The sequence below is a fragment of the Actinoplanes sp. NPDC048988 genome (genome assembly GCF_043197815.1).
In the GTDB taxonomy this organism is placed as follows: Bacteria; Actinomycetota; Actinomycetes; order Mycobacteriales; family Micromonosporaceae; genus Actinoplanes.
Genome location: NZ_JBICTW010000002.1, coordinates 111292 through 168962, shown reverse-complemented (window position 1 = coordinate 168962; position 57671 = coordinate 111292). Strand labels below are relative to the sequence as shown.

The 57671-nt window shown below is 72.2% G+C and carries 41 protein-coding genes and 1 tRNA gene (2 of these 42 only partly in view); 26 read left to right on the top strand and 16 right to left on the bottom strand.

Annotation, left to right across the window (positions count from 1 at the left end; translation table 11 throughout):
• The 5 genes in view from ACGFJ7_RS07855 to ACGFJ7_RS07835 are tightly spaced (at most 26 nt apart) and all read left to right on the top strand, a layout consistent with a single transcriptional unit that may run on beyond the window.
• Positions 1–2354 carry the 3' portion of an amino acid adenylation domain-containing protein gene (locus ACGFJ7_RS07855; protein ID WP_392641467.1) on the top strand. The gene continues 46 nt to the left of window position 1, outside the view, so the window shows 2354 of its 2400 coding nt (coding positions 47–2400); the start codon falls outside the window, past its left edge; it ends in the stop codon at positions 2352–2354.
• Positions 2351–3547, top strand: a complete 1197-nt coding sequence (locus ACGFJ7_RS07850) for an MFS transporter (RefSeq protein ID WP_360244117.1) — start codon at positions 2351–2353, stop codon at positions 3545–3547. Before ACGFJ7_RS07855 ends, ACGFJ7_RS07850 begins: the two co-directional genes overlap by 4 nt.
• 26 nt (positions 3548–3573) lie before the next feature.
• Positions 3574–5337 (top strand): non-ribosomal peptide synthetase, encoded by a 1764-nt coding sequence (locus ACGFJ7_RS07845; protein WP_392641465.1) that lies wholly within the window; start codon positions 3574–3576, stop codon positions 5335–5337.
• Between the two features lie 19 nt (positions 5338–5356).
• A complete protein-coding gene (locus ACGFJ7_RS07840; protein WP_392641463.1) occupies positions 5357–9670 on the top strand; it encodes an amino acid adenylation domain-containing protein in 4314 nt (1437 codons plus the stop codon).
• Positions 9670–10995, top strand: coding sequence for an ATP-grasp domain-containing protein (locus ACGFJ7_RS07835; RefSeq protein WP_360244108.1), 1326 nt, complete (start codon positions 9670–9672; stop codon positions 10993–10995). The genes ACGFJ7_RS07840 and ACGFJ7_RS07835 overlap by 1 nt, the downstream gene beginning before the upstream one ends.
• On the opposite strand, the gene ACGFJ7_RS07830 is transcribed toward ACGFJ7_RS07835, so the two are convergent.
• On the bottom strand, positions 10928–12115 hold the full coding sequence (locus ACGFJ7_RS07830; protein ID WP_360244105.1) for an MFS transporter: 1188 nt from the start codon (positions 12113–12115) through the stop codon (positions 10928–10930). The genes ACGFJ7_RS07835 and ACGFJ7_RS07830 overlap by 68 nt on opposite strands.
• Positions 12116–12173: 58 nt before the next feature.
• On the opposite strand from ACGFJ7_RS07830, the gene ACGFJ7_RS07825 reads away from it, so the two are divergent.
• Together ACGFJ7_RS07825 and ACGFJ7_RS07820 are read left to right on the top strand one after the other, a co-directional pair.
• Positions 12174–13124 (top strand): helix-turn-helix domain-containing protein, encoded by a 951-nt coding sequence (locus tag ACGFJ7_RS07825; RefSeq protein WP_360244102.1) that lies wholly within the window; start codon positions 12174–12176, stop codon positions 13122–13124.
• Positions 13125–13245: 121 nt separating this feature from the next.
• Positions 13246–18882 carry an amino acid adenylation domain-containing protein gene (locus tag ACGFJ7_RS07820; protein ID WP_392641460.1) on the top strand — a complete coding sequence of 1879 codons (5637 nt, stop codon included), beginning with the start codon at positions 13246–13248 and terminating at the stop codon, positions 18880–18882.
• 373 nt (positions 18883–19255) lie between these two features.
• Here ACGFJ7_RS07820 and ACGFJ7_RS07815 read toward each other — a convergent pair.
• Positions 19256–19331 (bottom strand) — tRNA-Lys (locus tag ACGFJ7_RS07815).
• A gap of 145 nt (positions 19332–19476) precedes the next feature.
• Between ACGFJ7_RS07815 and ACGFJ7_RS07810 the strand changes: the two genes are divergently transcribed.
• The 5 genes from ACGFJ7_RS07810 (at position 19477) to ACGFJ7_RS07790 (ending at position 24935) form a co-directional block, all read left to right on the top strand.
• A complete protein-coding gene (locus ACGFJ7_RS07810) occupies positions 19477–20715 on the top strand; it encodes an Ig-like domain-containing protein (RefSeq protein ID WP_360244096.1) in 1239 nt (412 codons plus the stop codon).
• A 108-nt stretch (positions 20716–20823) separates the two neighbouring features.
• Positions 20824–22062: an Ig-like domain-containing protein gene (locus tag ACGFJ7_RS07805; RefSeq protein ID WP_360244093.1), complete on the top strand. Its 1239-nt coding sequence runs from the start codon at positions 20824–20826 to the stop codon at positions 22060–22062.
• A gap of 81 nt (positions 22063–22143) precedes the next feature.
• Entirely contained in the window at positions 22144–22551 is a 408-nt protein-coding gene (locus tag ACGFJ7_RS07800) for a hypothetical protein (RefSeq protein ID WP_360244090.1), read from the top strand.
• 192 nt (positions 22552–22743) lie between these two features.
• On the top strand, positions 22744–23610 hold the full coding sequence (locus tag ACGFJ7_RS07795) for an MHYT domain-containing protein (RefSeq protein WP_360244087.1): 867 nt from the start codon (positions 22744–22746) through the stop codon (positions 23608–23610).
• A 323-nt stretch (positions 23611–23933) separates the two neighbouring features.
• Positions 23934–24935, top strand: coding sequence for a ketoacyl-ACP synthase III (locus tag ACGFJ7_RS07790; RefSeq protein WP_360244084.1), 1002 nt, complete (start codon positions 23934–23936; stop codon positions 24933–24935).
• Here the strand turns inward: ACGFJ7_RS07790 and ACGFJ7_RS07785 are convergent.
• From ACGFJ7_RS07785 to ACGFJ7_RS07775, 3 genes are all read right to left on the bottom strand, one after another.
• Positions 24919–25266, bottom strand: coding sequence for a PRC-barrel domain-containing protein (locus ACGFJ7_RS07785; protein ID WP_360244081.1), 348 nt, complete (start codon positions 25264–25266; stop codon positions 24919–24921). The genes ACGFJ7_RS07790 and ACGFJ7_RS07785 overlap by 17 nt on opposite strands.
• A gap of 29 nt (positions 25267–25295) precedes the next feature.
• The gene (locus ACGFJ7_RS07780; RefSeq protein ID WP_360244078.1) at positions 25296–25733 is read right to left on the bottom strand and encodes a response regulator; all 438 of its coding nucleotides are present in this window, start codon (positions 25731–25733) and stop codon (positions 25296–25298) included.
• A gap of 79 nt (positions 25734–25812) precedes the next feature.
• Positions 25813–28260 (bottom strand): DUF2750 domain-containing protein, encoded by a 2448-nt coding sequence (locus tag ACGFJ7_RS07775; protein ID WP_392641456.1) that lies wholly within the window; start codon positions 28258–28260, stop codon positions 25813–25815.
• Between the two features lie 1353 nt (positions 28261–29613).
• Between ACGFJ7_RS07775 and ACGFJ7_RS07770 the strand changes: the two genes are divergently transcribed.
• On the top strand, positions 29614–30537 hold the full coding sequence (locus ACGFJ7_RS07770; protein WP_392641454.1) for a hypothetical protein: 924 nt from the start codon (positions 29614–29616) through the stop codon (positions 30535–30537).
• Positions 30538–30715: 178 nt separating this feature from the next.
• Here the strand turns inward: ACGFJ7_RS07770 and ACGFJ7_RS07765 are convergent, their stop codons facing one another.
• The 3 genes from ACGFJ7_RS07765 to ACGFJ7_RS07755 form a co-directional block, all read right to left on the bottom strand.
• On the bottom strand, positions 30716–33310 hold the full coding sequence (locus tag ACGFJ7_RS07765; protein ID WP_392641452.1) for a lipopolysaccharide biosynthesis protein: 2595 nt from the start codon (positions 33308–33310) through the stop codon (positions 30716–30718).
• Positions 33311–33430: 120 nt separating this feature from the next.
• Positions 33431–34519, bottom strand: coding sequence for a magnesium and cobalt transport protein CorA (locus tag ACGFJ7_RS07760; RefSeq protein ID WP_392641450.1), 1089 nt, complete (start codon positions 34517–34519; stop codon positions 33431–33433).
• Between the two features lie 9 nt (positions 34520–34528).
• Positions 34529–34900, bottom strand: coding sequence for a hypothetical protein (locus ACGFJ7_RS07755; RefSeq protein ID WP_392641448.1), 372 nt, complete (start codon positions 34898–34900; stop codon positions 34529–34531).
• Between ACGFJ7_RS07755 and ACGFJ7_RS07750 the strand changes: the two genes are divergently transcribed.
• Positions 34847–35833, top strand: coding sequence for a YafY family protein (locus ACGFJ7_RS07750; RefSeq protein ID WP_360244057.1), 987 nt, complete (start codon positions 34847–34849; stop codon positions 35831–35833). The two genes, ACGFJ7_RS07755 and ACGFJ7_RS07750, sit on opposite strands and share 54 nt — an antisense overlap.
• Before the next feature lie 67 nt (positions 35834–35900).
• On the opposite strand, the gene ACGFJ7_RS07745 is transcribed toward ACGFJ7_RS07750, so the two are convergent.
• Both ACGFJ7_RS07745 and ACGFJ7_RS07740 read right to left on the bottom strand, forming a co-directional pair.
• Positions 35901–36884, bottom strand: coding sequence for a hypothetical protein (locus ACGFJ7_RS07745; protein ID WP_392641446.1), 984 nt, complete (start codon positions 36882–36884; stop codon positions 35901–35903).
• Positions 36881–37375, bottom strand: coding sequence for an RNA polymerase sigma factor (locus ACGFJ7_RS07740; protein WP_392641444.1), 495 nt, complete (start codon positions 37373–37375; stop codon positions 36881–36883). Before ACGFJ7_RS07740 ends, ACGFJ7_RS07745 begins: the two co-directional genes overlap by 4 nt.
• 59 nt (positions 37376–37434) lie before the next feature.
• On the opposite strand from ACGFJ7_RS07740, the gene ACGFJ7_RS07735 reads away from it, so the two are divergent.
• A complete protein-coding gene (locus tag ACGFJ7_RS07735) occupies positions 37435–38262 on the top strand; it encodes an LLM class flavin-dependent oxidoreductase (RefSeq protein WP_392641442.1) in 828 nt (275 codons plus the stop codon).
• Positions 38263–38289: 27 nt separating this feature from the next.
• Positions 38290–39045: an SGNH/GDSL hydrolase family protein gene (locus ACGFJ7_RS07730; RefSeq protein ID WP_360244048.1), complete on the top strand. Its 756-nt coding sequence runs from the start codon at positions 38290–38292 to the stop codon at positions 39043–39045.
• On the opposite strand, the gene ACGFJ7_RS07725 is transcribed toward ACGFJ7_RS07730, so the two are convergent.
• Positions 39046–39579: a GNAT family N-acetyltransferase gene (locus tag ACGFJ7_RS07725; RefSeq protein WP_360244045.1), complete on the bottom strand. Its 534-nt coding sequence runs from the start codon at positions 39577–39579 to the stop codon at positions 39046–39048. It lies immediately after the preceding gene.
• A gap of 25 nt (positions 39580–39604) precedes the next feature.
• Between ACGFJ7_RS07725 and ACGFJ7_RS07720 the strand changes: the two genes are divergently transcribed.
• The gene (locus ACGFJ7_RS07720; protein WP_360244042.1) at positions 39605–41074 is read left to right on the top strand and encodes a family 20 glycosylhydrolase; all 1470 of its coding nucleotides are present in this window, start codon (positions 39605–39607) and stop codon (positions 41072–41074) included.
• On the opposite strand, the gene ACGFJ7_RS07715 is transcribed toward ACGFJ7_RS07720, so the two are convergent.
• Complete coding sequence (locus tag ACGFJ7_RS07715; RefSeq protein WP_392641439.1) at positions 41071–42273, bottom strand: cytochrome P450; 1203 nt, start codon at positions 42271–42273, stop codon at positions 41071–41073. The two genes, ACGFJ7_RS07720 and ACGFJ7_RS07715, sit on opposite strands and share 4 nt — an antisense overlap.
• Before the next feature lie 142 nt (positions 42274–42415).
• Between ACGFJ7_RS07715 and ACGFJ7_RS07710 the strand changes: the two genes are divergently transcribed.
• Together ACGFJ7_RS07710 and ACGFJ7_RS07705 are read left to right on the top strand one after the other, a co-directional pair.
• Positions 42416–44890: a hypothetical protein gene (locus tag ACGFJ7_RS07710; protein ID WP_392641437.1), complete on the top strand. Its 2475-nt coding sequence runs from the start codon at positions 42416–42418 to the stop codon at positions 44888–44890.
• Positions 44891–45124: 234 nt separating this feature from the next.
• Complete coding sequence (locus ACGFJ7_RS07705) at positions 45125–45712, top strand: hypothetical protein (RefSeq protein WP_392641435.1); 588 nt, start codon at positions 45125–45127, stop codon at positions 45710–45712.
• 169 nt (positions 45713–45881) lie between these two features.
• Here the strand turns inward: ACGFJ7_RS07705 and ACGFJ7_RS07700 are convergent, their stop codons facing one another.
• Genes ACGFJ7_RS07700 through ACGFJ7_RS07690 form a run of 3 tightly spaced genes read right to left on the bottom strand, consistent with a single transcriptional unit; the run spans position 45882 to position 48364 of the window.
• Complete coding sequence (locus ACGFJ7_RS07700) at positions 45882–46955, bottom strand: helix-turn-helix transcriptional regulator (protein ID WP_392641433.1); 1074 nt, start codon at positions 46953–46955, stop codon at positions 45882–45884.
• Positions 46956–47000: 45 nt separating this feature from the next.
• A complete protein-coding gene (locus tag ACGFJ7_RS07695; RefSeq protein WP_392641431.1) occupies positions 47001–47717 on the bottom strand; it encodes a hypothetical protein in 717 nt (238 codons plus the stop codon).
• A gap of 11 nt (positions 47718–47728) precedes the next feature.
• On the bottom strand, positions 47729–48364 hold the full coding sequence (locus ACGFJ7_RS07690) for a hypothetical protein (RefSeq protein WP_360244024.1): 636 nt from the start codon (positions 48362–48364) through the stop codon (positions 47729–47731).
• Between the two features lie 224 nt (positions 48365–48588).
• Here ACGFJ7_RS07690 and ACGFJ7_RS07685 point away from each other — a divergent pair, with 224 nt between their 5' ends.
• Genes ACGFJ7_RS07685 through ACGFJ7_RS07670 form a run of 4 tightly spaced genes read left to right on the top strand, consistent with a single transcriptional unit; the run spans position 48589 to position 53243 of the window.
• Entirely contained in the window at positions 48589–51864 is a 3276-nt protein-coding gene (locus ACGFJ7_RS07685; RefSeq protein WP_392641429.1) for a nitrate- and nitrite sensing domain-containing protein, read from the top strand.
• Positions 51865–52287: a roadblock/LC7 domain-containing protein gene (locus tag ACGFJ7_RS07680; RefSeq protein ID WP_360244018.1), complete on the top strand. Its 423-nt coding sequence runs from the start codon at positions 51865–51867 to the stop codon at positions 52285–52287.
• A complete protein-coding gene (locus tag ACGFJ7_RS07675; protein ID WP_360244015.1) occupies positions 52277–52666 on the top strand; it encodes a DUF742 domain-containing protein in 390 nt (129 codons plus the stop codon). The genes ACGFJ7_RS07680 and ACGFJ7_RS07675 overlap by 11 nt, the downstream gene beginning before the upstream one ends.
• Positions 52647–53243 (top strand): ATP/GTP-binding protein, encoded by a 597-nt coding sequence (locus ACGFJ7_RS07670; protein ID WP_360244012.1) that lies wholly within the window; start codon positions 52647–52649, stop codon positions 53241–53243. Before ACGFJ7_RS07675 ends, ACGFJ7_RS07670 begins: the two co-directional genes overlap by 20 nt.
• Here ACGFJ7_RS07670 and ACGFJ7_RS07665 read toward each other — a convergent pair.
• A complete protein-coding gene (locus tag ACGFJ7_RS07665; RefSeq protein ID WP_392641426.1) occupies positions 53240–55009 on the bottom strand; it encodes a BTAD domain-containing putative transcriptional regulator in 1770 nt (589 codons plus the stop codon). The two genes, ACGFJ7_RS07670 and ACGFJ7_RS07665, sit on opposite strands and share 4 nt — an antisense overlap.
• Before the next feature lie 167 nt (positions 55010–55176).
• On the opposite strand from ACGFJ7_RS07665, the gene ACGFJ7_RS07660 reads away from it, so the two are divergent.
• From ACGFJ7_RS07660 to ACGFJ7_RS07650, 3 genes are all read left to right on the top strand, one after another.
• A complete protein-coding gene (locus ACGFJ7_RS07660) occupies positions 55177–55941 on the top strand; it encodes a hypothetical protein (protein ID WP_392641424.1) in 765 nt (254 codons plus the stop codon).
• Between the two features lie 84 nt (positions 55942–56025).
• Complete coding sequence (locus tag ACGFJ7_RS07655) at positions 56026–56643, top strand: hypothetical protein (RefSeq protein ID WP_360244003.1); 618 nt, start codon at positions 56026–56028, stop codon at positions 56641–56643.
• Positions 56633–57671: the 5' portion of a lactonase family protein gene (locus tag ACGFJ7_RS07650; RefSeq protein ID WP_360244000.1), read on the top strand. The gene runs 11 nt beyond the window's last position; the window shows 1039 of its 1050 coding nt (coding positions 1–1039); it begins with the start codon at positions 56633–56635; its stop codon lies off the right edge, out of view. The genes ACGFJ7_RS07655 and ACGFJ7_RS07650 overlap by 11 nt, the downstream gene beginning before the upstream one ends.

Sequence of the window (57671 nt, the reverse complement as noted above, 5' to 3'; positions counted from 1 at the left end):
CGGACCGGCTCGACCTGCCGTTCGACCACCTCGACGGCCGGCCCGGTGCCGTCGCGAGCGTGGAGGTCGTGCTGCCCGCCGCGTTCTCGGCGCTGTGCCGCCTGGGCCGGGCGGCCGGCGCCGACGCGCCGGCCACGCTGCTGACCGTCCTGGCCGCCCTGGTGTACCGGCACACCGGCCAGCGGGACCTCCGCGTCGGCCTGGGCGAGCACGCCGTGACGGTGCGCGTCCCGGCCGCGCCGACCTTCCCGCTGCTGCTGCGGCAGGTGGCGACCACGGCCCCGGACGCCGCCGGGCCGGCGCCGGACGTCGTGCTGCGCGTCGGTGCCCAGCCGGTTCCGGACGGGGCCGCCCCGCTGACGTTCGCCTTCGGCCCGCTGGGGGACGGAACGGCGCACGGCCGGCTGCACTACGACGCCGCCCGGTTCGACCACCGGACGGTCACTGCTCTGGCCGCCCGGCTGGGTGTGCTCGTCGCCGGTGCGGCCGCCGACCCCGGCCGGCCGCTGGACGATCTGCCGGTGCTCACCGACGGCGACGCCCGGCGGATGGCCGGGCTGACCGCTCCCGCCCCGCCGGCCGCGCTCGCCACGGCGCCGCTGCCCGAGCTGATCGCGGACTGGGCCGGCCGGCGGCCGGACGCGCCGGCCGTGGCCGGCGCGCGGGTGATCACCTATGCCGAGCTGAACCGCCGGGCCGGTGAGCTGGCGGCCCACCTGCGCGACCGCGGGGTGCGCCGGGGCGACCGGGTGGGCGTGCTGAGCGAGCTCACGGCGGACGCGGTGGTCGCCCTCTGCGGCGTGATGGCCGCCGGCGCCGCGTACGTCCCGCTCGACCCGGCCGACCCGGCCCAGCGCACCGAGGAACTGGTCCGCGACCTGGGCTGCCGGCTGACCCTCGTGCCCGGCCGGGACGCCGTGCCGTCCGGGGCCGTGGGCGAACGGGTCGCGCTGACCGGCGACGACCTCGCCTACGTGATCCACACGTCCGGCTCCACCGGCCGTCCCAAGGCGGTCGGCGTGCCGCACTCCGCGGTGTCGTTCTACGCCGCGGTCACCGCCGCCCACTACGGGCTCGAACCCGGCGACCGGGTTCAGCAGTTCTCCTCCTTCACCTTCGACGCCTTCGTGTCCGAGCTGTGGACCACCCTGGCCGCCGGCGCCGCCCTGCTGCTGCGCGACGAGCGGGTGATGACACCGGCGGCGCTGCTCGACCGCGTCGAGACGGCCGGCGCCACGGTGATCGACCTGCCCACGGCGTACTGGCACCTGGTCTGCTCGTGGCTGGCCCAGCGCGGTGGCGCGGTGCCCGCCTGCCTGCGCCTGGTCATCATCGGTGGTGAGGCGGCCAACCCCACCCATCTGCGGCAGTGGCTGGCCTCGGCCGGCCCGCACGTCCGCCTGCTCAACTCGTACGGCCCCACCGAGACGACCTGCGCCGTGACCTATGCCGACCTCGGCCCGGCCGGGCCGCCCGAGTCGTCGTCCGGGCGATCGGTCCCGATCGGCCGCCCCTCACCGGGCCTACGGACCTACGTCCTGTCCGACCGGTTGCGGCCGGTGCCGCCCGGCGGCGTCGGCGAGCTGTTCATCGCCGGGCCGCAGCTGGCCCGCGGCTACCTGAACGCGCCGGCGGCGACCGCCGCCGCCTTCCTGCCCGACCCGTGGGGCCCGCCGGGCAGCCGGATGTACCGCACCGGCGACCGGGCCCGGCTCACCCCGGACGACCTGCTGGCGGTGCTCGGCCGCCGCGACGCCCAGGTGAAGGTGCGCGGGTTCCGGATCGAGCTCGGCGAGGTCGAGCAGGCTCTCACCACGTTCCCCGGCGTGCGCCGGGCGGCCGCCCGGGTGCACGACCATCCCGGGTCCGGGCCGGTCCTGGTCGGCTACGTGGCGGCCCCCGGCGACACACGGCCCGACGAGGTGCGTGCCCACGTGCGGGAGCGGCTGTCCCGGCACAGCGTTCCCGACCTCGTCGTGGTGCTTCCCGACCTGCCGCTGACCAGCAGCGGCAAGGTCGACGGCCGGGCGCTGCCGGCGCCGGAGACGGTGCCGGCCGTGTCGCCCGGCGCGTTCACCGCGGCCGAGCAGGCCGTCGCCGACATCTGGGCGAGCGTTCTGCCGGCGGCGCCGTCGGGCGGCGACGACCACTTCTTCGAGCTCGGTGGTCACTCGCTGGCGGTGGCGCAGGTGGGCATGCGGATCCGGGCCGAGCTCGAGGTCGAGGTGTCGATCGCCGACCTGTACGACCGGCCCCGGCTGGCCGATCAGGCCGTACTGGTCGAGGGTCTGCTGACCGAGCAGATCGCCGCGCTGTCCGACGCCGAGGTCGACGAGCGTCTGGCCCGTCGATGACCCACCTCCGGCGGGTCATGGCGGCCAACTTCTTCGCGGCGACCGGCTTCGGGCTGTACGCGTCGGGCAGCGCCGTCTACTACACCCGTTTCACCGGTCTGACGGCGTCCGAGGTCGGTATCGGCCTCACCGTGGCCGGCCTGGGCTGGCTGCCGCTGTCCGTCGTGATCGGACGGTTCTGTGACCGCGTGCAGGCTCGCCGCGCGGTAGTGCTCACCGGGGCCCTGGGCGCCGTTCTGCTGCTGTCGGCGATCGCGATCAGGGGCTTCTGGAGCTTTCTGATCGTCGTCACCGCGGTGCAGATGGCCGTGCAGGCCGCGTGGATCTGCCGGGAGGCGCTGGTGGCCGACCTCACCGACGAGGGCAGCCGGGTGACGCTCTCCTCGCGCCTGCGCAGTCTGTTCAACGCCGGCATCATCGCCGGCACCGGCCTCGGCGGCCTGCTCCTCGGCGCCGACCGGAGATCGGCCTACCTGGCCCTGATGATCGGGTGCGCGGCCGCCGAGCTCGTCGCCGTCCTGCTGAGCCTGGGCTTGCCGAGGCCGGTCGCCGAGATACCGCCGTCGGCGGGCCTCTCGATGCGCGGCGCCCTGCGGGACGTTCCCTACCTGGCGCTCGCCGGCCTGCACGGCGTGCTCGCCATCGGCGACATCATCCTCTTCGTCGGCCTGCCGCTGTGGCTCGTCTCGCAGGCGGGACTGTCGGTCGCGCTGGCGGCCTGGCTGTACGGTCTCAACGCGCTCATCGTGATCGTCCTGCAGGTGCGGCTCAGCCGGGCCGCGGAGTCCTTCGGGGGCGCCCTGCGCCTGCTGATCGGGGCCGGCGTCGTCAGCACCACGGCCTGCTTGGTCATAGCGTTCAGCGACGACACGACGATGGCCGTCGGCGTTCCGCTGCTGATGCTCGCCGTCGCGCTGCTGTCGGTCGGCGAGATCTGGGCGTCGGCGGCCGGCTGGAAGTTCCGGTTCGATCTCGCACCGGCCGCGGCGCAGGGCACCTGGGGCGGCGTCTTCGCCCTGGGCGGCTCCGTGCATCTGGTGCTGGGCCCGGTGCTGGTCACGCTGCTCGTCGAGCGGTTCGACGCCGCCGGATGGATCGTGCTGTCGACGCTCTTCCTCGCCGTGTCGGCCACCGCCGGCTCGGCCCTCGACTGGGCCCGCCGAACCCGGCCCAGCGCGGCGGTCGTGGCCTGATGACCGCCGACGGAAAGGAGTCCACGATGGACGTCGTCGATGAGATCGTGCGCCGGGCCCGGGAGCATCCCGGCCGCCCGGCGGTGGGCGACGGGGCCGAACAGTGGTCGTACGGCCGGCTCGTCCGGTACGCGGAGCAGGTCGCGTCCCATCTCCGCGCGCGGCGGGCCGGCCCCGGCGACATCGTCGTCGTGCACGGCGACAGTGACCCCCGGACGGTCGCGGTGCTGCTGGGCGTTTGGCTGACCGGCGCCGCCTACCTGGCCACCGGGGCCGGTGTGCCCGCCGATCGCCTCGCCCACATGGTCCGCGACTCCGGTGCCCGGGTGGCCGTCACACCCGACCCGGCGGCGTTCCGCTCCCTCGACGTCCAGGTGATCACCTTCGGCGCCTGGGAGCGGGACGCCCCCGGGGATCCGGCGCCCGGACCGTCCGGCTTCCCGCGGGCGTCGCCCGGCTACGTCGTCTACACCTCCGGCACCACCGGTGTGCCGAGGGGCGCGACGATCAGCCGGGGCGCCCTGCTCTGGCACGCCGGCGCGGTCGGCGCCCGGTACGAGCTGACCGCGCACGACCGGGTCCTGCAGGCCGCCTCGCCGGCGTTCGACGTCGCGGCCGAGGAGATCTGGCCGACCCTGTACGCCGGCGCCCGCGTCGAGATCCTGCGCGGGGGACTGGGCGCGGCCGGCTACGCCGAGCTGACCCGGATCGTCCGGGACCGGGAGATCACCGTGGTCAACCTGCCGGCCGGCTACTTCAGCGGCTGGTCGGCCGGACTCGCCCGGGCGGGCGGCGTCCCACCGGCGCTGCGCCTGGTGGTGACCGGAAGCGAGGAGTTGCCGATGGCGGCCGCGCGACAGTGGTGCGCCGCCGCCGAGAACCCGCGGCTCGTCAACGCCTACGGGGTCTCCGAGGCCACCATCACCTCGCTGACCTTCGACGTACGGGCCGACGCGCTGGGCGGCGACCGCGTTGCGATCGGCGCCCCGCTACCCGGCGTGCGAGCGGTGATCATCGACGACGACGGCACGCCGGTACCCGAGGGCGCCGAGGGTGATCTGATCCTCGGCGGTCCCGGTGTCATGCTCGGCTACCGAGGCGCCGATCCCCGGCCCGCGCGACGCTTCCGGCAGGCGCCGGTCGCCGGTGCGGGCGACGGTCCGTGGTACCTCACCGGCGACCGGGCGCGGGTGGAGGACGGGCTGATCTATTTCCTCGGGCGCTCCGACGACCAGCTCAAGGTGAACGGCGTACGCGTCGACCCGGGGGAGATCGCCGCCGTCCTCACCGCTCATCCCGCGGTCGGCGACGCGCGGGTGATGACGGTGGACGGCCGTCTCGTCGCCGGCCTGCGCGCGACGCGGCCGATCGGCGACCAGGAGCCGCTTCTCGGCCACCTGCGGCAGGCGCTGCCGGAGGCGATGGTCCCTCAGCATCTGGTGGTCCTGGACGACTTCCCCCGTACTCCCGGCGGAAAGACGGACGTGCCGGCCCTGCGCGCGGCGATCGTGGCCCGGATCGCCGGCGACCGGACGGCCCGGCCCGCCGACGTGAGCGCCGTGCTCCAGCGGCTGTGGCGGGAAGCCCTGTCCGTGCCGGACATCGACGGCGGCTCCGATTTCTTCGCGCTGGGCGGCGACTCCCTGCGCGCGGCCCGGATCTCGCGGGCGCTGCACCGCGAGGCGGGCCTGTCCTGCCCGATGAAGACGATCTTCGCTCATCCGCGTTTCGACGACTACGTGCGCCAGGTGCGGCTCCTCGCCGGCGACCACGCCCCGTCGAGGTCATGATCCGACACCAGGAGGCGTCATGCCGGCGAACAGCCACCCCATGTCCTTCAGCCAGGAATCGATCTGGCTCAACGACCAGTTCCGCGACGGCCCGTCCCGCTATCAGGAGTCGTGGGCGTACCGCCTCACCGGCCGGATCGACACGGCCGCGCTGGAGGCCGCCCTGACCGAGATCGTCCGGCGCCACGAGGTGCTGCGCAGCCGGCTCGACCTCCACGAGGGCGCGCCCCGGCAGACCGTTCTGCCGGCCCGTCCCGTACGGCTGATCCGCCGGGTGGCCCGGCCCGGCCGCCTGGCCGAAGCTCTCCGGGAAGCGCTCGACCTCGCCGCCCCGCCCCTGCTGCGGGCTCACCTGCTGGCCGCGGAGCCGGCGGACCGGCCCACCGAGGCGGTGCTGCTGGTCGTTCTGCATCACGCGGCCATGGACGGCGAGAGCCTGAACGTTCTCGGCCACGAGCTGGAGCACCTTTACCGGGCGGCGGTCGAGGGCCGCCCCGGCCGGTTGCCGGCCGTGCGGCAGGCCGGGCCTCTGGCCCGGCTCCAGCATCGGGAGGAGCGGCTGCGGGGTGAGCTCGATCTGGCCTTCTGGCGGGACAACCTGCGGGGTGCGCCGCGGGAGTCCGCGCTGCCGGGCGACCGGCCGCGCCCGTCGGCGCTGAGCCACCGCGGCGCGGAGGTCACCTTCGCCGTCGACGAGCAGACCACCGCCGGGGTACGTGACCTGGCCCGCCGACTGCACACGACGCCGTACGTCGTCCTGCTGACCGCGCTGACCGCCCTGACATACCGGTTGAGCGGCCAGCGCGACCTCGTGCTCGGCACACCGGTCTCCCGCCGCGACGACCCCGGCACCGACGGCATGATCGCCTGCCTCGCCGAGGTGATGCCCCTGCGGCGCGACGTCGACCCCGGCGAGTCGTTCGCGTCGGCGGTCGCCGCGACCCAGGAGGTCGTCCTCGACGCCCTCGAGCACGGGAACGTCCGCTTCAGCCGCGTGGTCGCGGAGCTGGGCGTACCCCGTACGCCCTCGCAGTTCCCGCTGTTCCAGATCGTCTTCGCCGCCGAGGCCGAGGAGCCCGTGCCCCTGAGCCTGCCCGGCGTCGGCGCCGAGCGGCTGTATCCGCACAACGGCACCGCCAAGTACGACATCTTCCTCAGCCTGGTCCCGCGACAGGGCGCCTTCCGCGGCACGCTCGAGTACTCGACCGACCTGTACGACCACGACACCGCGACCCGGCTGACCGAGCGCTACCTCACGCTGCTCGCCGGCGCCGTCCGCCACCCGGACCGCCAGGTCGGACATCTCGCCGTCCTGCCCGAACGGGAGCTGGCCTTCATCCGATCGTCGTGGGAGACGCCCACGACAGCGGTCTCCCGGTCGTCGCTGCACGAGTTCGTCGCCGAGCGGGCCCGGCTCGACCCGGACGTCCCGGCCGTGGTGCACGGCCGTACGACGTTGACGTACCGCCAGCTCGACGAGGCGTCCGGACGCCTGGCGGCGCGGCTGGCCGGTGACGGCCACGGTGGCGGCCGGATCGCCGTCTGCCTCGACCGCTCCGCCGCCCAGGCGGTGGCCGTGCTGGCCGTCTCCAAGGCCGGGGCGGCCAGCGTGCCCGTCGACCCGGCCTATCCGGCTGAGCGGGTGGCGTTCATGCTGCGCGACAGCGGCGCCACGGCGGTGATCACCGAACCCGCCGTCGCCGCGCGGGCGGCGCTGCCCGCCGGCGTTCCCCGGATCCCGCCGCACGCGGACGGCCCGGCGGCCACCGAACTGCCGTCGCCGCGCGCGGGTGACCTGGCCTACGTGCTGTACACCTCCGGCTCGACCGGGCGGCCCAAGGGGGTGGCGATGCCACACGCCCCGCTGGTGGGCCTCATCGAGTGGCAGGGCCGGCGGTCCCTGCGCCGCACCGGCGCGCGCACGCTGCAGTACGCCTCGCTGAGCTTCGACGTCGCGTTCCAGGAGCTGTACTCCACCTGGGCGTCGGGCGGCACCGTCGTCATGGTCGACGAGGGCGCCCGGGCCGATCCGGAGCGCCTGTCCGACACGCTCGTCGAGCAGCGGGTCGAGCGGATGTTCCTCCCCTTCGTCGCGCTGCAGCAGCTGGCCGTGTACGCGCGGGCCGAACAACGCCGATTTCCCGATCTCCGTGAGGTCGTCACCGCCGGGGAGCAGCTGTTCGTCACCGACGCGATCCAGGACTTCTTCGCCCGGTGCTGCGACGCCAGCCTGGAGAACCAGTACGGTCCCACGGAGACCCACGTGGTCACCGCGGAACGCCTCACCGGGCCGCCCGCCACGTGGCCCGAGCAGCCGTCGATCGGCCGGCCCGTCGACGGGGCCCGCGCCTACGTCCTGGACGACCAGTTGCGACCGGCGCCCGTCGGCGTGCCCGGCGAGCTCTACCTCGGCGGCCGGGCCCCCGCGCGCGGTTACCTCGGCCGGCCCGAGCTCACCGCCGAGCGTTTCCTGCCCGACCTCTGGGATGCCGGCGACGGGGGCGCCCGGCGGCGGATGTACCGCAGCGGCGACCGGGCGCGCCTGCTCGCCGACGGGCGCCTGCAGTTCCTCGGGCGCGGTGACGACCAGGTGAAGATCCGGGGATTCCGGATCGAGCTGGGCGAGGTCGAGTCGGCCCTCAAGGCGATCGACGGGGTGCTGGACGCGGTGGTGGTGGCCACCGCGGCGGCCGCCGGGGCCGCCCCCCGCCTGATCGCCGCGTATCTGCCGTCGCCCACCCGCCCGGTGATGCCCGAGGACCTGAGAGCGGCACTGGGCCGGCGGTTGCCGGCGTTCATGGTGCCCTCCTTCTTCCTCGCCCTCGAGCGGTTTCCCCGAACTCCCAGCGGCAAGGTGGACCGCCGGGCCGTTGCCCGCATCCAGGCCGGGCCGCCGCCGTCGCCGGGGTCCCGGCGGCCCGCGACCGCGCGGGAGAGGCGGATCGCCGAGCAGGTCGCCGCGGTGCTCGGCGTGGCCGAGATGGCCGCCGACGACGATTTCTTCCGCCGGGGCGGCGACTCCCTGCGCGCGGTGCGGCTGGCGCTGGCCCTGCGTCAGGAGTTCGGCGTCAAAGTGCCGATGAACGCCGTCTTCACCGCCCCGACGGTCGCCGGGCTGGCCGCGCTCGTCGGCGGCTCGTCCGCGCCCGGCCGGGGCCGGGTGCCCGACGAGGATCTCGAGCTGCCCGGTGACATCCGCCCGGCGGAGCGAATCAGCCGCGTCAGCCCGGATCCGGCGGCGGTCCTCCTGACCGGCGCGACCGGCTTCGTCGGCGCCTTCCTCCTGCGGGCACTGCTGCACAGCACCTCGGCGCGGGTGCACTGCCTGGTGCGCGGGCACGACGACGCGCATGCGGCGCGCCGACTTCGTGACGCCTTGGCCGCCTACGGCGTCGCGGAACCGCCCGGTGAGCGCGTCTCGGTCGTCCGCGGCGATCTCGGGCTGCCCCGCCTCGGACTGTCCGATCAGGACTACAAGAGGCTGGCTCGCGGCGTGGACGCGGTCTACCACTGCGGGGCCGCCGTGAACCTGGCCCAGGCGTACGGCCAGTCGCGCGCCCCGAACGTGCTCGGCACCGTCGAGGTGCTGCGGCTGGCGGCGTCACATCGCACCGTCCCCGTCCATCACATCTCGACGACGGGTGTCTTCTCCGGTCCGGCGGTGGCCGGCCGGACGCTCGCGGAGGACGAGCCACTGACCGGGCAGGACGGTCTGATCCACGGCTACACGCAGAGCAAGTGGGCCGCCGAGCGACTGATCGCCGAGGCCCGGCGCCGCGGTCTGCCGGTGTCGGTGTACCGCCCCACCCGCGTCGCCGGCGACTCCGCCACCGGCGCCGGCCAGACCGCCGACTACCTCTGGCTGCTGCTCAAGGGCTGCGCACAGGCGGGAGCCGCGCCACGGCTGCGGGCCGCCTTCGACCTCGTCCCGGTCGACTACGTCGCGCGGGCGACGGTCGTCCTCTCCCGGAGCGCCGGCGCGGCCGGCGGCACCTTCCACCTCGCGGGCGAACGCCTCGTGCCGCTGCCCACCGCGGTCGGCGCGCTGCGCGGCGCCGGCCACCGCATCGAGGAGCTGCCCTTCGGGCAGTGGGCCGAACGGATCGGGGCGTGCCCCGGCAACGCCGTGTTCCCCCTTCTCGCGACGATGGCCGACGACGAGCAGGACACCGATCAGGAGGGCAGCGTCCGGTTCTCGGCCGCCGCCACCCGCGCGCTCCTCGAGCCCGCCGGGATCACCTGCCCGGCGGTGGACGCCGAGCTGTTCCGGCGATACCTGGACCACTTCACCGCCGCCGGCTTCCTGCCGGCGGCCGACGAAAGGTGTTCGTGATGCCGACCCCGACCCGGCCCCATGTCGTCCTGCTGGGCGGCACCGAGGCCAGCACGCGCAAGGCCGCCGGGTGCGGCCTGTCCGTCATCAACATCGAGAAACCGGCGCTGTTCGAGCCGGCGGCCGCGCGGCACTGTGTACAGACCCATCTCGTCGACTACCAGGACGTCCCATTGGTGACGAATCTGGTCCGGGCGATCCATCGGCACACGCCGCTCACCCGGATCGTCAGCCAGACCGAGGCCGGCCCGCTGATCGCCGGGCATCTGACGACCCTGCTGGGCCTCGACGGCAACAGTGGCACGACGACCAGGACGCTGCACGACAAACTCGCCTTCCGGGCGGCGCTGAACGCGGCCGGTCTCGGCGTGGTCGACGCCGCGCCGGCGACCTCACGGGCGCAGCTCGCCGGCTTCGTCGCCCGGCACGGCGCGGCGGTGGTGAAGCCGACCATGGGCTCGGGCAGCCTCGGGGTCCGCAAGGTCCGGTCCGTCGCCCAGGTCGGCGCGACATGGGAGTGGCTCCGGCGGTTCGCCACCTCGCCCTTCATGGTGGAGCAGCTGCTGGAGGGCACCGAGGTGAGCGTGGAGACGATCAGCGTGGCCGGCCGGCACACCGTCCTCGCGGTCACCGGCAAGGACGTCGGCGACGGTGTGGTGGAACTCGGGCATGTCGTACCGGCCCGGCTGGACGAGGCCGGCACCACCGCGGTGTCGGACTTCACCGTACGGCTGCTGGACGCGATCGGCCTGGTCGAGGGCACCGCACACACCGAGGTCATCATCACCGCCGACGGCCCGCGGGCCATCGAATCGCACAACCGCTGCGCGGGCGACCACATCGTCGACCTGATGCGCCTGGTCTACGGCACGGACCTGGAGACGCTCGGCTATCAGCTGGCGTTGCCCGAGGGGCCCGAGCCGGTGACGCCGGCCGGCGACGGCGCCGCGGCGGTGCGGTTCCTCACCGCCGAGCCCGGCCTGGTCGAGCGCGTCGACGGCGTCCAGGACGCGCTCGGCGCCGAGGGCGTCGTCACGGTCGAGGTCACGGCCGTGCCGGGACAGCGGATCCGGCCGCTGAACTGGTCGGAGGACCGGTGCGGGATGGTGATCGTCCGGGCCGGTGACAGCGCGGAGGCCGAGCGCCTCGCGGCGCACGCCGCCGGGCTGATCCGGGTGCGGACCGGCCCGGCCGGCGCACCGGCCGGCGAGACGATGGGCGACCTGCTGTCCGCCGCGCACGAGGTGCTCAACCCGTTCAGGCCCGAAGACTCGGCCGGCCCTCCGGTTCACGCCGGCGCACGGACGGGTGCAGCGCCAGGCTGACGGCGAACGACAGGGTGGCGCAGACCGCGATGGCGATGCCGGCCCGGGACAGGTCGGCCAGCCAGCCGGACAGGGCGGCGGCCAGGGCCTGGCACGTCATCATGCCGCTGCCGACCAGGCCCATGGCCTGCCCGCGCAGGTTGGCCGGGACCGCGCGGACGTACAGGTCCTGCAGCGCCAGCGAGGACGCGAAGCCGAAGGAGGCCAGGCCGACGGCGACGGCGCCCGCCCACACCGTCGGCTCGAGGACGAAGACGAGGTACGGCAACGCCAGCAGCGCCTGAAGCGGCAGGATGAGCCGGATCCGGGTGGCGCTGGATACCCACCGGCCGACGATGACGTCACCGAGGAGCATGCCCAGCGCGGCCGCGACGAACAGGGCGCCGGCGAGGTCGCCGGCGTACGGCACGAACAGGGCCTCGGCCCCGACGATGAGGCCGTTGGGCACCCACTGGACGAGCAACAACGTACGGATCGCGGGGGTGGTGAACAGGACCCGGTTCACCGCGAAGGTGGCCGAGAGAACGGCCCGCCCGGTGGCGCGCGGCGGATAGGACGCCAAGCCGAAGGCGACGACGCCCGCGGTGACGAGCGCGGCCATGGCGCTGCCGAGCAGCGCGACGTGCGGGCCGAGGGCGCCGAGCAGCGCACCACCCACGGCGTACCCCAGAATCTGCATTCCACCGACGCTGATGTTGAGCACCGAGCGCCCGAGCACGTACAGGTCGTCGCCGAGAATGTCGACCAGCAGGGCCTGGCGTACGGCCGCGGCCACCGCGTCGCCCACGCCGACGCCGATCACCAGGCACAGCATCGTCCACACCGGAAGGCCGGCGAGGGCCAGCGTGAGCGCCACGCCGGCGCGTACGCAGTCCCACAGCGGCAGGAAGGTCCGGGGCCGGACGCGGTCGGCCAGCGAGATCAGGGTCATCGCGCCCAGCGCCTGCGGGGCGAAGCCCGCGAGGTAGGCGATCGCGGCCCACAGCGCCGAGCCCGTGCCCGCGAAGACCAGTGCGGAGAGCGCCAGCTGCTGGATCGTGGTGCCGCCGACGTTGGTGGCGTTGGCCGCGAACACCACACGGAACTGCCGTACCGCGTACAGGTCCCGGTAAGTCTGCATGCCCGAAGTCTTGGCCCTAGGGTGAGGCGACGACATTGTTTCGGCGAGAGGCGAAAGAATGACGACGCTGCACGTGGACTCGCAGACGCTGGCGACGGCGCGTTTCGCCGTGTCGCCGCTGGCCGAGACCGTCGCGGCGCTGAACCTGCTGGCCGGGCGCCGGCTCGGCCCGACCGCGACGGCCTGGACGGCGCGGCACGGCGCTACCGCCGGCGAGGTACGCCGCGACGCGGTCGGCCGCGCGCTGCTGGACCTGCTGGCCCGGACCTCCTGGATCCCCGACTTCCTGACGCCTCCGGTCCTCGGCCGGCCCGCCACGTTCGCCGCCGAACTCGCCGCGGTGGCCGGCACCCCGGCGGCGAAGGCCCGGGCCGACCTGGCGACGAGTCTCGGCCGCGCCGTGCCCGCCGCGTTCGCCGCGCGCGACCTCGTCCCACGGATCGCCCGCATCCTCGAGCACGTGTGGTCGGCGTGCGTGGCCTCGGAGTGGCCGCGGCACCGGGCGGTCCTCGAACGCGACATCATCCACCGGGCCGGCCTGCTGGTGACCGCCGGCTGGGCGCAGGCGCTGGCCGGGCTGGGCCCGTCGGTCAGCTGGCTCGGCTCCGGCCGGATCATGGTGAACGCCTACGAGGGCGCCGAGGAGCACGTCGGCTCCGCGCAGCTGGTCTTCGTGCCGTGCGCCCTCGGCGCCGGGTGGCTCGGCATCCGGCCGCCGGAGGCGTACGTCGTGGTCTACCCCGCGCGCGGGGCCGGATCACCCGACGGCCCGGCCGGCGGCGGGGCCGACGCGCTGATCGGCGCCACCCGCGCGCGGCTGCTGCGCGGGCTCGACAATCCCGGCACGCCGAGCCAGCTCGCCGCGCTGCACGGGCTGAGCCTGGGCACCGTGGGGGAGCACCTGTCCATCCTGCTCGCCGCGGGCGCCGTCACGGCGGCCCGGTCCGGCCGCTCGGTGTGGTACAGCCGGACCGCGCTGGGCGACGCGCTGCTGGCCGGACACCTCTGACCGCGCCCGCAAACCCGCCGCCGGGCAGATGGCGGACAGCCGCCAGACCGGCCCGTACGCGTTGACGGGCTCGCCCGCGCTCCCGAACCGTGGGAAGGACAGCGGCGGCGAGGAGAGAGCCATGACCGACGACCTGAAGTCCCACGCGACGGCGGCCGAGAGCCGCAACGCCCTGCTGACGCAGCGGCTCAACGGCCGCGCCCGAGCCGAGCGTCCCCGGCCGGCGCCATCCGCCGGGCCGCGCCCGGCCCCGCTCACCGTCGCCCAGGAACGGCTCTGGATGGCCCACCTGCTCGGCTCGTCCCTTGTGGAGTACAACGTGCCGGTCGCCTGGCGGCTGCGCGGGTCCCTGCGGCCCGACGCCCTGCAGCGGGCGGTGCGCGAGGTCGTCCGCCGGCACGACATCCTGCGGACGACGTACGACGGTGACGAGACGCCCCAGCAGATGGTGCGTCCCGAGGTCACCATCGGGTGGGAGCAGTCCGGCGACAGCGGACCCGGCCCGGTGGACGGCGCGCTGTCCCGGGCGGTCGCCGCCGCCGAACGTGACCTCGAGGAACCGTTCGACCTGCGGCACGGTCCCGTGCTGCGCGCCCGGCTGACCCGCCTCGGCGACGAGGACTGGCTGTTCGTCGTGGTGGTGCACCACATCGCCTTCGACGGGTGGTCGGCCGGGCTGCTGGGGCGTGAGATCGGCGCCTGGTACGACGCGATCGTGGGGGGCGGCACCCCCCGACTGCCCGCCCTGACCGCGCAGTACGCCGATCTGGCCGGCGACCGGCGGCGCCGGCCGGCCGACCACGCCGGCTACTGGCGGTCGCAGCTCGCCGACCCGGCCCCGGCCGACCTGCTCGGCGGCCGCACCGCGCCGCCGGGGGCGGCGGACGTGAGCCGGCACCGGTTCGCGCTCGCCGACGGCGTGCTCCAACGTCTGACCCGGCTCGGCGCCGCGCACGGGGCGTCGCTGTTCACGACGCTGTTCGCCGCGTTCCAGCTGCTGACCGCCCGCTGCGCCGGGCACAGCGACGTGCTCACCGGCCTTCCGGTGAACACCCGCGACAGCGTCGACGCGGAGGGCCTGATCGGCCTGTTCGTCACCGTCATCCCGTCGCGGGCCGAGGTCGACGACCGGCTGACCTTCGCCGAGCACCTCGACCGGGTACGGCAGAACGTCGTGAACGGCATCGCCCACGCCGAGCCCGGGCCCGGCGTGGAGCACGACCCGCCGCGCACGGTCTTCAGCCTGGAGTCCGAAGAGGACTGCCCGCTGCGGCTCACCGGCCTCGACGCCCGGACCGTCCCGCTGCTCGGTGCCCGAGCCATCCGGGACCTGGACCTCACCGTCGTGCTCGACAAGCACGGCAACGGCGCCGGGTACATCGACTACGCCACCGGCCTGCTCGAACCCGCCGCCGTCCGCGACCTGGCGCACGCGTACGCCGGACTGCTGGACGAGCTGGCCGACGGATTCAACCGCCGGATCACCGACTATCCCGTCGCCCTCGGTGCTTGGCCGCGCCAGACGCCGGCGCCGTCGGCCCCGCACCCGGCCGTCCCGTCGAGCGACCGCTCGCCGGAGACCCTGGAAGCGAGGATCAGTACCGTCTTCGCCGCCCTCCTGCCGGCCGGTCCCGCCCTCGAAGCCGGAGACGACCTGCGGCAACGCGGGGCCGACTCGCTGGTCCTCGTCCGCGCCGCCGGCCGGCTGCGTGAGGTGCTCGGGCGCCCGGTGCCACTGCGGACCCTGATCCGATCGCGAACCGTGGCCGAGATCGCGGCCTCGCTCGGCGACGGCGAGGCCGGCGCCGGTGACTCGCCCACCCCGCCGGCGACCGGCGACGTCGGCGACCGGTTCGACCTCTCGCCGTTGCAGCAGAGCATCTGGGTCCGCGAGAAGCTCACGCCCGGCACGAGCGACTATCTGCTGACTGTGGTCTGGGAGCTGACCGGCCCGGTCGAGCCGGATCTGCTGCGGCGCGCGTTCGACCGGGTCGTCGAGCGGCACAGCGCACTGCGCACGGCCGTCCGCGACAAGCAGGGGGTGCCGTTCCAAGAGGTCGTGGCCGCGGTCCCGGTCCCGTGGTGGTACCACGACGCCGCCGCCGAGCCGGTGGAGCGGACGCGTGAGCTGCTGCGCGGATGGCTCGCGGAGGAGACCGAGCCGTTCGATCTGGCCCGCCCTCCGCTCATCCGGGCCCGGGCCCTGCGGACGGCGCCGGAGCAGCACACCCTCATCGTCACCGCGCACCACATCGTCTTCGACGGCTGGTCCACCAATGTGCTGCTGGCCGAGCTGCACGAGGCGTACACGCGGCTGGCGGCCGGTACCGCCGACGACCGCCCCGGACCGGCCACCACACTGATCGAGGAGGTCCGGCGCCGGCGGGCCTGGCTCGACGGGCCGGAGGCCCGGGAACGGCTGGCCGCCGGAGTGGCCCGGCTCGACGGTGTCACCGAGCTGGACCTGCCGACGGACCGGGGATCCGGCCGCCCGCCCGGCGGCGCGCGCCACGAGTTCTCGCTTCCGCCCGAACTCGGCGCGGGCCTGCGCGACCTCGCCCGGTCCGAGAACGTCTCCCTGTTCACCGTCCTGCTGGCCGCCTTCTCCGAGCTGACCGGCCGGCTCGCCGGCCAGCGGGACGTGCTGCTCGGCGTACCCTCCGCCGGGCGGTCCCGCCCGGAGCTGGACGACGTCATCGGGCTGTTCCTCAACACCCTGCTGCTGCGGACACGGGCCGGCGGCGAGGCGCCGTTCCGCGATCTGCTGGCCCACGTGGCCGAGCAGCTGGCCGACGCCCTCGACAACCAGGACGTGCCGTTCGAGACGCTCGTCGAGCGGCTGCGCCCGGCCCGCGAGCCGGGACGCCACCCGCTGACCGACATCATGGTCAACTTCGCCAACACGCCCGCCGCCGCGCCGCGCCTCGGTCCCGCCCGGGTCGCCGAGGGCGAGGTCGACTCCAGCGACCCCAAGTTCTGGCTGACGGTGTACGCAACCGTGCACGACGACCGGATCGCCTTCGAATGGGTGTATCGCACCGACGTCTTCTCGCCGGCCCGGATCGAGGCGATGGCCGCCCAGTTCACGCATCTGCTGGGCCAGGTGGTGGCCGACCCCGGCCGAGCCGCCCGCGACTACTCGCTCCGGGCGCCCGAGCTGGCGTTGCGGACGCCCGACCCGCGCCGATCGCTGCCCGCCCCGCCGGACGCGACGGTGACCGACGACTTCGCCCGCATGGCCGCGGCCCACCCCGGCGCCACGGCGGTCGCCGACGACCGGGGCACCCGCACCTACGCGCAGCTGGCCCACGACGTCGAGGAGATCGAGGCGGCGATCACCCGGCTCAGCGCCCCCGGCGACGTCGTGGCCCTGCGCGTCCCGCCCTCCCCGGGCCTGGTCGCCGGGATGCTCGCCGTGCTCGGCGCCCGGCGGGTGCTGCTGGTGCTCGACCCGGACCAGCCGGCCGACCGGAACACCATGCTGATCGAGCAGGCCGGCGCCGCGCTCCTGCTCTCGGGGACCGGCCGGGCCGGCGACTCGCGGTGCGATGTCACCGCCTCCGTTCTCGCCGTCCCCGGCGGCCCGCGCCGCCCGGCCGGGCAGCCCGGCGGTGAACCGGCGTACCTGAGCTTCACCTCCGGGTCCACCGGCATCCCGAAGGCCGTCATCGGCTCGCGGCAGGGCCTCGCACACTTCCTCCGGTGGCAGCGCGAGACGTTCGGGGTCGGCCCGGGCGACCGCGGCGCCCAGCTCACCTCGCTGTCGTTCGACGTGCTCTACCGCGACGTGCTGCTGCCGGTCACCAGCGGCGCCACGCTGTGCATCCCGCCCGAACGGCGCGACCCCGACCTGCTGTTCGCCTGGCTGCGCTCGGCCGGCGTCACCTACCTGCACGCCGTGCCCTCGCTGGCACGGGCGTGGCTGGCCACCGCCACGGCCGACCGCCGGGTGCCGAGCCTGCGCCTGGTCTTCTTCGCCGGCGAACCGCTCAGCGGCCTGCTGGCCGGTGAGGTGCGCCGGCGGATCGGCGCCGCGCGGATCGTCAACCTGTACGGGCCGACCGAGACCACGCTGGCCAAGGTCGCCGGCGTCGTCGACCCGGAGGCGGGCGACGGCCGGATCCCGGTGGGCGAGCCGCTGCCCGGCGCCCAGGCCCTGGTCGTCGACGGCGACGGACGGCTGTGCTCGGTCGGCGAGCCCGGCGAGGTCTGGCTGCGCACGCGCGCCCGCAGCCTGGGCTATCTCAACGCACCGGAGGAGCAGGCGCGCCGCTTCGTCGTCAACCCGTTCACCGGCGACCCCACCGACGTGATCTTCCGGACCGGCGACCGCGGGCGGCTGCGCCCGGACGGCACCCTCGACCTGTTCGGCCGCCTCGACGACCAGCTCAAGGTGCGCGGCATCCGCATCGAACCGGGTGAGATCGAGTCCCACCTGTGCCGGCACCCCGCCGTCCGCGCCGCCGCGGTGACGGTCACCGACGAGGCCGGACTGGTGGCCTACGTGGACCTCCCGGCCGGCTCGCCGGTCGACGGCTCGGCGTTGCGGGCGTTCCTCGCCGCGACCCTGCCCGACCAGCTCATCCCCGGCGCGTTCCACCGCGTGGAGCGCATCCCGGCCACCGCGAGCGGCAAGATCGACAGGCGTGCGGTACGCGGGCTCACCGGCACCCGGCTCGCCTCGGGCGACCGCCACGTCGCCCCGCGCACCCCCACCGAGCTGGTGCTGGCCGACATCTGGGCCCGAGTGCTGGGCACCCCGGCGGTCGGTGTGCACGACGACTTCTTCCAGCTCGGCGGCGACTCCCTGCGCCTGGTGCACGCCACCGCGCTGGCCCGGGACGAGGGGATCGACCTCGACGTGGCCGACCACTACGAACACCGGACCGTGGCCGGGCTCGCGGGCGTCGCCGACGGCCGCACCGGCCGCACGGACACGCGGCGCAACGGCCCGCTCGTCCGGCTCCAGGAGGGAGACCGGCGGCGCCCCCTGTTCTGCGTCCACCCCAGCGGCGGCAGTGTCGCCTGGTACGTGCCGTTGAGCCGGGCGCTGCCGGAGGGCCGCGGGCTGCACGCGTTCGAGCTGCCCGGCGCGTACCAGCCGGGCGATCCCCAGAAGCGGGTCGAGGATCTGGCCGCGACCTACGTCCGGCACCTGCGCGAGGTGCAGCCGGAGGGGCCGTACGCGATCCTCGGCTGGTCGCTGGGCGGCGCCGTCGCCTACGAGATGGCCCGTCAGCTGCGGGCCGAGGGGCAGTCCACGGCGCCGCTGATCCTGCTCGAGCCGACCCTGCCGGGCGACCCCGCCTCGGTGGCCAGTCACCGGGAGGCGGCCGAGCTGTACCAGAGGGCCACCGACCTCGTCGGCCTGATGAGCGAGGCCGAGCCGGACAGCCCGGAGCAGGAGTGGCGCCGAACGGCCGTCCACGACTTCTTCCACAAGGCCGGCTGGCCACCGGCGGAGGCCGAACTGGCCGACCGGCTGCCGCTGACCGCCTGCGGCCTGCTGCACGGCGCGTTCGCGGCGTACCAGCCCGACCCCTACGAGGGAAAGCTGGACCTGGTACTCAGCGCCGAGGGCCGCGCCGCCGGCACCTCAGCTGTGGTCCACGGCAGCGCCGGCGCCTACATCCAGGGCTGGCGCGACATCACCGGCGGCCCGGTCGAGGTACACGACAGCGGCCCCGACCACATGACGATGGTCGGCCCCGGCAACGCCACCGCCCTGGCCGACTTGTGCGAGCGCCTGCTCGAATGACGCGGACGGCCCTGGTCCGTCAGAGAAAGGAACGCCGCGTGCCACGCGAGCACCGTGGTGTGATGTTGACGCTTCCGGCCAAGCCGAGCCGGGAGCGCGGGGTCGCGGCCGCCCGGCTCTGATTCGAGCTCTGCACGGACCGGCTGTCGAGTTTGCTGGCTCCGGTGCTGCCGCGGGGCGAACCTCAATCGGCCCGTCTTCCAACGCCGGGCCTGGCACCTGGTTGCGCAGCTGCGAGTGGCTGACGATTCCGAGCGACACCATGACTCGCCGCCGTTGACCAGGCTCGCGAAGCGTCGGCCGAGGGAGAAGCGACGTCGTCCCATAAAGATCAAGGCCGCCTAGCTGAGAAGCTAGGCGGCCTTGATGCTGCTGGTGCGCCGCGTAGGACTTGAACCTACAACCCGCGGATTAAGAGTCCGCTGCTCTGCCAGTTGAGCTAGCGGCGCTCGTTGGCAACGGAGAAACATTAGCACCCACCCCGGCGAACCCGGAAATCCACCCCCCTCCCTAAAGATCTCAGCCTCGGGGAGGACTCGATCTCTTGCATCCATGAGGCAGGATGGCCCCGCAAACTTCAGATCGGCCTCAGGGATGGTCAGCATGCGGCGCACGCTGGTGGCGTTGATGGCGACGGCAGTGATCACGCCGCTCGCGTTGTCGGCGTGTGGTGATGGGGACAAAGGCGACAAGCCACACGCCTGGGTCGACCCGTCCGCCTCTTCGACGGCTAAGGGCGGTGAAACCCAGCAGCCCGTCACCGAGTCGGCCACCGTGCCGATCAGCCTGGCTGTGACGCCGGCCTCAGGGAAGGCCGGCGTTCCGGTCAGCACCGAGATCGGGTTCAAGGTCGCCGGGGCGAAGGTGACGACCGTCGCACTGAAGGATTCGGCCGGCGCCGCCGTCAAGGGCACCCTGCGCCCCGACGGCTCCTCCTGGGTGCCGAGCGCGCCTCTCAAGACCAAGCAGACGTACGCGGCGACCGTCACCGCCACGGCGGAGGGCGGCCAGACCAAGACCGCCACCACCACGTTCACCACGATGGGCGCCCCGGGCAAGAAGACCGGCACCGGCCTCTACCTCTTCGACGGCAAGACGTACGGCGTGGCCATGCCTGTCGTCGTCGAGTTCAGCCCGGGCATCAAGAAGGCCGACCGGGCCGCCGTCGAGCGGCGCCTGTTCGTCACCACCAGCCCGGCCCAGCCCGGTGTCTGGTCGTGGACCTCGAGCGGCACGCAGGCGTACTACCGGGGTCCGGAGTTCTGGAAGTCCGGCACCACGATCGCCGTCCGGGTCGCCGTGGGCGGGCTGCCGACCGGCGGTGGGCGGTACGGCGACCGGGACCGGAGCGCCACCGCCAAGATCGGCCGCGACTTTCAGATGAAGGTCGACAACGCGAGCAAGAAGATGACAGTGGTGCGCGACGGCAAGACGGTGAAGACGATGCCGGTGAGTCTCGGCAAGAAGAGCACTCCGTCGTCGAGCGGCACCATGGTCGTGATGGACAAGCTGGCCGAGACGGTGTTCGACACCACGGCCGAGCTCGGGCCGGTGAACGGCTACCGCACGGAGATCCAGTACGCGCAGCGCCTCACCTGGTCGGGGCAGTACATTCACTCCGCGCCGTGGTCGACCGGTGACCAGGGCAGCCGCAACGTGTCACACGGCTGCGTGAACGTGTCCCCCTCGAACGCGCGCTGGCTGTTCGAGAACACGCTGATCGGCGACCCGGTCACCGTGAAGGGCACCGAGGACAAGCTCGACTACGGCAACGGTTGGACGCCGTGGAACGTCAGCTGGGAAGAGTTCAAGAAAGGCTCTGCCCTGAAATAACCGAAATGTCCAAAACTAAATCCCGAGGCGGCACGATTCCGGGATTGGTCACCGGGAAAAAACAAAGCAGTATTGGGCGCCGGGGATGACGACGCCGTGAGAGGGACCATGAAGACCTGGGGTATGAAACGCTGGCGGCTCGCCGCGATCTCTGTGATCGCCGCGAGCGTGGTGCTGAGCTCCGCGGCTTGCGGCGGCGGTGACGACAAGAAGTCGTCGGCGTGGCAGGGTGCCGAGCCGGGCAGCAGCGCGGGTGCGCCCGCGGGTGGGTCCGAGCAGTCCGAGGCGCCGAAGCCGAGCACCGTCGCGGTGACCTCGCCGGCCGCCGACGCCAAGGACGTCGTCGCCATCAGCCCGATCAAGTACACGACCGAGGATGCCGACAGCACCGAGGTGAGTGTGACCGACGCCGCCGGCAAAAAGGTCGAGGGCACCCTCGACAAGGACGCCAAGACGTTCACTCCGGCCAAGGCGCTCACCTACGGCACGAAATACACCGTCACGGTGACCGGCCCCGAGGCCGAGGGCAAGACCAACACCACCACGAGCACCTTCACCACCATGGCGAAGCCCTCGAAGGTGATCCGCGCGACGAGCTTCCTCGGCGACAACCAGACCGTCGGCGTCGGCATGCCCCTGATCATCAAGTTCAACCAGAGCATCCCCGAGAGCTACCGCGACGACGTCGAGCGCCGCATGACGGTCACCGCCACCCCGGCCCAGGAGGGCACGTGGCACTGGACCAGCGCGACCGAGGTGCATTACCGGCCGAAGGTCTACTGGAAGGCCAACTCCAAGGTCTTCTACAAGGTGGCGCTGGCCGGCGTCCCGCTGGGCAACGGCTACTACGGCAAGTCCGACATGACCGTCGACCTCAAGATCGGCCGTTCGCTGGTCATGACGGTGTCGAACAAGACCAAGCAGATGACCGTCAAGGAGAACGGCAAGGTCATCAAGACTCTGCCGGTCAGCCTGGGCAAGCCGAAGACCCCGTCCTCGAGCGGCACGATGGTCGTCATCGAGAAGAAGAAGCACACCGTCTTCGACACGATGGACGAGCTCGGTCCCGAGGAGGGCTACCGCACGCCGATCGACTTCGCCCAGCGCATCACCTGGTCGGGGCAGTACATCCACGCCGCCCCGTGGTCCGAGGGCAAGCAGGGCAAGGTCAACGTCTCGCACGGCTGCGTGAACGTCTCCGAGGCCATGGGCGCCTGGCTGTTCAACAAGACCCTCATGGGCGACGTGATCACGGTCTCCGGCACCGAGGAGAAGCTGAAGAACGGCAACGGCTGGACCGACTGGAACATGAGCTGGGAAGAGTACAAGAAGGGCTCGTACCTGTAAGGGCAGCGTCGCAAGGGCTCGGCCGTCTTCGGCCGGGCCTTTTTGCGTTTGTACGCCGGTAAGCACCCCTAGCCTGGAGGAATGCGACAAATCGCGTATGTCCTCGTGGTGACCGCCCTGCTCACGGCGGCCGGGTGCTCGGGGGAGGAGGAGCGGGCGCCGGTCGTCCCGACGGCCGCCACCATGCAGTCGAGCGCCGCCGCGGAGATCGCCGACGACCCGCCCGGCAGCCTGACGTGCACCGCGCTGGCAGTGGCGGTGGCCGACGCCAGCCTGATGGAGGAGGGCGTCGTGGCCGGCATCGTCAGCGCGAGCGAGACCGCGGACGCCCCGGTGGCTGACGCGGCCCGGGCGCTGGCCGCGGCGTACACCCAAGCAAGCGCGAGTAAAGGCACGGAGAGTGAGCCCGACGCGGTCGCCGCGGTCAGCGCGGCCGCCGCCGACATGTCGCAGGTATGTGCGGATAGTGGGCTCCAGGCGGTCGGATGACCACCCAGAGTGCCATCGATGATCGTAAAAGCGGACAAAGAACCCGGCTCTGAGCTGCGGAATCAGACGTTCGGACAGTGCCTTCCGGCTGTTTCGCCATGTGTAGCGAGAAGGTGACGCTCTCGGGTTTCGCGATCACCGGGAGGCGTGCATGATGCTCTCCCGGAGCGGGGTACTCAGAAGGGAACCGCGATGGCGCAGATCCATCATTTCGACCACGGGTGGATCACCCCGACGGTCAGTTACGTCCTGTCGGTGCTGGGCTCGATGCTGGGTCTCACATGCGCTGTCCGGCTACGTTCGGCAACCGCGCGCGGTGAGCGCGCCTGGTGGCTGGTGCTCGCCTCGCTGTCGCTGGGCGGCACGGCGATCTGGAGCATGCACTTCGTCGCGATGATGGGGTTCAGCGTCAGCGGCACCCCGATCCGCTACGACGTCGGCCTCACCGCCGCCAGCGCCATCATCGCGGTCGTCGCGGTCGGTGCCGGCCTCGCGATCGCCGCGCTCGGCAAGGGCGCCCAGAACTTCCGGATCATCGCGGGTGGCGTCATCGCCGGTCTCGGCGTGGCCGCGATGCACTACACCGGCATGGCCGCGATGAACCTCAACGGCGACGTCTCGTACGGCATGACGTACGTCGGCCTGTCGATCGGCATCGCGGTCGTGGCCGCCGCGGTGGCGCTGTTCCTGGCGGTCACGGTCCGCCGCCCGCTCGTCATCTTCGCCGCCGCGCTCGTCATGGGCATCGCGGTCAACGGCATGCACTTCACCGGCATGCTCGCGATGTCGGTCGAGACGCAGCCGTCCGCCGGTAACCTGCCCGGCGCGACCGCCGGCGGCATGCTGGTGCCGATCGGCCTGGCCGTGGTGTTCGGCATCATCGGCCTGGCCTACGCGCTCATGTCGGCGCCCACCGAGGAGGACAAGGCGGCCGCCGCCTACCTGGCCCAGCGCCGCGAGGAGGCCGCCGCCCGTGTGCCACAGCAGCCGAGCAGCCTGGAGCGGGCCGGTGGCCTGAGCTCGGGCGCCTGGACGTACCGGGACCGCTCGTCCCGCTGACCCGTTTCTCAGCTGCCCTTTCAGAGAAGCCGGCGCCCTCGCGCCGGCTTTTTCTGTGCCCTTTGTCTCCCGGCAACTACTTGCCGTTCCGTCGCAGTTACGCACGCCGATCGCCTTCGTCTGCGAGGGTCAGGCCTTCCTGGGCGATTCGCATCACGCAGAGTAATGATTGACGCTACGGTACGGGCTCATCGGCGCCACGCTTTCCCGCCGTCGGCCGGGTGACCGGCCGTACCGGGAACCCCGCTTGTCGATCTTGGCCCTTTGTTACAACCGAACGCGGTTAGCCTCTTTCCTCGACGGCGACTCGAAGGTAGGGCGACATGGGCGTAGGCATCCTGGGGACCGGCTCGTATCTGCCGGTCGAGGTGGTCACCAACGACGACCTGGTACGACGGGTGCCGGACGCCGACCCGGCCTGGGTCAGTCGCAAAACCATGATCGAGGCACGCCGTTTCGCGGCACCGGACGAGGCCGCCTCCGACCTCGCGGCGCAGGCCGCGATCAAGGCCCTGGAGGCCTCCGGACTGGAGGCCGTGGACATCGACTACCTGATCGTCTCCACGTCCACCGGTGACTCTCCGCAACCTCCGACGTCCACGCTCGTCCAGGAGAAGATCGGCGCCGACCGGGCCGCCTGCTTCGACATCAACGTGGTGTGCGCCGGCTTCGTCTTCGGGGTCGCCCTGGCCAACAGCCTGATCGCCACCCAGCCCGGCGCCAAGGTGCTGGTCATCGCGACGGACATCTACTCGCGCATCCTCGACTTCGGCGACCGGCGCACGGCCGTGCTCTTCGGCGACGGGGCCGGCGCCGCCGTGATGGGAGCGGTCCCCGAGGGGTACGGCCTGATCGACCTCGAGCTGGTGTCGCGCGGCGAGGCGAACGAGCTGATCCACGTGCCGGCCGGCGGCAGCCGCCTGCCCGCGTCGGCCGAGACGGTGGCCAACGGCGACCACTACTTCAAGATGAACGGCCGGGGCGTGCGCGAGTTCGTCGGCCTCGGCGTCCCGCCGGCGTTCGAAGCCCTGCTCAAACGGGCCGGCGTGGACGTCAGCGAGGTCGACCACTTCGTACCGCACCAGGCGAACGGCGTCATGCTGGCCGAACTCGTCGAGGCGACCGGCCTGACCTCGGCCACCACCCACCTGACGCTGGACCGCTACGGCAACGTGGGCAGCGCCTCGGTGCCGGTGACGCTCGACGACGCGGCCCGCAAGGGCGCCCTGAAGGACGGCGACGTCGTCCTGATGGCCGGCTTCGGCGGCGGCATGTCGGTCGGCGCCTGCCTGCTGCGCTGGAAGGCGCCTACTTCGGCTGGATGAGCCACTCCCAGGCCCGCTTGAGCGTGCTGCGCAGCCCTTCGTCGGCCACCGCCGCGGACGGGTCCTCGCTCGGCTCGGGCAGCTCGGCGGCCGGCACCGCGATGATCACGCCGTGCTCGAAGAGCCCGTCGACCTGCGCCGCCGGCGCGAACCGGTGCCCGTGGCCGGTGTCGATGACCAGCCCGTGAAAGAGGTCCTGCTGCTCGTCGGCGAGCACATGCTCGACGGTGCCGGCCTTCGTACCCGACCGGTCGTAGACGGCCGTGCCGTCCTTGAGCACGAGATAGGCGACGGGCGCACCGAGATCCTCGGGTGCTTGGTTTTCGGTCATGAGCCCCCGATACCCGGGGGCGCGAGCCGTTAAGCCTGGGCGGCCGGCGGCAGGCTGGCCACCTCACGGTAGAACCGGTTGATCAGCTGCACGGTGCTCTCGAAGTCATCGAGACCGAACGGCTTGGTGACGTACGCGTTGGCCCGATGCTGATAGCTGGCCACGATGTCGGGCGCGGCCCCCGAGGTGGTCAGAATCACGACCGGAATCGCCTTGAGCACATCATCGCTCTTGATGGCCGCGAGCGTCTCCCGCCCGTCCATCCGCGGCATGTTCAAATCGAGAAGAATCAGATCGGGCCGCTGCGCTTGCTCGTACGGACTTTGCCGGCGCAGATAGTCGAGCGCTTCCCGCCCATCGGCCACCCGGTCGACGGACGCGCTGGTATCCGCCGTCTCCAACGCCTCAGAAATCATGAGAGCGTCGGCATCATCGTCGTCCACGACGAGGATCTGCAGACTGCGCACGGAAGCCCCTTTGTTTGCCGTTCCGCAAGCATAGGGGTACCCGCCCCGTCCAACTACCGCCGGGCGACTGAAATCCTACTCACTCAGTTCCCTTCACGGCCCCCTCTTCCGCCCTGCTCCTCTCATCGCCGGCATCCGCTCGCTCTTCCCCACCAGCGGCCGTTTTCACTTTGGCCGCGGCCGCCCGCGCCGTGGCTTTCACCGCCGCCGCAGCCGCCTGCGCCTTCGCCTCAACCTTCTCCGCCGCCGCGTGCGCTCCAGCCTCGACCTTTTGCTTGGCCGCCTCCGCCCCAGCCCCCACCTTCTCTGCGGCCGCGTGGGCGCCGGCTTCGACTTTCACCTTGGCCGCGTGGGCACCGGCCTCAAGCTTCTCGGCCGCCACTTGGGCGCCGGCTTCGACTTTCACCTTGGCCGTGTGGGCACCGGCCTCAAGCTTCTCGGCCGCCACTTGGGCGCCGGCTTCGACTTTCACTTTGGCCGCGTGGGCACCCGCCTCAAGCTTCTCGGCGGCCACCTGCGTTCCAGCCTTGACCTTCGCCGCGACGTCCGGCGCCACCCGGTTCGAGGCCCCAACTTCGTCAGCACCGACCTCGGATCCGAACCCCACGCTGCCTTCTACGTCCGCCGCAGGAGTGCCACCCGTCTCCACCGCGGTCCGCCGCGAGGAACGACGTTTCCCCGCCGCGGCACTCGCCCTTCCGGCGGTCACGCCTGGCGCCTCACCGCGTGCGGTCGTCGCTTCACCGTCCGCGGCCCCCGGCGTAACTGTGCCGCTGGTCGCTACTGGCGTCTCGGCCGTGGCCGTCGCGGTGCTGTTGCCAGCCGTCACAGCCTCCCCGCCCTCAGCAACCCGAGCCGCCCGCCCACCGGCAGACGCTTTGTTCTCTGGCGTCCCAGCGCCATCTTCTCCGACAATGTCGCTGTCGGCCGCCGGCGTAGCCCCAACCGGCACGTCTTCACCAGGCCCGATCGCAGCCCCCGCCGGTGCCGCATTTTCATGCCCCGGCGCCCCAGCCCTCGGCACCGCTCCATTTGTTGGCTTCGCTCCCACGAGCGGCGTCGATTCGGCCTCCGGCTGCGCCTCGGCGGCCGGCTTCGCTCCCACGGCCGGCTTCGCTTCCACGGCCGGCTTCGCTTCCACGGCCGGCTTCGCTCCCACGGCCGGCTTCGCTCCCACGGCCGGCTTCGCTTCCACGGCCGGCTTCGCTCCCACGGCCGGCTTAATGTCAGCGGCCGGCTTGACCTCAGCGGCCGGCCTAACCTCGGCGGTCGGTTTCGCTTCGGCGGCCGGCGTCGTTCCGGGCGCCGGCTTTGATCCGGCGGTTGGCTTCGTTTCCGTGGCCGGCGTTTCCTCGGCCGTCGGTGTCGCCTCCGCTCCTGGAGCCAGGCCGCCCTTCTCCGGCGACGTCTCAGCTTTGGAACTCCTCCTGGACGGCCTCACCCTGTTCGGCGAGTCCGCCGTCGGCGCCGTCTTCTTGGGCCCACTCGCCGATGACCGCGAGTCGTTCGCCAGAGGTTTCGCCGCCTTCTTGGGGCCATTCATCGATGACGTACGCGCCTTGGCGGATTCGCTTGGCGCCGGCAACGCGGTCTTTTTCGGATCGCTTCCCGAAGACGTCGCGCTCTTCGAGGCGTCCACCGACGGCGGTGTTGTCAGCTTCTTGCCGCCACCTTCCGCCGCCGGCGGCCTCTTGGAAGTCCCAGCCATCGGTGGCTTCGACTTCTCGGCGGTCCTGGACGTTGTTGGCGCTGGCGGTTCGATGGCGCCAGACGCTGGTAGCGCTGGCGGTTCGGTGGCGCCGGATGTGGGTGCGGCTGGCGGTTCGGTGGCGCCGGATGTGGGTGCGGCTGGCGGTTCGGTGGCGCCGGACGTGGGTGGGGCTGGCGTTTCGCCAGCGTCGGGCATAGGCGACGCTGCGAGTTCGACCTTGTCGGACGCTGGTTGCGCTGGCGGTTCGGTAGCGCTGGGCGCCGGCAGTGCTGGCGGTTCGGTAATGCTGGATGCGGGGGATGCTGCTGCTTCTGCCCTCGAGGGCGATGCCTTGGCCGGGCCGGCTGACCTCTTCGCATCAGCTTTCGGCGGTACGGAAGCCTTCAGCGCACGAGGTTCGATGGCGGCCGGCGTCGTTGGTGGGCCCGGCTCCTCCGGTTCCTCCGCGAACCACTGCCGGACCTGGGCCGGGGACACGTCGAAGCCGGTGGCGCGGGCGCCCGCCCAGTTCACGCCGACCAGCATGCCGTCGCGTTCCATGCGGTCGAGCCAGCCGGACAGCCACTCCTCGACCTCGACCGACACCACCTCGAAGCCCTGGTAGGCCGGCACCTGACCCACCACGCGGCTGGCCCGCGTCGACTTAGACCAGAAGGGAACCGTTCGCCTCCCGTCGGCTCCCGCCGGCGCGGGTAACCCTTCGGCGTCCCGGATCGAGAAGACGCGGCCCTCCCGAGCCGCCTCCCGACGAAACGCCGCCCGGTGGGCTCCGCTGAGCGACATCGGTGGCTCTCCCTCCTGCGTGTACGCCTCCATCGTGTCGCATCGGGCACTTTCGAGAGGGTTCGACCCACTATTTAGACCTTAGGGGGATTTAACGGGCGTCCCGCTGGCCACTCTTACCGCCCAACCTCACATCGCCCCGTCAAGCAACGCCGCCACCTCCGGCGTCGCCCAGACTGTCCCGCGTCCGCATCACCTCGCGCGGCGTCTTAGGTTCACGCCCCTAAGGACGGTCATGGTCGCGCCGCTTCGGACCCTCTTGCGGTTTCACCGCCCCGGACCGGCACGGTCGCGCCGCTCCGCACGGTCACGGTCGCGCCGCTCCGCACGGTCACGGTCGCGCCGCTCCGCACGGTCACGGTCGCGCCGCTCCGCACGGTCACGGTCGCGCCGCTTCGAACGGTCACAGTCGCGCCGCTCAGCACTGTCACGGTCGTGCCGCTCGGCACTGTTACGGTCGTGCCGCTTCGGATGGTCACGGACGTGCCGCTCCCGACCGTCTTACGGTCGCGCTGCTTCTGATCGTCTTCAGGGCGCGCCGCCTCGGCCTGCCTTAAGGGCGCACCGCCTCGGCCAGGCTTGCGGTTACACCGCGTTCGGCGGCTAGTGGCGGGCTCGCCGCCTCGAACCGTGTCACGGTCGCCATGCGTCGGCTCTGGGTGGTGGGCGCGCTGCCTCGATCTGTCTTGCGGTCGCGCCGCGTAGGGCTGCGGGCTGCCCGGCGCGGCACATTGGCCTGCCGCGCGGTCGCGCCGCCACGCGCGGGGTTCGCGGGCCTGCCGCCCCTGACTGTCCCCGAGGCCACCCGGCGTTTGGCGGCGGTTGCGGACGCGACGCCCAGGTCGCCCGGCGTTTGGCGGCGGTTGCAGACGCGACGCCCAGGTCGCCCGGCGTTTGGCGGCGGTTGCAGACGCGACGCCGAGGTCGCCCGGCGTTTGGCGGCGGTTGCGGACGCGACGCCGAGGTCGCCCGGCGTTTGGCGGCGGTTGCGGACGCGACGCCTAGGTCACCGGGCATCTGGCGGCGGTTGCGGACGCGACGCCCGATGACGGGCGGCGTCTTCGGAGACGCGCCGACCCCGCCGCTGGGTGCTGATCATGAGGTCTGGTCGGTCAGGGGTTGGGTGGCCGCTGGCTCGGTGACCGGCAAAGAATGCAAACGTGCTGCTGAAGAGGGGTTTTCTATTGCTATATGGCCATATTGAATTCGCGTGACGGGGGCGGTGGGAGATCGTCTTTTCGGCTGATCTTGACTAAACATTTTGTACAAGAAAGAGGAATTTGTACCGAAACGCGGGCTAAACGCGGCGCGGACTCCGGTGAGGGCAATAGTGTCCGGTTTGTCGGTTGTACGTGGGCCGGAACTCATCAGTCACTGGAGGATGTAATGAACAACAGTCGGCGCATCGGAGCGCTCGTCGCTATGGCCGGTGCGGCTGTCAGCGTGGCCACGGTGACGGTGGCGGCGCCCGCGGTCGCCGCCGAGCGGGGGCCGCAGCCGGTCACCACTTGGCTGCGGGCGGTTCGGGCTGACACCGACACCGAGGTCAAGGTCTACTGGCGGACCGACCGGCGGATCTGCGACGCCGAGGTCCGGGTCAGCGCCCGCGACGTCGACGTGGACTACCCGGGGCGGAGCCGGTACGCCACGTTCTCGCGCGGCGACAGCCTGCGGCCGGGTCGTTCGGACTACGTCGAGTTCGACGTCAACCCGGACTTCGACCGGGCCGGTATCGCCCGCCTGCGGACCGTCATCTCGTACGACGACTGCGGCCGGCGTGCCCGGACCCAGGTCCGTACGTTCACGCTGATCCTGCCCGTGCTGCGCAACGACCGCCCGGGCCGCCCCGGCGACCACAACGGCGGCTGGCCGGGCAACAACAACGGCCGTCCGGGAGACAACAACGGCCGTCCGGGAGACAACAACGGCCGTCCGGGAGACAACAACGGTCGCCCTGGTGACAACAACGGCCGCCCCGGCGACCACGACGGCGGCCGTCCGGGAGACAACAACGGCCGTCCGGGAGACAACAACGGCCGTCCGGGAGACAACAACGGTCGTCCGGGAGACAACAACGGCCGCCCTGGTGACAACCACGGTCGCCCGGGAGACAACAACGGCCGCCCGAGCCGCCCGAGCGCAACCCCCACCGCCAGCCCGACGGTGACCGCCAGCCCGACGGCGACGGCGACGGCCACCGCCACCGCGACGGCCACGGCGACCCCCACCGCCACCGCGACGGCGAGCGCCACTCCCACCGCCACCGGCGGGACGCAGGGCACCCGCGGCCCCTGGCACCGCGACCGCTGAACCGGAAGTGATCCGCGCTCCCGGCCCGCCAGAGCCGGGAGCGCGCCCGAAAGATAGCGGCGCGCACCGCAACGCGCCGGAACATAGAAGCGCCCGACCGAACGCCCACCCAATACGGCGTAAGCCGAACATAGAAGCGCCCGACCGGATCTCCCTGACCGGCCGGGCGCCGCTTTTTCTAGGCCTCCACCCGGCGTACCGACATGATCTGACCCGCCGGGTCGGTGATGACCAGCTCCAGCGCGCGGGAGATCAGGTTCGGGTCGAACGTCGAAGCGTGGAACGTCGCCTCCAGGTGGAGCACGCCGTTCATCTCGCTTGTCGTCAGCGTGACGCCCTCGGGGCTGTTCAGCGTCGGCACGCTCAGGTTGACCCGCCATTCGGGGCCGACCGACCACGGCAGGTCGCCGAGCAGGTCGTGGCGGCCCTGGTTGCTGAAGGTCAGCCGCGGCCTCGGCGGGATCGGCAGTTCCGCCGGGTACGGGTCGGGCATGCCGGGCGCGCCGTCCAGTGCGATCTTGCCTTCGCGCAGCATCATCATCGTCAGGATGCGGCCCGTGGCCAGTTCGTGCTTGATCGTGGTGTGCACCGACAGCGGGTCCATCATGTCGGGCGGTGACAGGTAGGGCCCCATGCAGAAGTTGCTGTCGATCCGGACGTCTTTGTCCAGGTAGCGCCGGCCGTCGGCCAGGAACGTGGCGCCGCTCGTGTCCGGTTGCAGGCCCAAGTTGTACAGCGCCGCCGTGAACGCCGCGAACGTGATCGCCGACGTGGTGACGCCGGGCGCGTACTCGTCGCGCCACTTGCGCATCTCTTTCAGCGCGGTCGCCGAGCGGGCGGTGCGGACCGTCAGGTTCGGCTGCCACTTGCGCATCCGGGTCTCTTCCGGCTCGGGCGGGCGGGCGAAGCTGATGCCCTCCTTCCACCGGGTCGGCTTGGTGCCGAACTGCTTCCACCAGGCTTTCGGCAGCGCCATCCGGTTGCGCTCGAGTGGCGGGATCACTGCCGCCCGGCCCTGGCTGGCCGCGAGGACGAGTTCGTGGACCAGGGAGTTGACCGGGCCGGCGTCGCCGTACGCGTGCGAGACCTTGATGGCCACGTAGCCGGCGCCGACGAGGATCCGGATCGGGTGTACGCCGCGCGGTTCGGACTGAAGTTTGCGGGTCATGCCGTCCATGTCGAGCGACCAGTCGCCGGAGTCCTGGACCGCGCGGTGCACGAACTGGGCGAACTCGGCGCCGTCCATGTGTTCCCATCGGGCGCCGATGCGGTCGAGCTTGGAGACGGCGCGGTGCTTGGGGTCGGCCGCGTGCAGGCCGATCAGCGCCTTGCGCATGCCGTCGACGGTCACGCCGTACACCGGGCCGATTGTCCGGATGTACTCCAGCGGCAGCCAGGCACGTTCGTGCAGCGTCATGGTCGTGGTGTTCGCGGTGTCGCCGCCGCGCCGCCCGGTGGCGAAGACCGTCCGGAGCACGACGGGGGCGACGCAGAGGGCCTCGATCCACAGCACCACGGCGAACCAGGCGACCAGGTCGGTGAGGCCGCCGTGCGAGCCGCCGTACCAGGCCGCGGCCAGCTCGGCCGCGCCGGCGAAGAGCGCGAAGACACCGGCGCGGCGCACCCTGTTGTGCACCCGGGAGATCGCCAGGAAGAAGTGCAGGAAGACGAAGGGGATGTACGTCAGGGCGAGGATCCGCAGCGCGTCGCCGGCCGCGTCCGCGTACGAGGCGCCGAAGACCGACATGATCGGATTGGCCAGGAGCACGACCAGCAGGGAACCGGGCAGGCCGACGCCGACGCAGATGAGCAGGCCGACGCGGACCTTGGATCGCAGCGCCCTGCGGTCGCCGCTGGCCACGGCGAAAAGGGTCAGCGCGACGCTGCCGGGGATCATCGCCAGCATCGACAGGACCATGAACGCGGTGTAGAACGACGCGTTCGCCGAGGCCGACAGCACCGCCGTGACCAGCAGCGGCATGGCCGCGCGGGGCAGGTAGCTGGCCAGGTTGAGCAGGTTGTGGTCGAAGGTCGAGCGGCCGCGGCCCTTCAGCAGGGACAGCCTCGGGCGCGGGGAGTCGATCAGCCCGCGGCGGCGCAGCGCCACACCGAGGATCGCGGTGGACGCGACGATGCCGGCGACCCAGGTGAGCAGCAGTTCGTTACCGGTGACGGTGATCGGCGCGACGGCCAGGCCGGCCAGCAGGACCAGCTTGATCACCGCGAACCAGGCGTTGCGCGTGAGCTGCAGGGGGCCCTTGAGCAGGCCGATCAGCGCCTCGTCGAGGACCAGGGTGATCGCGTTGACGGCTATGCCGACGACGAGCAGCACCGTGCCGGCCTGGCCGCCGAGCGCTTCCTTGAGGCCGGGGATCCAGAGCTGCGCGACCGCCACGTACGCGATGCCGCCGACCGTGGCGGCGGCGCCCGCGACCAGCAGGCACGTGGAGATCAGCTCCCATTTGGGCCCGCGCAGCTGCGACAGCTCGGAGATGAGCATGGTGCCCATGCCGAACATGCCGATGGTGCCGATCAGGGTCAGCGCGGACACCGCGGCCGAGGCCTGGCCGACCGCCTCGGGCGACGCGGCGCGCGCGGCCACCCACCAGAAGACGAAACCGAGCAGCGAGGTGATGGCCGTGGTGGCGATCAGCGAGCCGGCGTTCAGGAAAAGGTCGACGTGCCCCTTGAGGGCAGTCAGGACGCCACTGCGGCGCTTGGCCGGCTTGGGCGGTGTCGCGCCTTGCGGCGCGATGACCTGTGTCGCGGTCACACAGCCTCCCCACACTACGACTGTTCGAAGGTAGTGATCAGCCGGTGGGGACGACCAGGGGTGACTGGTCCGATTTTTCCTTACTGTCCGGAGTAGACGCGTACCCTTTCGGGTGATCTGTTACAGCCAGCCCGCGCGTTTGAAGCGCCAGTAGAGACCGCCACAGGCCAGCACGATGAGCGCGATGGTCACCGAGAAGCCGTACGGCGAGCTCAGTCCGGGCATGTTCGCGAAGTTCATCCCGTAAATCCCGGCGCCCACTGTCGGTACGGCCGCGATGGCCGCCCACGCCGCGATCATCCGCATGTCGTCGTTCTGCGCCATGGTCACCTGGGTCAGCCGAGCCTGCAACACGGAGTCGATCAGGTTGTCGAAGCCGTTGATCCGGTCCACGGCCCGGGCCAGCCGGCCCCGCACGTCGACGAAGTAGGGCTGCAACGCGGACGGCGGCGTGATCAGCGCGAGCGGGTCCGCCAGCGGCAGCACCGCCCGCTTGAGCTCGACCATCTCGCGCTTGAGCTGGTAGAAGTGCGCCACCTCGGCCGAGCGGCGAGCCTCGAAAGTCTCCTCCTCGAGCCGTTCCAGGTCGCGTTCGACGTCGGCCGACACCGAAAGGTAGTCGTCGACCATCCGCCCGGCGATCGCGTAGGCCACCGACCACGGCCCATGCCGCAGCAGGGCCGGGCGTTTCTCCATTTCCTTGCGTACGCCCCAGAGCGCACCCGCCGCGCCATGGCGCACCGTGATCACGAAGGCCGGGCCGATCAGCAGCGTGATGTCCCCGGTGTCGACCACCTCCGAGGTCGCGGTCAGCTGGTCGTGTTCGACGTACCGGGCGGTGCGCAGCACCAGCCGGGTCACCTCGCCGATCACCTCGACACCCGGCCGGTGGCCGCCGTCGACCGCCTGCTCGACGACCAGCTCGTGCAACCCGAACGCCTGGGCGACCTCCCGCATCGTGGCCCGGTCCGGCTCGTGCAGCCCGAGCCAGAGGAACCCGCCGCGCGGGATCCGGGCGTTGCCGTAGTGCACCGTGCCCGGTTTGCGGGCCCCGGCGGCGTAGACGGCGCAATCGACGACGGCGTCCGGATTGCGGCGGCGCTGCTCGGGCACGTGCGGGCGGGGGTGGAGCCCCTCGATCAACCGCCCCAGGGCCCTCGGAATGATCTCCGCGACCGGTTTGCCCCCGTGCCGCCGCCATCGGAACATCAGCCGACTTTAGTCGGAGCGCCGCATGGCCCGTACCCCCGAGTCCTTGAGGCGCTGCGGGCTGTCGTCGGCAATGATCCGGCCGTGGTCGATCACGATGACCCGCTCGGCCATCGAGTCGGCCTCGTCGAGGTAGTGGGTGGTGAGCGCGATCGTCGTCTCGTGCTCGGCCCGCAGGGCGCGGATGTGCTCCTGGAGGCTGGCCCGGTTCTGCGGGTCGAGACCGGTCGACGGCTCGTCGAGGAAGAGCAGCCCGGGGGTAGTGGACGCGATGTCGAGCCGGCGCCGCGGCCACTTCCTGACCTCAATCCGGGGCAGTCTGTATCCATGGCGAACACGAGCGGGCGAATGCTGCGGCTGCTGTCGCTGCTGCAGACGCATCGGTACTGGCCGGGCGCCGAGCTGGCGGACCGGCTCGAGGTCAGCCCCCGGACCCTGCGCCGCGACGTCGACCGGCTCCGCGACCTGGGCTATCCGGTCGACGCCGCGCGGGGTGTGGCCGGCGGCTACCAGTTGCAGGCGGGCGCGGCCGTGCCGCCGCTGCTGCTCGACGACGACGAGGCCGTCGCCATCGCGGTCGGCTTGCGGACGGCGGCGGCCGGAGCCGTGACCGGGTTCGAGGAGACCTCGGTGCGGGCGCTGGCCAAGGTGATCCAGCTCCTGCCGCCGCGGCTGCGCCGGCGCATCGACGCGCTACGGGCCGTCACCGCGCCCGGGCCCCTGGGCGGCGGTCCGGCGCTGGACGCGACGGTCCTCACCACGCTGGCGCTGGCCTGCCGAGGCGAGGAACGCCTCCGCTTCGACTACAGCCCCCGCGAGGGCGAACCGGCTCCCCGGCACGCCGAGCCGCACCGGCTGGTGCCGCTCGGCCGCCGCTGGTACCTGATCGCGTGGGATCTCGAGCGGGGGGACTGGCGCAGCTTCCGGGTCGACCGCCTGTCGTCGCCCACCATGACCGGCGCCCGTTTCCGCCCGCGCGAGATCCCGGGTGGGGATCCGGCGGAGTGGCTGCGGTCCCAGATGAAGGCCATTCCCACCCGCTACGAGGTGTCGGTCGTCATCGACGCGCCGGCCGAGCGGGTCCGCTCGACGGTGTGGAATTACGGCACCGTCGAGGAGCTCTCGCCCGGCTGCCGTCTGCGCATGAACGTGGACGACCTGGGCTGGCCGGTGATGGTCCTCGGAGTGCTGGGTGCGGCGTTCACCGTCGAGTCCCCTCCCGAGCTGCGCGACCACCTCCGCCGTACGGGCGAAGTGTTGATCGCAAGCTCTGGTGTGGACGGATCGGCGCCCCCGTGGCGCCGATCCGCGTGAAGGAAGCTATCGGGGACCACCGACAATTTCCGGCCGCTTATAAGGCGATCCTTATATCAACTTCGGCTTACTTCTTTCGTACGGAGTCGGCGACGGCCACGACCTGCGCGGACGTGAACTGGAGCGTGGTCATGAGCTGTACCGCCGACCCGTCCGGAAGCGGAACCTGAACCAGCCAAAACTCCTTCGCCCGTACGAGCGGCACTCGGTTCCCGTGAACGGTCACCGTCGTGGCGCTCACGAAGCCGTCGACCTGCTCGCTGAGATCCGATTCAATGCCCTTGATCGGGGAGACGCTCAGGCTCTGGCCCGGGTCGTCCGGGTTGACGTAGGTGACGATCGCCCCGTTCTCCTTGAACCCGCTCAGCTGCCAGCCGTCCGGCACCAGCCCGACGGTGTACCGCAAGTCGACGGGTTGCGGCTTGTCGAGAAGGCGGGCGGCCAGGTCGCGGACCACCTGCTCGGACCCGTACCGGTTCACCCCCGTGATCCGGACCCACTGTCCCGGCCTGTGCTCCCAGTCCAGCGAGACTGTCGTCGCGCCCACGGTCATCACCGTGATCCGGGCCGGTCGTCCGTCCACGGTGGTCTCGCGGCGTCCGCTGACCATCGAACCGGGTTCGGCCTCGGTGCTGCTCACGTAGACGTCGCTACCGTCGTCGGCCGGATACACGGCGATGACGGGCCGGCCCGGATCGGCGGTGAATCTCGCCTTGCCCAGCCCGGGAAGTGTCCACGGGAACGACGGCCCGCTCGAGGCGACCAGCTTGATCGCCTTCGGGGCGGCGCGGGTGGCCGGCGGTGTGGAAGCCGCCACGGAGGTGGGCGGTGGCGGTGTGGCCGGAGCCGTCAGCACCGCGACCACGACCGTCGCCGCGGCGGCCAGCCCGAGCCCGGCCGCGCCCACCAGCGGCCACTTCCGCCGGGCCCGGCCGCTCGGGCCCGGCCGGGTCATCTCCTCGTGCAGCCGGGCCCGCGCCGCGGTCCGGGCCGCCGGCGAGATCGGCGGCGCGTCCGGCCCGTACGTCCGAAGCAGTTCGATGTCGTTCACTTCGCCAGCACCTCGCGTGTCAACCGGCGCGCCCTGTTGATCCGGGACCGCACCGTGCCCAGGGGAATGTCCAGAGTGGCCGCGATCTCGGCGTACGAAAGCTCGGCCCAGGCCAGCAGCAGCAGCGCGTCGCGGTCACCCGGTTTGAGCCGCGCCAGGGCCGCGGCCAGGCCCGACCGGGCCGCCTGGGCGTCGACCCGGTCGGCCGCCTCGTCGGCCAGCGGGTGCGCCTGGGCGTCGTGCGTGGCCGCCCGGGCCAGAGCCCGGTACCTTCTCTCCTCCTGCCGTAGGTGCCGGTGCAGGACGTTCGTCGCGATGCCGAAAAGCCAGGGCCGCACGTCGAGGTGCCGCGGCTGGTACGAGGCCCGCTTCCGAAAGGCGATCAGGAAGGTCTCGGCCAGCAGATCGTCGGCCGGTGGCCCGATCCGCCGGGTGCGCCGATCAGATCGGCGTCGGCGACTGCCTCGTCGAGATGGGTCACACCAGTTCATGCCCTTTGCCGGGGATCGGGTTCACGAAAATGTCGGTGGGTCGGTGCATCATCTTCTCCATGACGACGCTCGGTGCGATCTACCTGCCGCAACACCCGCCGGAGGCCCTGCGCGAGGTGGCCGTCGCCGCCGACCGGGCCGGCCTGGACGAGCTGTGGTTGTGGGAGGACTGCTTCCTCAGCGGTGGCGTCTCGGCCTCCGCCGCCGCCGTGGCCTGGACGGAACGGCTGCGTGTCGGCATCGGCATCATGCCGGTCCCGTTCCGCAATGTCGCCGCCACCGCGATGGAGATCGCCACCCTGAGCCGGATGTTCGGCGACCGCGTCCTGCCCGGCGTCGGCCACGGCGTTCAGGACTGGATGGGCCAGGTGGGTGCCCGCGCGGCGTCGCCCCTCACGCTCTTGCGGGAGTACGCGACCGCGCTGCGCTCGCTGCTGCACGGTGAGGAGGTCACGGTCTCGGGGCGCTATGTCCGGCTCGACGCCGTACGCCTCGACTGGCCCCCGGCCGCGATCCCGGATCTGTACGTGGCCGCGACCGGCCCCAAGACCCTCGCGCTGGCCGGCGAGGTCGGCGACGCCATCGTTCTCTCGGGCGGCACGTCCCCGGCCGACGTGGCCACGGCGCGCGAGCTGAGCGGCTCCGAAAACCTGGTCGTCTTCGTGCCGGCGCTGCCCGGTGATTCCGCCGGCCGTCTGGCCGCCGCGCGGGAGAAATACGGTCACACGTTCGCCGGTCTCTCGGGCCGCCCGGCCGAGATTGCCGAGGGCGTGCAGTCGTTCGCGGCCGCCGGCGCCACCAAGGTCATCCTCCAGCCGCTCGACGAGGACGACCCGGTGGCTTATGTCCGTTGGGTCGCCGAGGAGGTGCGCCCTCTGGTGGGCTAGCGTCGGGGTGATCAAGGGAGGCTCGGCGTGACGCGGTATGTGGCGATCGGTGACAGTTTCACCGAGGGGCTCGGTGACGGGCTGCCGGATGGATCCGAGCGCGGCTGGGCCGACCTGGTCGCCTCCGGGCTGGCCGCGAGCGAGGGCAAGCCGGTGCAGTACGCGAACTTCGCCATCCGCGGGCGGCTGCTCGGGCCGATCGTCACCGAGCAGCTCGACGCCGCGCTGGCGCTGTCGCCGCCGCCCACGCTGCTGTCGCTCAACGGCGGCGGCAACGACATGATGCGCCCCGGCGGCGACATGAACCAGCTGGCCGCGATGACCGAGCGGGCCATCCAGCGCTGCCTCGAGGCCGGCGTGCGGGTGGTGCTGCTCAGCGGGGCCGACCCGTCCGACCGGCTGCCGTTCGGTTCGACGATGCGCCGCCGCGCCGAGCTGCTGACGAACGCGGTCGCGAAGTTCATCGACCGTTACGACATCACCTTCGTCGACGTCTTCCACGACAAGGAGATCCGCCGAGCCGGATACTGGTCGGCCGACCGTCTGCACCTCAACGCCAACGGCCACCGCCGCGTGGCCAGCCTGGTCCTGGCCGCGCTCGGCCACCCCGCCGAGGCCCATGTGATCGACCCCGGGCCGGCCGCCCGCGGCGGCCTCCTGGCCGAGGCCCGCTACTACCGCGAGCACGTCTTGCCCTGGATCAACCGCCGCCTCCGCGGCCAGTCGTCCGGCGACAACCGCACCGGTAAGTACGTCGAGTGGACCGAGATCCAGCCCGCCTGATCACGGCAACGGCCGGCGCCGGATGTAGTCGTCGTGCCACTCGGCGCCGACCAAGAACCGCTTGACGCCGATCACGTCGAAGCCGTGCTTGGCGTAGAACTTCGCGGCCCGCTCGTTCCGCTGGTTGACGCCCAGCCAGCAGAACTCGGCCCCGGTCGCCGCCGCCTCGGCCAGCGTCGCCGTCATCAGCGCGGCGGCCGTGCCCGAGCCGTGCCGCTCGGCGAGCAGGTAGAACTTCGACAGCTCGATGCTGACCTTCGCGTCGACCACGGCGGCCACGTCGGCGTTCTCGATCGGCCCGCCGACCAGCATCGAGTAGCCGACGGGCTCGCCGTCGGACGCCACCAGCAGGACGATGCGATCGGGATCGGCCAGATAGCGCCGGAAGCTGTCGGCCGACAGGTTGGTGGCGACGAAGGCCTCGATGTCCTCCTGCTTGGTGCCGGGCGGACAGGCCAGCTTGAATGTCCGGTCGGCCAGGTCGTGCAGCAGTTCGGCGTCGCGGGCCTCGGCCCTACGGGTCGTGATCGACATGGAAAGACAGTTTAGAGTTTCTCGCGTGCGCGCTCCCATGATGAGACAACTCGGCGACGTCATTCCCCTGCCCGTGTCCGTGCGTCCCGATCCGTCGGCCGATTTCCGGATCGCGCCGGATGTCGCGGTCGGTGCCGGCGACGGGGCCGCGGCCATCGCCGACGAGCTGGCCGCCCTCCTGCGGCGGGCCACCGGCTTCGACGTGCCCCGGGTGACCGGCGACGCCCCCGTCCGGCTCGCCCTCCACGAGGACGCCGGCAAATCGCCCGAGCACTACCGGCTCGACATCACCGCCGCCGGGGTCACGCTGCAGGCGCCCACCGCGCAGGGCCTGTTCGCCGGCCTTCAGACGTTCCGTCAGCTGCTCCCGGCCGAGACGGGGACCGGGCCGGCGGAGATCCCCGGTGGCCGGATCGAGGACGAGCCGCGTTTTCCCTACCGGGGCGCGATGCTCGACCTCGCCCGGCATTTCTACTCCCCGGCCGACGTGCGGTCCTACATCGACTCCATCGCGCAGTTCAAGATCAACCACCTGCATCTGCACCTCACCGACGACCAGGGCTGGCGCCTCGAGATCGCCGGTTGGCCGCTGCTGACCGAGGTCAGCGGCGGCGCGGGCACGGGCGTCGACGGCGCCGGGCCGGGCTTCCTGACGGCACAGGAGTACGTGGACCTGGTCGCGTACGCCGCGACGCGGTTCGTCACGATCGTGCCCGAGATCGACCTGCCCGGCCACGTCAACGCCGTCCAGGTCGCCTACCCGGAGCTGACCGCCGACGGCAAACCCGTCCCGCAGCGGGTCGACGCCGAGGTCGGCTACAGTTCGCTGCCCATCGGCAAGGAGATCACCTACACCTTCGTCGAGGACGTCATCCGTACGGTCGCCGAGCTCACCCCGGGCCCGTACCTGCACATCGGCGGCGACGAGGCCCTCTCCACCACGGCCGAGGACTACCGCACCTTCATGTCCCGGGTGCTGCCGCTGCCCGGCAAGTACGGCAAGCGTGCGATCGGCTGGCACGAGATGGCCGCCGTCGACCTGCCGCCCACCGCGATCCCGCAGTACTGGCGGATCGAGCCGGCCGACGACGGCGTGGCCCGCGCGGCCGCGGCCGGACACCAGGTGATCATGTCGCCGGCCGACCGCAGCTACCTGGACATGAAGTACGACGAGTCGAGCCCTCTGGGCCTCGACTGGGCCGGCCTGGTCGGCGTCGAGCGCTCGTACGACTGGGACCCGGCCGACCGGCTGCCCGGCGTGCCCGAGGAATCGCTGCTCGGCGTCGAGGCGCCGCTGTGGTCGGAGACCCTGCGCAGCCTGGCCGACGTGCAGTTCATGGCCTTCCCGCGGCTGCCCGCGATCGCCGAGATCGGCTGGACGCCGCGGGCCGCCCGCGACTGGCGGTCCCTGCGGCGCCGGCTGGCCGCCTTCGCCCCGCGCTGGGAGGCGCAGGGCGTGAACTTCCACCGGTCGGCCGAGATCGACTGGGTCTAGTTGATCACCAGGCGGGGCCCGCTGGCCGGGCGGGCCGGAACGCGGCTCAGGTCGATCTCCATCTTCTGCGGCGGCAGGTAGTAGTCCAGTTTGGCCAGTCGTTGCACCAGGGTGCCCAGCAGCGCGATCGTGATCTTCTCGCCGGGGCAGCGGTGGCCCGTCCGCGGGTCGCCGCCGCCCTGCGGGATCAACTCGAACTCGCCGACCGGGCGGCCGAGGAACCTCTCGGGCCGGAACTCGTACGGCTCGGGCCACACCCGGGGATCGTGGTGCTGTCCGTAGACGTCGAGCAGGACCAGCGCGCCTTTCGGGATCTCGGCCCGCTGGTACCGCAGGTCGCGGGTGGCCCGGGCGCCGAGGAAGGGCGCGAACGGGTAGAACCGCCGTACCTCGTGCACGAACGCCTTCGTGTAGTCGTCGTCGCCGGCGCGCAGCCGGGCGCGGGTGCCCGGCCAGCGGTCGAGCGCGTGCGTGGCGAAAGCGACGAACCAGGCCACCGCGGTCGTCGGCCGGATGATGTTGATCAGTTCGACCGCCGCTGTCCTCGCGTCGAGCAGGTAGCCGTCCTCCAGATGGTGCGCCACCACCGACAACGGCTCCGGGGTGGGCTCCTCACGGCGTACGGCCTCAATGATCTGAGAGAACCGGCGCTCCTGCCGCCGCCGAGCCGACCGGGCCCGCGCGAAGCGCGGACCGGCCGACGCGAAACCGTCGACCATGGCGATCAGGTCCCGGGCCAGGGCGTTTCGGTCACCCTCTTCTTGCGGTACGCCCGTCCAGCGCGTCACCGCCTCGGCGAGCACCCGCGCGGACTCATCGAAGATCGAGATCTCACCCGAACCGCGCCAGCGGGCGGCCGCCTCGTCGAACACCTCGCCGGTCAGCTTGGCCAGATTCTCGATGCCGTCGGCGTTCATGAGCAGGGCGACGAACAGGGCCTTGCGCGCCTGGTGGGCCTCGCCGTCGAGCGTGTGCACGCCCTTGCCGAACAGGGTCGCGACGACGTTGGGCGGAAGGGCGTCGTGCCGTTCCAGATCACCGTCGTAGAAGAAACGGACGGCGTCGGGGCCGCTGATCGCCACCGCCCGCTGCCCGCCGACCCGCGTCTCGATCGGGCGGCCGTGCCACCGTCGCCGCAGATCCGGAAGCCAGGCGTACCCCTTGGCCGCGAAGGCGAGGGTCTGGTCGGGAAGAGCCATGGCGGTCCGTGTCCCCTCTCGTGACGGCGCGAAACCGCCGGCGAAAATCTTCCTTATTTTTCCTCCTGCCGGACTCCGCGTCTGGGGTTTCCGTCATACCCCCGACCTACTATCGGAGCCCGAACGAGCTCGGAGGTGAGAGGTGGGCCGGTCCGCCGCCATGCTGGTCGGCTTCCTGGTGGCCGCGTGGCTCCAGGTCGTCGCGGCGCTGGTGCTCGTGCTGCTGGTGCTCGATCTGCTGCCCGGCACGGTGGCCGTGCAGGTCGCGGTGCCGCTTGCCATCGCCACCGCCGGCCTGCTGTGTTACGCCACCATCAGGGCCCTGCGCCTGCGCCGTCCCACGCCGGCCGGGGTGCCGGTGACCCGGGCCCAGGCCCCGCGCCTGTGGGCGATGCTCGACGAGGCGGCCGCCGTCTCGGCCGTGGCCCCGCCCGACGGCGTGACGGTGGTCGCGCCGGCCACGGCCACCCTGGCCGAGCACGCGCGGTTCGGCGGCCTGGCCGGCGGGCGCCGCGAGCTCTACCTCGGACTGCCGCTGCTCCAGGCGTGGGACGAGGCCCGGCTGCGCGCCGTCGTCGCCCACGAGCTGGCGCACGGCTCACCGAAACTCGGCGGCCGGTTCGCCCCGCTCGCCCGCCGGGGCCGTACGGCGCTGGCGCGGATCGTCCCGCGGATCCCTGCCCGCAGCCCCGCCGGCCCGGTGCTGCGACTGTGGGCGCGCTGGTTCCGCGCGGTCGACGACCCGCGCGCCCGCGAGCAGGAGCTGGCCGCCGACCGGGTCGCGGCCGAGTTCGCCGGCCCGCGCGCGGCCGCCGCGGTGCTGCGCGACGGCCCGGTGCTCGACGGCATGCAGCAGCTGTTCCACGTCGAATACCTGAGCCCCGGCTGGCAGACCGGCCTGGTCCCCGACGACGTCTTCGGCGGCTTCCTGCGCGTGCTGGCCGCCCGCGCCGAGGACGCGGCCGTGCTCCGCGCCAGGGGCCCCGAGCAGCCCGGCCCGTGGGACGCCCATCCACCGGTCGCCGAGCGCCTGGCCGCCCTGGCCGCGATCACCCCCGAGGGCCCCGAGCCCGAGTCCCCACCCGCCGGCGACCTGATCCCCGACCTGCCCGGCCTGGCCCGCGCCCTGCAGGCGGTCGCCTTCCCTTCCACCGGCCGCACGGTCGTAACCTGGGACGAGTTCTTCGGCGCCGCCCGCACCGCCGAAATGGAACGCGAGGCCGACGCTTCTTTGCGAGCCCTCTCCCACGCCGCCGGCACCCCCATCCGCACCGCCGACGCCGTCCTCCACCTGTCCGCCACCGGCCACTTGCCCAAGTTCGCCGAAACCATCCTCGGCGAACTCCCACCCCCCACCACCCCACCCGACTTCCCACCCCCCGCCACTTCCACCACAGCCGGCTCCAGCCCCACCGCCGCCGCCCCCACCTCGTCCACCTCTGCCTCTGCCGCCCCCACCTCGTCCACCTCTGCCTCTGCCGGACCCACCTCGTCCACCTCTGCCTCAGCCGGACCCACCTCGTCCACCTCTGCCTCAGCCGGCCCTGTCTCGCCCACCGCGCCTTCCGCCGGCCCCGCTTCTTCGGCCGGCTCCGGCGCGCCTGCCGGGCCTTCTGGCGGTCCCGGCGCGCTTGCCGCGTCTTCGGGCGGGTCCGCCTCGGTCGCCGCACCCTCTGCCGGCCCCGGCTCGTTCGGCGCGGCCACGCCCGGTTTCCCTTCTGAGAGCACGCCTCAGCCGGGGGATGCCCTTCCGGCGGAAGGAGCGGCGCCGTTCACGGGGCGTCTTCCCTCGGAGGAGATCGCGGGACGGGTCACCGAGCTGATCACCCTGCTGCTGGCCCTGGCCGCGCTGCATTGCGGCGCCGCGCGCTGGCGGCACAGCTGGACCGGCACGGCCGAGCTGGTAGCGGCCGACGGTTCCCATCTGGACCTGCACGGCCCGGCCATGCTCGCCGCCAACCCGGCCACGGTCGCCGAGGCCCGCCAGTGGCTCTCCGCCCTAGACATCGACCTCACCGCGGCCGCCGGCGACCCCGCCCGCCCCGCCGCCCGGGTCCCGGTGCTCGGCGGAGTGGTGAACGTCCTGGTCGACGGCGCCCGCACCGACTTACTGGTCGTCGAAACCGGACTGCTACTCGTACCGGGCCTTCCCCGTTCCCGCCACGCCGAAGCGAAGCGCCGCCTGACCCAGCTGGCCTCCGACGGCGTACTCGCCGACGGCTCCCCGGCCACCCACCCTCACCCCACCCCAGCCGATCCGCCCCCGCCCGAGCCGACCACCTCCGATCCCACAACCTTCAATCCGTCCGCGCCCGATCCGTCCGCGCCCGATCCGTCCGCGCCCGGGGCGTCCGCGTCCGGAGTTGCCCCGTCCGGAGCGCCCGGGGCTGTGGCGACGTTGACCGCTACCGCTACGGGGGCTGGTCTGGGGATGCGATTTGTTCCATTTGCCGATGTCGCGTCGGCGGCGGTCGTGCGTAACGGGCGGCGGGCGTGGGAGATCGGGCTGCGGCACGGTGGAAGTCTCAGCGTGCGGACGGCGCTCGACTCGGAGGAACTGCCCGGCGGGTGGGCCGCTCTCGACGAGGCGGTGTCCTTCCTCACCCGTACTCGCTGAAGAGGGTGACGCCCCGCACCTTTGAGGGGATCGGCATGACCCACAGTGAACTGTTCCGTCCTGGCGGTGCGTAGTAACGGTCAGCAGCGTCTCATTCCTGACGGATGAGTGATCGGTCCTTCACTTCAGGTCACAATGACCTTCGTGGGCTGTTCGCTTACCGGATTCGTAAATGGGTAGATGAGAGGCCGGGGTTAGGCGGACGATCCCTTCAAAGGCGGGGGAGGCCAGATCATGGAGCGGGGACCGTTGGCGCTCTTCGGAGCGATCATCGCGGTCGGGCTCGGTCCGGCCCTCTGGATGGGCGTCCAGCTCGGCACGATGCCGACCTCGCCCGGGCGTGCGCCCGCCGTGATCACCGACCAGAACCGGGTGACGAACGACCAGCTCGTCGGCGGCACCGGCGCCGGCGAGGCGACCACCGACAACTCCCCTGTGGACACCGAGCCGCAGGTGAACGTTCTGCCAAGGAACACATCGCCGTCGGCCGAGCCCACCCCGAGCGCCACCACCACGTCGCCGACCCCGTCGCCGAAGGTCGCCACGCCGAGCGAGACCTCCTCGCCGACCCCGACCACCAGCGCCCCCACGCCCCCACCGGCCGAGGCGACAACCACTCCGGCCGACACCGGCACCGAGCCCACCGCCACCCCGCCGACCGACGACACGACCCCACCGGCCGACGACGAGTCCGACGACCCGACGTGGCCCCCCAACCCGGCCGAGAACGCCGACCACGACAGCGGCGGCGGCACCGGCTGGGACGGCGCCGACAAGGGCGACCGAACCGACAGCCGAATCGCCGCTCCACCTGCCAAATAGTCACCTCCATCAGCGGATCCGCGCTTGACCGGGTGAGTCGCGCCCTGTCAGGTGATCCGCGCCGGTCCGAGTGATCCGCGCCTGGTGGGGGAGCGGTACCGGGCCGAGACGCACATCCATAGGGGAACCGCGTCCCGCGAGCGGAATGCGCCTGTCCCGCGGCGGGGCGCTATGCCTTCTCGTGAGCCTCGTTCGGCAGGGCGGCTGCGGCCGGCGGAGTGGCTTCGGGCAAGTAGGTGGCCAGTAAGCCTCGGGTGGTCTCGGTGAAACGGGCGCGAAGTTCGGGTGGGTCCAGGACCTCAGCGTCGGCGCCCAATTTGAGCAGTTCGATGTGACCGTGCTTGATCGACTCGATGGGTACGCGGGTGATCAGCCAGCCGGTCTCGTCGGGTGGGCCGGCCTCGGCTCGTGCACTTCGCGACATTTCGGGCGGGAAGACGAAAGCCATCCGGTTCAGAGCCTCGACGGTCATCCGTACCGTCGCGACTGCCGTGTAGACGCTGCTCTCGTACCGCTCGGTCCACTCCGCCCAGTACTCCGCCAGGTCGAAGCCCTTCGGCCGCGACGCGGGCTGGTCCAGCACCTCGGCGGCGAGGATGTTCGACACCCGGTACGCGGTGGTCCGCCCCGTCGCGCTCGAGGAGGAACTGGGAGGCGGCAGGAACCCGGCGCTCGAGGAGGCGGCGACCAGGTACCAGCGGCCCGCCTTCAAAACCACGCCCAAGGGATGCAGCGTGCGGTCCACCTCGCGGGGTGCCTTCCAGCGGCGGTAGCGGATCCGCAGGACGCGGCCGCTCCACACCGCGTCGGCGACCGTGGAGAGGTGGGGCGTGGGCTCGCCGGCTCGGAACCAGCCCGGTGCGTCCAGGTGGAAACGTTCCCGTACCCGGTCCGCTCGATCAGCCAGCTCGTCCGGCAAGGATGCGCGCAGCTTCAGCTCCGCCGCGGCCAGGACCGAGCCCAGGCCCAGCTCGGCGGCCGGGCCCGGCATTCCGGCCAGGAACAGCGTGCCCGCCTCGTCCGATGTCAGGCCGGTCAGCCGGGTGCGGTAGCCGTCCAGCAGCTGGTAGCCGCCGGCGGGGCCGCGGTCCGCGTAGATCGGGACGCCGGACGCGCTCAGTGATTCCACGTCGCGGTACACCGTGCGGACCGAGACCTCCAGTTCGTCGGCCAGGTCCTGTGCCGTCATCCGGCCGCGCGTCTGCAACAGCAGGAGCAGGGAGACGAGGCGGCCGGCGCGCATGTCGCCAAAGTAGCGTTACGGGGGCCCGTCCGGCCCCCGTAAGGCTCAGAGGGACAGCAGCCGGTTGAGGATCTCCCGGTAGCCGCGCAGCTCGACGCGCAGCTTCTCGGTGTCGTCGGCGTTGCCGCCCAGCGCGTCCCGCTGCGACTTCAGCGTGCTCGTCAGCTTGTCCACCACCTCTTCGACCAGCCGGGACGCCTCGGCCGTGGCGTCCTTGGGGTCGTCCACGAAGCGCAGCTGGATGTCACGGAAGCGCTCGGTGAACGCGTCGCCGTCCGGAAGCAGGCGTTCGGTGGTGGTGGCAGTGGTGGCAGTAGTGGCGGTGGCCGGCGTGGAGACAGGCGCCGGTTCCACCACTGTCGGGCTCTCGAACGTCCCGTCGTCCTTGAGGGATTTGTCGGAGTTGTCGGAGTCCAGCGGAAGGTCCACCTCCGACGCCGGGTCGGAGTCCAGCGGCTTGTCGGTGGCCGGGTCGACCGCGGTCGGGCTGTCGAAGGTGCCGTCGTCGCGGACCGCCGCCTGGTTGGTGTCGATCCGCTCCGTGCTCGCCGACTCGTCGGAGCCGTACGAGCTGGCCCGGTCGTCGTCGCGGTCGAGGTCGACCGGGGTGGCGGCCGGCGCGTCGCCCGGCCGGTCGCTCCACGGCGACCCGGCCCGCTGCGGCGGCACGGTCACCGGCTCGGAGGCCACATGCTGCGTGCGCTCCGGGTCGTCATGCGCGTACTCGGCCTCGTTCTCTTTCTCGTTCGAGAAGAACTTCATGTCCGTGGCTCCTAGCGGCTGGTGTCGCGGGCGGGGTGGTCGTCGGCTTCCCGGGGCGCGGGCGCCGTCGTGGTCTCTCCATTGGGGACCGTCTTGTTCTCAGTAGTACCAGCAACCGGGTCCGTGCCGAGCAGGTCGGCGAAGAGCGCCCGGTAGTGCACGAGCGCCTGGCGCAGGTCCTCGGTGCCGGCCTTCCCGTCGCGGTTGCGCTGGCTGATCTCGTGGGCGTCCCGGTAGTGCCCGAGCGTGCTGGCGTGCTCCACCGACAGGTCGGCGAGCCTCTCGTCGTACTGCCCGGTCGGGTATCCGCGTTCGGCGATCAGCCGGGTGACCAGCTCGTCGGCGGTGGAGACGGCCGTGGAGGGGTTGTCCACGAACTGGATCTGCACCTCTTCCCAGGCGGCCGAGTATTTCGCCTGCGCCTCGGGCGACAGCGGCTTGAGCTCGAACGAGGCGTGGCGCTTCTCGCGCTCACGCAGTTCCTTCTCGGCCTCGGTGCGGCTGCCGGTGTCGGCCACCACCCGGTCGTACTCGGGTCCGAATGTGCTTTGAAGCTTCTTGCGCCGTCCGACCTGGACGCCGTAGATGACGGCGGCGATCACGACCAGGACGACGACGATCAGGATGATCGTGAGTGTGGGGGACATCGGGGCCTCCTCCTTCGTCCTCCCCGATATGCCCACCCATGGTGTGTCGTCAATCGCATCTGCTCCATGAAGGTGGGCTGTCATAACAACGACTCGCCGAAACCCCTGGACAAACACGACCTAAGGCCAACATTTCCGTACGCCGTGGAGGTGGCTCCCCGAGAAAGAGTTACGTATTCTGCCGAGGGCGTACGCCGTCGCCGAACCCCTCGGGCGGAGCCCTGATGAGAACCACCCGCTACTGGTCGATCCGTTCGAAGATCATCGCGTTGGCCGCCGTGCCGCTGACCGCCCTGCTGGTGTTGTGGCTGTTCGCGACCGCGCTCACCGCCGGCCCGGCGTTCAACCTGCTCGCGGCCCGCACGGTCCTCGACACGATCGGCAACCCGGGCATCGAGCTCGTCGGCCACCTGCAGCGCGAGCGGCTCTTCACCGTCGAATACCTCTCGGCGAAGGGCCCGATCCCGGCGACCCTCACCGAGCAGCGGGCCGCCACCGACAAGGCGATCGCCGACTTCCGCCGCCAGGCCGGCAGCGAGCGGGCGCGCGACGCCGCCAGCGACGCGCTGCGCACCCGCGTCGACCAGTTCTTCACCCAGCTCGACAGCCTGGCCGGCAACCGCGACCACATCAACCGCCGCGAGATGGACCCGATCGGCGGGCAGAACTTCTACAACAACGTCATCGCCTCCGGCTTCCAGACCTTCGCCGCCACCGCCACCTTCGACGACGAGCGCATCGACCGTGAGCTGCGCGCGCTCACCACCGTCGGCCAGGGCCAGGAATACCTGAGCCGGGTCGACGCCCTGGTCGGCGGGGCCACCGCGCGCGGGATGTTCGACCCCGAGACGCGCGGCCAGCTCATCCAGGACGTCGGCACCGCCCGTTTCCTGCTCGGCCGCGGCGTCGAGGACATGGCGGCCGGCGACCGCGCCGCGTACAACCAAATGAATGGCGGCGACACCTTCGGCCGCCTCGACGCCCTGCTCACCGCCCTGGTCCAGCAGAGCCGCGACGGCGTCGTCTCCCCGGTGAGCAGCGGTGAGTTCCGGCCGACGTACGTGGCGGCCGCCCGCGAGCTGCGCGATTTCGAGGCGGCGGCCACCGACTCGCTGACCGAGCGGGCCCGCCCGCTGGCCGAGAACATCCTGGTCCGGCTCGGTCTGGCCGCCATCCTGGGCCTGGCCGCGCTGGCCTGCTCGGTCTACCTGTCGGTGCGGGTCGGCCGCTCGATCGTCGGCCGGCTGCGCCGCCTGCACGGCGAGGCCCGCGAGATGGCGACCGAGCGGTTGCCCACGGTGGTCCGCCGCCTGCAACGCGGCGAAGAGGTCGATGTGGACGTCGAGACGCCCCCGCTGGCGTACGGCCACGACGAGATCGGCCAGCTCGGGCAGGCCTTCAACGAGGTTCAGCGTACGGCCGTGCAGTCGGCCGTGGAGGAGGCGAGCGTCCGCCGCGGCCTCAACGAGGTGTTCCTCAACATCGCGCGGCGCAGCCAGACGCTGCTGCACCGCCAGCTCGCCCTGCTCGACCGCATGGAGCGGCGCGAGACCGAGCCGCAGGAGCTGGAGGACCTGTACCGGGTCGACCACCTGGCCACCCGCATGCGGCGCCACGCCGAGGACCTGGTCATCCTGGCCGGCGCCGCGCCCGGCCGCGGCTGGCGCAACCCGGTGCCGGTGATCGACGTGATCCGCGGCGCGATCAGCGAGGTCGAGGACTACAAGCGGATCGACATCCGCTCGGTGGAGTCGTCCTCGGTACTCGGCCGCGCGGTCGGCGACGTGATCCACCTGCTGGCCGAGCTGCTGGAGAACGCGGCCTCCTTCTCGCCTCCGCACACAAGGGTCCAGGTCTCGGGTCAAGTTCTTCCCAACGGGTACGCCGTGGAGATCGAGGACCGGGGTCTCGGCATGACCCCGGAGGCGATCGACGAGGCGAACCGCCGCCTGGCCGAGCCGCCCGACTTCGACCCGGCCGACAGCGCCCGCCTGGGCCTGTTCGTGGTCGCCCAGCTCGCCCACCGGCACGGCATCCGGGTGTCCCTGCGCCCGTCCGCGTACGCCGGCGTGACAGCGATCGTCCTGGTGCCGGGCGACCTGGTGGCGCCCGGCGCCGGGCTGGCCGCGCTGCCCACCGCGGCCAAGGACCGTCCGCTGGTCGGCTCCGGCACCGACGACCCGTCGCGGCACTCGCTGGCCGAACTCCAGTGGCAGGGCACCGAGGAACTGCGCCAGCTCACCGTCCCCGGCCGCCCGGTCACCATCAACGGCACGGCCACGCCGGCCCCCGGGGAGCAGTCCCCGCCCGGCGGCCAGCACCGGGCCCCGGCCACCACCGGCGGCCCGTCACCGAGCTCGGTCGTCGAAGGCTTGAGCGAGGACGGCCTGGTCCAGCGCAAGCGCGTCCGCCGCCCCGTCGACCTGTCCACCACCGACGCCGCCGAAACGGTAGCCAACGCCACCGCACCGCCGATCCCCGTCACACCCTCCCCGCAGCCCACAGCCGCCGCCTCGGAGACCGGGCCGGCAGCCGGGGCCGCGCAAAGCGCCGCGACCACGCCAGGAACCGCCACGCCGGGAACCGCCACGCCGGGAACCGCCACGCCGGGCACCGCCACCACGCCGGGAACCGCGACCGGGCCGGGCACCGCCACCACGCCGGGGACCGCGACCGGGCCGGGGATCGGGGCCGCGTCGCGCGCGGCAACCGGCGCCACCTCATCAGTCATGCCCACGTCGGCCGCGCCGCTCTTCCCGACCGCCTTGCCGACGGGAGTGCCGTCGACCGCGCCCACCTCCGCGATGCCCATGTTCGTGGCGCCCACATCGCCGGCGGCACCCCCGGCACCCTTTGCCGACCCAGCGCCGGGGGAGCTCCCAGCGCGACGGGAGCGCCCAGCGGCAGGGGAGCGCCCAACGGCAGGGGAGCGCCCAACGGCAGGGGAACGCCCAACGCCAGGCGAGCGCCCCACGCCGGCGTCGTCCGAGGGCAGCCCGGTGCCGCCGTCCCGCTCAGCGCCGGGGGCCGCCGCGCCTATTTCGCCCACTGTGGAGACGGAGGACGGGCTGCCCAAGCGGGTCCGCCAGGCCAGCATCGCGCCGCAGCTGCGCCGCCGGGCCGGCGCCCCGCCGCCCGTGGACGACGAGCCCGCCGCCGCGCTGCGCTCGCCCGAGCAGGTGCGCAGCATCATGAGCGCTCTGCAGTCCGGGACCACCCGGGGACGCATCGACGCTTCCCGCTATCTCGGTAACTCACCGGAGCGGAACAGCCACGGAAGGCCCGACCGTACGACGGAATCCGTATCTGAAGAACGGTCTAATCCGGACGACACGGGCGCGGACCGTCCCTCGAACGGTGGATCCTTTGCGGATGCGGCTACCGTCAGTTTCCCGGCGATCGTGAACGCGGCGATCGCCCGCGAACAGAAGGCCGGGGGCGGAGAGGACGCGGCCGATCCCGGAAGCAACGACGTGACACGGCCGGAAAAGGACGCATAAGTGACACAGACGACGAACCAGAGCGCGAACCTCACCTGGCTCCTCGACGATCTGGTCGAGCGGGTGCCGACGGCGCAGCAGGCGGTCGTGCTTTCCGCCGACGGCCTGTTGATGGGGGCCTCGGCCGGTCTGCGCCGCGAGGACGCCGAGCACCTGTCGGCGATGGCGGCCGGCTTCCAGAGCCTGGCCAAGGGCGCGAGCCGCCACTTCCAGGCCGGTGCCGTGCGGCAGACGGTGGTCGAGATGGAATCGGCCTTCCTGTTCGTCACCGCCGCGGGCCACGGCGCCTGCCTGGCCGTGCTCGCCTCCAGCGAGGCCGACCTCGGCCTGATCGCCTACGAGATGGCCATGCTCGTGACCCGGGTCGGCCAGAACATGAGCGCGCCCGAGCGCTCGGCGGTGGCACCGTCCGATGCCGGCTGATTTCAACCGCGTGGCGCACGACTGGCTCGACAACGACGCCGGGCCGGTCGTACGCCCGTACGCGATGACTCAGGGCCGTGTGGTGCCCGAGGGCGGCGAGCTCGATCTCGTCGCCTTCGTCGTCGCGACCACCGGCGGCCACCCCGGCGGCGGGGTGTCCTTGCAGCCGGAGCATCACGCGATCATCGCCGCGGCCTGGGAGCCGATCTCCATTGTCGAGCTCGCCGCCGGCCTGGACCTCTCGATCGGCGTGGTCCGGGTCCTGCTCGGTGATCTACGCTCAGCGGGTCTCATCTCGCTGTACGAACCCCCGGCGGCCTCCCAGCCGCACGACGTCGACGTACTCAAGGCGGTTGTCAATGGACTCCGTGCGCTCTAACGGCGACGGCCGCGAAGGCCGCATCCCGGTCGCGCTCAAGATCCTGATCGCCGGCGGTTTCGGCGCCGGCAAGACCACAATGGTCGGCTCGGTCAGCGAGATCCGCCCGTTGCAGACCGAGGAGGTCCTGACCGGCGTCGACGGCGCCGACAGCGTCGACGGCGTCGAGGCCAAGACCACGACCACGGTCACCATGGACTTCGGCCGCATCACGATCACCGACGACCTCCAGCTCTACCTGTTCGGCACGCCCGGCCAGGACCGCTTCTGGTTCCTCTGGGACGAGCTCTCCCAGGGTGCGCTGGGCGCGGTGGTCCTGGCCGACACCCGCCGGCTGGCCGACTGCTTCCCGTCGATCGACTACTTCGAGCAGCGCGGCACCCCGTTCGTGGTGGCCGTCAACTGCTTCGAGTCGGAGCAGCGTTTCGGCGCCGACGCCGTGGCCCGCGCCCTGGACCTCGACGGCGACGTCCCGGTCGTGCTCTTCGACGCCCGGGAGCCGCAGGCCGCCCGCAACGTCCTGATCGAACTGGTCGAGTACGTGGCCCGCCGCCAGCTGACCTCGGCCTCGCGCTAAAGGGCGATCAGGCGCGGTTCGAGCTTCCGGTACGCCTTGGCGGTGAGCAACCGCCGCTGCACGAGCTCGTCGGGCCGGCGGAACGGCCGGCCGGCGACGATGCTCGCGGCCACGGGCGGCGGGAGCTCGGCATGTCGTACGAGGTCGTCCACCGACACGTGGTTGATGTCGATGAGGCCGCCGTCGTCGTAGGGGCGGGAGACTCCGGGCCGCCCCACACCGGCGTGCCGGGCCCGCCCCGGGTCGAGCGCCGCGAACAGCCGGAACTGCTCGCGCAGGAACCACTCCCGCGTCCGCGTCGCCGAGTGGGCCGCGATCACCGCCCCGTGCACCGACGACGCGAAGATCGTGATCAGGAACGTCAGGATGCCGATGTTCTCGGCCAGGCTCTCCGGCTCCTCGATCGGCGTGGGATCGACTCCCATGGCGATCACCGCCACCAGCACCGCGAGGAAGTACACGGCGGCCGGAATGAGCAGCCGCCGGTTGTGGTGCCGCAGCGCCGCCACCACGAAGTAGATCCACGCCCCCAGCGACAACGTCACCAGCGGAACCCCCGCCGCGAAAACCACTTCCAGGTAGGGAATCGGCGGTCCTGTCCCCGCCCCACCCAGAAACACCCCCGGGGAGAAGCCCTGCGCGCCCTCCGGAACCCGGTCGTCCGGCACCCCGCCCACGTCCCGCCCCGGCTGCCCCGCCGCCCGGGGTGAGGCGGCCACCCAGGGAGCGACACCAGGCGGAACAGCCCCATGCGGAGCGCTGGGATGCGGCATGCCCCCGGGTTGAGCCGCGTCGAGTGGAGCGGCCGTGGCCGGAACGGTGCCGGGTGGAGCGGCAGTGGGTGGAACGGTGCCGGGTGGAGCGGCAGTGGGCGGAACGGTGCCCGGCGGGGCAACGGTGGGCGGAACGGCGCCGGACTGAACAGGGGCGGCCGAGGGCGGCCCGAGAGGCGAGGGCGCGGCCGAGCCGCCGGCGGGCGGCTCCAGCGGTGAGGAGGCGTCAGGCGTAGAAGCGGTCCCGCCCGCCGAGCGAGGCGCCAAAGGCTCCCCGCGCAGAATCCGCCGGTGAGTCTCCTGGAGCAGTTCCCCCGGCTCGATGCCGAACTCGTCCAGCAGATAACTCCGGGCCTCGCGGAACGTCGCCAGCGCCTCGGCCTGCCGCCCGCTCCGGTAGAGCGCGATCATCAACTGCGCCCGCAGCCCCTCGCGCAGCGGGAACTCCCCGATCAACCGGGTCAGCTCCGGAATCAGCGCCGGGTCCCGGTCCTGCGACAGCTCGGCCCATCTCTCCCACGCCGTCGCCTTGGCGTCGGTGAGCCGCACCCGGGCCGCCTCGAACACCGCCCCGCTCAGCCCGGCCAGCGCCTCGCCCCGCCACAACCCCAGCGCCGCCCGCAACACCGCAGTGGGGGAGGAAGGTGAAGGAGAGGAAGGAGAGGAGGAGGCGGCAGACGCGGCCAAGGCGGCCAGGAACTCGTCGGCGTCCAACGAATGGCCGGCGATCTGTAGGACGTAGCCGCTGCCGGTCAGGGCCAGCAACTCGCCCGGCGTGCGCGGGGCGCGGGACGGGTCGAGGACGCGGCGCAGCCCGGCCACGTACTTCTGCACCACGTTGGCGCCGTTCTCCGGCGGGTCGTCGCCCCACACCGCGTCGACGATCTGGTGGGTGGGCACCGGCCGGCCGGCGTGCAGGAGCAGGACGGCGAGCACGGCGCGCTGTTTCGCCGGGCCCAGATCGACCGGCTCGCCCTCGCGCAGCGCGCGCACCTCGCCCAGGATCTCGAATCGCAGCGCGGCACCTCCCCCGTGTGAGCTGCGCGAACGTCTTGCGGCAGTGGAACGGCAGCGGGCAGCAGCATAACCGCAGAGCGACGGCAGCACGCTCCCGCAGGCTTCTGGCAAGCAACCCGAGCCGACCGGAAAGAACACGACTGATGAAGACCTACAAGCTCACCCTCGGCCTCGCCGCTGCCCTCGCCCTGACCGTCTCCGGGTGCGGCCTTCTCGACGACGAGCCCGCCCGCGTACTCGCCGAGTCGCCTCGCGAGACCCTTCTCAAGACCGTCCCGGACGAGAAGGCCCCGGCCTACGCGTTCGACGTCAAGGGCGCCGTCCAGCCGATCTCGGGCGTTCTCGACGCCCCGAACAAGACCACCCAGTTCAAGATCACGCATTCCGAGGACGGCGTCACGCTGTCGATGTCGGGTCTGCTGATCGACGACCGGAGCTGGATGCGTCTCTCGCTCACCGGCGCCGAGGGTTTCCCGGCGCTGCCGCGCAAGTGGATGCCGATCGACCCCAAGAAGGTCAAGAACCCGGACGACGTGCCGATCTCGTACGACGACGAGGTCGACCCCGGCTACGCCGACCTGATCATCAGGTCGTCCGAGGACGTTCGGGTGACCAGCCCCGACCACTATGCCGGCACCACCGATCTGACCGCCTCGACCGAGGCCGAGATCGTCGAGGACGCCACCCTGACCGCGCTCGGTGCGAAGGCCAAGGCGGTGCCGTTCGAGGCCGTCGTCGGCCCCGACGGCCACCTGAGCACCCTTCTCGTCAAGGTTCCGGCGGCGGGAAAGGCAAAAGCGGTCAATTACCGGGTGACGTACGCCGGGTACGGCCGCACGATCACACCGAAGGCGCCGACCGAGACGGCCAAGCCCACCGAGGCCGTGTACGACCTGATCAACAGCTGACACACCACGATCGCCGGGGCGGTCGCGCGAATCAACGGGGGTTCGCGCGGCCGCTCCGGTCCATGAAAGAAACCGGAAGCCGGCATGTGCGAACTCTGCGGCCGTCTGGTGCTCGGCCTGACCGGCCACGACTGGACCCTGCTGCCCTGGATGGCCGGCGCGGGGGCTGGAGTGCTGGTCGGCCCGTGCCACGTCCGTTGCCTGGCCGAGTGGGGCGTGGCCGCCGAATGGGCGGCCGCCGTCGAGGCGTACCACTGCAGTCGCTGGCCTTTGTTCCTCGAGGGCCGCGACGGCCCGGTCCGCTGGCGCCTGCACGCGAGCCCGCGTGTCCGCCGGCTCCAGCTGTGGCGTTCCGACGGCCGGCTCGCCTCGTTCCCGTACTCCGCAATCGCCTCCGAACCGCCGAGCGTGACCGCCGACCTGGCCGAGGTGGGCGGCGCGCACGCCGAGATCCTGCTGGTGGCCATGGGTACCGCCGAGACCGGCGTGGCGGTGCCGCTCTCCCGGCTCGTCGACGGCCTGGGCCTGTCCGACCGCTATCCCGGATGCGCCGGAACGGTCACCCGGGTGATCCGTAACGCCGGCACGGCGCGCCGCCCGGAGCCGGTCGACGTCCTCGAGTCGAGAACCGATCTGGCCCTCGAAACAGGCTGCCGTCGAGCGGCCCGCGAACTTGTGGTGGGATCAGGTCATGAGCGATGAGCTGATCTTCGTCGGGGGCTACACGGGCGACAAGGGTGGCGACGGCGAGGGCATCGCTCTGCTGCGCCGCGATCCGGCCACCGGCGTGCTGACCCACCTGGGCACGGCGGCGCGGACGCCGTCCCCGTCCTTCCTGGCCCAGCACCCGAGCCGCCCGATCCTGTACGCGGTGAACGAGCTCGACCCGGACGGCAGCGTCAGCGCGTTCACCGTCGCGCCGGACGGCCGGCTGGACCCGCTGTCGGTGCAGCCGACCGGTGGCGGCGACCCGGCCCACCTGGCGGTCACCCCGGACGGCCGGTTCCTGCTGGTCGCCAACTACGCGAGCGGCTCGGTGGCCGTGCACCCGCTCGACGCCGAGGGCGCCCCCGGCGAGCGGTCGGATCTGCTCGGCCTGTCCGGCAGCGGCCCGGTGGCCGACCGCCAGGCCGGCCCGCACGCCCACATGGTCGTCCCGGTGCGCGACGACGTGCTCGTGGCCGACCTGGGCTCGGACCGGGTGTGGCGCACCCGGCTGGACCCGGTCGCGGGCCGGCTGACGATGCTGCCGCCGGCCGTGGCCGCGAAACCGGGCACCGGCCCGCGCCACCTGCGCTGGTCGCCGGACGGGGCGCTGATGCTGGTGGGCGAGCTCTCCGGCACGCTGAGCTGGTGGCGCCCGGCCGTGGACGGCACGCTCGAGCTGGCCGGCGAGGCGCCGACCACCACCGCCGACGGTGACAACTTCCCCTCGGAGATCATCGTGCGGGCCGACGGCCGCTTCGTCTACGTGGCCAACCGGGGGGCGAACACGATCGCGACCTTCGCCTGGGACGGCGACGACGCGACCCTGGTGGCCGAGACGCCGGCCGGCGGCGACTGGCCGCGCCACATGATCCTTCTCGGTCATCACCTCTACGTAACCAATCAACGATCACAGAGCGTCACCACGTTTCGGATCGACGCGGAAACCGGGGTGCCCGTCCAGCAGGGCGAGCCGACGGCGGTCGCCAGCCCCACGGCCCTGTTGCGCTGGACAACCGCGACAA

Coding starts and splice junctions, on each gene's coding strand:
- ACGFJ7_RS07715 (WP_392641439.1), bottom strand. CDS start 42,273: ATGGCTCTTCCCGACCAGACCCTCGCCTTCGCGGCCAAGGGGTACGCC.
- ACGFJ7_RS07725 (WP_360244045.1), bottom strand. CDS start 39,579: ATGTCGATCACGACCCGTAGGGCCGAGGCCCGCGACGCCGAACTGCTG.
- ACGFJ7_RS07770 (WP_392641454.1), top strand. CDS start 29,614: ATGAACAACAGTCGGCGCATCGGAGCGCTCGTCGCTATGGCCGGTGCG.
- ACGFJ7_RS07740 (WP_392641444.1), bottom strand. CDS start 37,375: ATGAACTGGTGTGACCCATCTCGACGAGGCAGTCGCCGACGCCGATCT.
- ACGFJ7_RS07820 (WP_392641460.1), top strand. CDS start 13,246: ATGACCGACGACCTGAAGTCCCACGCGACGGCGGCCGAGAGCCGCAAC.
- ACGFJ7_RS07850 (WP_360244117.1), top strand. CDS start 2,351: ATGACCCACCTCCGGCGGGTCATGGCGGCCAACTTCTTCGCGGCGACC.
- ACGFJ7_RS07675 (WP_360244015.1), top strand. CDS start 52,277: ATGCCGGCTGATTTCAACCGCGTGGCGCACGACTGGCTCGACAACGAC.
- ACGFJ7_RS07805 (WP_360244093.1), top strand. CDS start 20,824: ATGAAGACCTGGGGTATGAAACGCTGGCGGCTCGCCGCGATCTCTGTG.
- ACGFJ7_RS07845 (WP_392641465.1), top strand. CDS start 3,574: ATGGACGTCGTCGATGAGATCGTGCGCCGGGCCCGGGAGCATCCCGGC.
- ACGFJ7_RS07785 (WP_360244081.1), bottom strand. CDS start 25,266: ATGACCGAAAACCAAGCACCCGAGGATCTCGGTGCGCCCGTCGCCTAT.
- ACGFJ7_RS07790 (WP_360244084.1), top strand. CDS start 23,934: ATGGGCGTAGGCATCCTGGGGACCGGCTCGTATCTGCCGGTCGAGGTG.
- ACGFJ7_RS07735 (WP_392641442.1), top strand. CDS start 37,435: ATGACGACGCTCGGTGCGATCTACCTGCCGCAACACCCGCCGGAGGCC.
- ACGFJ7_RS07830 (WP_360244105.1), bottom strand. CDS start 12,115: ATGCAGACTTACCGGGACCTGTACGCGGTACGGCAGTTCCGTGTGGTG.
- ACGFJ7_RS07795 (WP_360244087.1), top strand. CDS start 22,744: ATGGCGCAGATCCATCATTTCGACCACGGGTGGATCACCCCGACGGTC.
- ACGFJ7_RS07660 (WP_392641424.1), top strand. CDS start 55,177: ATGAAGACCTACAAGCTCACCCTCGGCCTCGCCGCTGCCCTCGCCCTG.
- ACGFJ7_RS07655 (WP_360244003.1), top strand. CDS start 56,026: ATGTGCGAACTCTGCGGCCGTCTGGTGCTCGGCCTGACCGGCCACGAC.
- ACGFJ7_RS07755 (WP_392641448.1), bottom strand. CDS start 34,900: ATGCGTCTGCAGCAGCGACAGCAGCCGCAGCATTCGCCCGCTCGTGTT.
- ACGFJ7_RS07705 (WP_392641435.1), top strand. CDS start 45,125: ATGGAGCGGGGACCGTTGGCGCTCTTCGGAGCGATCATCGCGGTCGGG.
- ACGFJ7_RS07685 (WP_392641429.1), top strand. CDS start 48,589: ATGAGAACCACCCGCTACTGGTCGATCCGTTCGAAGATCATCGCGTTG.
- ACGFJ7_RS07670 (WP_360244012.1), top strand. CDS start 52,647: ATGGACTCCGTGCGCTCTAACGGCGACGGCCGCGAAGGCCGCATCCCG.
- ACGFJ7_RS07750 (WP_360244057.1), top strand. CDS start 34,847: ATGGCGAACACGAGCGGGCGAATGCTGCGGCTGCTGTCGCTGCTGCAG.
- ACGFJ7_RS07840 (WP_392641463.1), top strand. CDS start 5,357: ATGCCGGCGAACAGCCACCCCATGTCCTTCAGCCAGGAATCGATCTGG.
- ACGFJ7_RS07835 (WP_360244108.1), top strand. CDS start 9,670: ATGCCGACCCCGACCCGGCCCCATGTCGTCCTGCTGGGCGGCACCGAG.
- ACGFJ7_RS07690 (WP_360244024.1), bottom strand. CDS start 48,364: ATGTCCCCCACACTCACGATCATCCTGATCGTCGTCGTCCTGGTCGTG.
- ACGFJ7_RS07825 (WP_360244102.1), top strand. CDS start 12,174: ATGACGACGCTGCACGTGGACTCGCAGACGCTGGCGACGGCGCGTTTC.
- ACGFJ7_RS07775 (WP_392641456.1), bottom strand. CDS start 28,260: ATGGAGGCGTACACGCAGGAGGGAGAGCCACCGATGTCGCTCAGCGGA.
- ACGFJ7_RS07810 (WP_360244096.1), top strand. CDS start 19,477: ATGGTCAGCATGCGGCGCACGCTGGTGGCGTTGATGGCGACGGCAGTG.
- ACGFJ7_RS07695 (WP_392641431.1), bottom strand. CDS start 47,717: ATGAAGTTCTTCTCGAACGAGAAAGAGAACGAGGCCGAGTACGCGCAT.
- ACGFJ7_RS07700 (WP_392641433.1), bottom strand. CDS start 46,955: ATGCGCGCCGGCCGCCTCGTCTCCCTGCTCCTGCTGTTGCAGACGCGC.
- ACGFJ7_RS07800 (WP_360244090.1), top strand. CDS start 22,144: ATGCGACAAATCGCGTATGTCCTCGTGGTGACCGCCCTGCTCACGGCG.
- ACGFJ7_RS07760 (WP_392641450.1), bottom strand. CDS start 34,519: ATGTTCCGATGGCGGCGGCACGGGGGCAAACCGGTCGCGGAGATCATT.